The sequence below is a fragment of the Lactococcus cremoris subsp. cremoris NBRC 100676 genome (assembly GCF_001591705.1).
GTDB classification, from domain to species: Bacteria; Bacillota; Bacilli; order Lactobacillales; family Streptococcaceae; genus Lactococcus; species Lactococcus cremoris.
In genome coordinates this window covers 1-53,912 of record NZ_BCVK01000008.1, presented here as the reverse complement: position 1 = coordinate 53,912, position 53,912 = coordinate 1, and the positions used below count along the sequence as shown (strand labels likewise).

Sequence of the window (53,912 nt, the reverse complement as noted above, 5' to 3'; positions counted from 1 at the left end):
TAATGTCTAATCTTCCTGAGGGCTATTTCATTTCAGAAGTGATAGATAACAATGGAAAGTCTTATACTGATCCTGAAGTGGCGATTAGTCAGCAGGAGGATGCTAGTCCAAAATCATTTAAAATTATTGTTTCTGCAAAAGAAAGTAACTTAAAGCTCACAGTTAATAAACCAGTAGGTGGCGAATCTACAAAAGAATTTTCTGGTCTCTTTATGGGGAAACTTACCAAATTCCAATTGATGAAATTTTAACTACTAATGGAAAAACATATCGTGCCATTGTTAAAATTCAAAAAGTTGATTGGAAAAATGGAATCACTACAACGATAATTGAGGACCCAGAGGAAATTGCTTCATTATTGAAGGGAAATTTATTGGTCGGAAAATATGATAGTCAGACGACTTCTATCAGTGTGTCTTATAAAGAAAAAGCTGCTATTCCTCCACTTCCTTCTAAAGACGAAGGAGATGATAGCTCACCATCAACTCCTGCCAAAAGCATAGAAAGTCCGAAACAGAATGAACCTGATAAGCAGAAAGTTCCAGCTCCTATAACTAGCACTACTAGTCAACCAGAACAAAGTCATGATAAAGAGAAATTCAAAGAAAAAAACGTAGAAGAGCCTAAAAAAACTGCACCTATTCAAAAAAGTGAACGACCAAGTCAATCGCCTGAAAATCAGATAAAAGCTCCGTTAGCTCCTCCTACGCCATCATTTTCAACAACGCAAAAAGCAATAGCTAATCGTTCTATTGCTAGTGAAGTGAATCAAAAAGCACATATTCTTAAATTAAGAATTGCTGGAGCAGCTGGTTTAGCGGCTGGGACAGCATCGGCTTATGGAATCTTACGTGCCTTAAAAATGATGTTGCAACATTTTGGCAAATTAAGCAATTTAATTAAATAAGAATAAGTCTTCTTTGTTTAGTTCAATAAAAAAAACACCGTAAGGTGTTTTTTATATTAGGCATTTAAAACTTTTGATAAAAAGTCTTGTAAACGTGGATGTTTAGGATTGTCAAAAAGTTCTTCAGGGGTACCATCTTCTAGGATTACTCCACCATCAGTGAAAATCACGCGATTGGCAACTTTACGAGCAAAGCCCATTTCGTGAGTGACAATTAACATTGTCATTCCTTCTTCAGCAAGTTTTTGCATAACCGCGAGGACATCTCCAACCATTTCAGGGTCAAGCGCTGAGGTTGGCTCATCAAAGAGCATAACATCAGGGTTCATTGCGAGGGCACGAGCAATCGCAACACGTTGTTTTTGTCCTCCAGAAAGCATTTCTGGCATCGCGTCTTTTTTATCTACCAAGCCAACTGTTTCGAGAAGCTGCATGGCTTTTTCATTTGCATCATCTTTAGATAATTTTTTCAACTCAATTGGGGCATAAGTAATATTTTGTAAAACAGTCATGTTTGGAAAAAGATTGAAATGTTGAAAGACCATTCCAACGTTTTGACGAACGAGATTGAGATTTGTATTTTTATCAGTCAGATTAAATCCGTCGATAATGATATCACCAGAAGTGGCTGTTTCAAGACCATTCAAAGCTCTAAGAAAAGTCGATTTTCCAGAACCTGAGGGACCGATAATACATACGACATCCCCTTTTTCAAATTTTGTAGTAATTCCTTTTAGAACTTCATTTTTTCCAAAAGATTTGTGAAGATCAGTGACTTCAATTTGAGTATTGATTCCCATGTTAGTATGTTCTCCTTATTTATTATTTCATTCTTTTTTCTACTCGACGTCCAACCCACATCAAGAAGAGGAGGACAATCATGTAAACTAAGCCAATTAATCCATAAACACGGAAGGCTTGGAAGTTACGGGCCACGATGATTTGACCTGTTTGGAGTAATTCAACAAGTCCGATAACTGAAACTAATGTGGTATCTTTCAAAGTGATGATGAATTGGTTAATCAAGCTAGGAATTGTGATTTTAATGGCTTGAGGCAAGATAACCTTACGCATTGAAGTTAGGTATGTCACACCAAGTGAACGGCTGGCTTCCATTTGTCCAGAAGGGACTGCTTGGACACCAGAACGAACGATTTCTGCGATATAAGCAGAAGAGTTTAAGGTAAGGGCAATCACACCGGCCGTAAATTCATTGAGTGGAGATTGATGACCAGTAATGATTTGTAGAAGGTTAGGAATTCCGTAGAAGATAAAGATTGTTAACACTAAAAGCGGAATTGAACGGTTAAGGTCGACATAAATTCGTGCAATTGTACGAAGAATCTTGCTTGGAGCTACAGAGAAGAGTCCAAAGATAATTCCGACAATCATTGCTAGGATAAATGAGAGAACAGCAAGTTCAAGTGTAACGAGCAACCCGCGTCCGATTTGTTCCCAGTTGTTTTGCAAAATACCAAAGAAAGTATTTTCTTTTGCACTTGATTGAATGGTTTTAGCATCACTAGCTAAATATTTATCAATGATTTTATCATATTCACCATTTGCACGGAGATTAGCTAAACCATTATTAAACATTTCAATCAGTTCAGGATTGCTTCCTTTTTTAACGGCAAATCCATATTGACCGTCAGGGATTGGTTTAATTGGTGTAGTAAATTTTTGTCCTTGTTTAATGGCATATTTGATGACAGGTTCATCGTCCATTAAAGCATTGATAGAGCCGTTATTTAATGATGAATACATGGTTGTTGCATCAGTAAATGTTTTTACAGTATAACCGTATTCTTTTGCGTGATCATTAAGATAATCGAAAGAGGCAGTACCGTTTTTAGCCCCAAGTGTTTTACCTTTTAGGTCTTTCCATGATTTGATAGAATCATCGGTACTTGATGTAGCAATGGTTAAGTTAGATGAATAGTAAGGATTACCATAATCAAAAACTTGTTTACGGGCATCGGTAATTGACATCCCTGACATCATTCCGTCAGCATGACCAGATTGAACAGAGTCAACAGCTGCTTGGAAACCAATGAAATTCCATTTGAGTTTGAATCCTTGGTTCTTGGCGATGGCATTTAGTAAGTCAACGTCGATACCAGTGAATTGTTTGTTGTCATTTTGAAATTCAAAAGGGGCAAAGCTATTATCTGAGGCAATGGTATAAACATCTTTTTTCGGTGTTGCTTTTTTAGAAGTTGTTATTCCATATTTTTTCAGGATTTTATCATAATCCCCATTTGATTTCATTTCAGTCAATGCTTTATTGAAACCATCCACGAGCGTTTGGTTTTTGCCTTTCATCACAGCAAAACCATAACCTCCTGAAAGAGAGATAGAAGGGAAGTTTGTAGCTAAATCTTGACCTTGTTTCATAGCATAAGAGATAACTGGAACTTCATCCATTGCTCCTACGATGTTTCCTGAACTAAGTGTGGCAAACATATGAACACCATCAGAATAGGTTTTGATGTTATAGCCATATTTCTTTTGATTTTCTTGAAGCCAAGTTTGAGCGGCAGTTCCGTTTTTTGCTCCAACTGCTTTTCCTTTAAGTTCACTATAATCAGTAAGCTTAGAATCTTTGGTAGTCGCAATAGTTAGTGCAGATGTATAGTAAGGATTAGAAAAATCAAAAGTGTCTTTACGTTCATCGGTGATTGTCATTCCAGCAATTACACCGTCTACTTGTCCAGCTTTGAGATTTTGAAGTGCAGCATCAAAACCTGGGTAAGACATTTCTAATTTCCAATCATTGATTTTTGCAACTTCTTGCATAATATCAACGTCGATGCCTACCCATTTTTTCTGACCATTTTGAAATTCAAATGGTGCATAAGAGCTATCAGACGCGATTTTGACAGTCGTCTCGGCCTTGACCGAAGGCGCTACTAGGAAAGCTGTAACAGTGGCAAACATGAGTGCCAGAGCGAAAAATAATTTCTTCATTTTGTCTCCTTGAATATGAGATTTGAACTTATCCCTTAATATAAAAAAATGAAATTAAAAAAATGTTCTTCTGAATAAAAATCGGAATAACATTCTTTTAGTTTCCTATATTTAGGAGACAAGCTCAGTTTATTTTATTCTGGGAAAATTATATCACAAAAATTGTCTAGAATCAAGTTGATGTTAGGTTTTCTGACATTTTGAATTTGTGGAATTTGAGAGTTCTCTGATAAAATATAAGAAAGTTTATATTGTCAAAAAGTCCTTTTTGTTGTAAAATTGAACGAGTGCTTGATAGAGATATTTATGTATTCTATTTAAGTAAACAGAACTACTGTAAGAATTTTTAACTTTTGAAAAGGAATATTATGTTTGTACAACTTTCGATTTTTGGTTTCTTTAATGAGTGGATGGCGAATTTTGCCCAGATGCCTAATGGTCACATTTGGATTTATGTTGTTTTAGGAGCGATTATCTTTATTGAAACAGGTTTAGTAATTTTTCCCTTTTTACCTGGGGATTCAATTTTGTTTTTCGTTGGTTCATTGGCGGCGATGTCAAACGGAAAATTATCAATCGCTTTACTTATTTTAGTGATGGGGATTATTGCCTTCGTTGCTAATCTATTGAATTATGAAATTGGACGACGTTTTGGCGATGTGATTCCAAAACATAAATGGCTTTCTCGCTTTTTAAAACCAGAATATATGGAAGAAGCTCATCAATTTTTTGAAAAATGGGGTTCTTGGGCAATCTTCTTAGGACGATTCATGCCAATCATACGGACGGTTGTTCCTTTTACGGCTGGTGCTGGGAAAATGCCGCATAAAAAGTTTATCTTTTTTAACTTTGTCGGTGGATTTGCTTGGGTTATTGTCGCTTTGGGGGCAGGTTATCTATTTGGCGGAATTCCATTCGTTAAAAAACATTTTGAAATCATTATGATTGCGATTGTTTTTGTTTCATTATTGCCAGCGATAATTGGAGTTTTAAAGCGCGTTCTTAGAAGTCGCAAGGAAGCTTAACTTTATGATAAAATAGGACTTACAAAATTGTCAGTCCTTTTTTTATTGAATTGACAATTCAAAAACAAGAGAAGTTACTGACAAAACCATCAGCAACTGCTGGAAGAACAATCAAGTTCTTTGAGCGGGAGCTTAGGACATGACCAAAATGTTTGTCAGTAATTTTGGAGAATCTTTATGAAAATTGACGGTTACACGCGGATGGCTGCTGTGGTGGCAAACCCTATTAAACACAGCTTATCTCCTTTTATTCATAATTTGGCCTTTGATTTAACTGATGAAAATGGCGTTTATTTAGCTTGGGAAGTTGAGTCCAAAAAATTAGCGGCTATTGTTGAAAATGTTCGTAATTTGGACATGTATGGTCTGAATATCTCTATGCCTTATAAAGGTGAAATTATTAAATTTATGGATGAATTGAGCCCAGCGGTCGAACTAATCGGGGCGGTCAATACGGTAGTTAATCATTCAGGAAAAATAATCGGACATAATACTGATGGAATCGGATTTTTCAACAGTTTAAAAAAATATGATTTTAAGATAGAAAATAAACAAATGCTTGTTCTTGGCGGCGGTGGAGCAGCGATTGCCCTTATTGCTCAAGCAGCTTTATCAGGAGCTAAAAAAATAGTAGTGGCGGCGAGAAAATCTGCTTCTTATGACCCTTTAAATGAAAAACTGGCAAAGCTGTCAGCAAAAACAGGAGTAGAAATTTTCCTGACAGACTTATCTGGAGCTGATAGATTGCAAAAAGAGTTAAATCAGACAGATTTATTAGTGAATGCAACTTCTGTCGGAATGGACGGAGCGTCTTTTCCTCTAGAAAAAAGCTTGCTTCTTCCTGACAGACTCTTGGTGGTGGATGCTATTTATAAAGTAAGAGAAACACCATTTTTACGCTGGGCCAAAGAGCAAGGAGCTCAAACTGAAAATGGGCTCGGTATGCTCATTGGACAGGCGGCGGAAAGCTTTTATTTATGGACAGGCAAAGAAATGCCTGTGGACAAAATTACATTAGAAATGGAGAGAGAAGTATGAAATTAAATGTAAATCTACCAGACCATCCCTATGATGTCATCATTGAAAATGGGGCCTTGGCTAATATAGGAAATTGGGTTTCATCATTGTGGAAAAAGCAAAAAATTGTCTTGATTTCGGATAATCATGTCAATGGGCTTTATGGTCAGAAAGTTGTTGAACAACTTGAAAAATCAGGTTTTGAAGTAGAAACTTTTGAATTTCCAGAGGGTGAAGCCAGTAAAAATTTACTGACAGCCGAAAAAGCTTGGAATTTTTGTGCTGAGTTTGGACTGACACGTTCTGACGGAATTATTGCATTCGGTGGTGGAGTGACAGGTGATTTAGCTGGTTTTGTTGCTTCAACTTATATGCGAGGTATTCATTTCTTACAAATTCCAACCAGTTTAACCGCGCAAGTTGATAGTTCTATTGGCGGGAAAACAGGGATTAACTCTAAAATGGCTAAAAATATGATTGGTACATTTACACAACCAGATGGGGTGCTGATTGACCCAGAAGTTCTGAAAACATTAGGTCAAAGAGATTTTTGTGAAGGCTTGGGAGAAGTCATTAAATGTGCCCTAATTGCTGATAAAGCCCTGTGGAATTTACTGACAAATTTGTCAGCCAAAGATTTACTGGAAAATTTTGCAAAAATTGAAGAAATTATTTATCGGTCTTGTGAAGTAAAACGAAAAGTGGTTGTTGATGATGAGCTTGATAATGGCGTGCGGCTTTATCTAAATTTTGGACATACGATTGGTCATGCTGTTGAAAATACGGCGGGTTATGGAAAAGTCATGCACGGCGAAGCCGTTGCCATTGGGATGGTACAAATCAGTAAAATTGCTGAGAAAAAAGGTCTCATGCCTCTCGGAATTACTGATGAAATCCGAAAGATGGTCAAAAAATATGGTTTGCCTGATGACTATCAACCTTCGGACGAGGCGCTTTTGTTTAAAGCTCTCACTCACGATAAAAAAGCGCGTGGAACAATCATCAAAACAGTTATTGTCCCTGAAATTGGTACTGCCAAAATCAATGAAGTGACTTTTGAAGAAATGAAAGAATATCTCAAAAAATAAGTTGATTCGATTGAAAGAGAAAATCTTTCTAAAAAATATAAAATGTGGTAGCATTGAAAAACTCCCAGCTTAGATAAAAAAGCTGTTAAAATACTTAATTATAAGGAGAAACGATGTATATTTACCTAGCTTTTGCTTTAGTTGGTGGATTTTTACTTGCTAATCAAAATCCAATCAATGCTGATTTACGCAAAATTGTGGGCTCACCATTTTTAGCTTCGGGCATTTCCAATTTTGTGGGTTCAATTTTTTTAGGAATCATTACTTTAGTCACGACACAAGAACTTTTTCCAAGTTTTCAATTTGTCAGCAGTCACCCAGCTTGGCTCTGGATTGGAGGGATTTTTGGCGGAATATTTCTGACTTCCAATGTCTTATTATTTCCTAGATTAGGGGCTGTTCAAACCGTAATTTTGCCAATCTTGGGCCAAATATTGATGGGGACACTCATTGATTCTTTTGGTTGGTTTCACGCGATGCAACTTCCAATGACTTTGATGCGTTTTATGGGAATTGTTATTACTTTAATTGGGGTCATTATTGCGGTTGTTCTACCAAATTTAAAAGAAAAAGAAGCCGAAAAGCCAAAAGGTAATTTGCTGGGTTGGCGAATTTGGGCAGTCATCGCCGGAGCAATGTCAGCTGCACAACAAGCCATTAATGGCAGACTAGGAGTCTTGCTTGAAAATATCGCACAGGCAGCTTTTGTTTCTTTTCTTATCGGATTTTTAGCCATTTTCATTGTGTCACTTTTTGTAGACCGCCGATTGCCGAAAATTTCAGATTTGAAAAAAGCAAAACCATGGAATGGAATTGGTGGATTTTTAGGGGCTTCAGTTGTCTTTGCAACAGTAGTTGCTGTTCCACAAATCGGAGCCGGTTTAACAATTATGATGGGCTTAATCGGACAAATTCTCGGCAGTATGCTTGTTCAACAATTTGGCTGGTGGCGTTCAAATAAATATCAAATTCAAGTCTGGCAAGTGATTGGAATTTTGGTCATGTTAGCAGGAATTGTATTTATTAAATTTTTATAATGTAGCTAGTAATATGGAACAGGGCTTCACGCTCACTAACTTCCTACTCCTATTATGGCCGAATGAAGCGTAGGATAGCTGTTGCCAGTTTACTGGCTTACAGATATGCTAGTTGCTCCACCTAGAAACGATAATTTTCCGCTGAGTGAGTAATAAGGTTTCTAGGAAGTTCGCCATAACGACTTCCGTGCTGATCCTTCACGCTTGCGACTCGACTTGTCGTTTTAGCGACTTAGCGAGAACCATTGCGACTTGTGACTTTAGTCACTTAGTGAGCATGGATACCTCTGGTGTGGACAGCATAGCTAGCGTGATATAAGCAGTGATACTTATAAAAGAACTTAGAAAAAATTGGGGATAATCAATAAAAAATGTTTACTCAAAAATCATTTGAAATTTTTAGTATAGATGGCTTGGAAGCTAGAATGGCCGAAATTCGTTCGGAAATTCAGCCTGTTTTTTCGGAAATTGGGCAAAAGTTATTGACAAAACTGTCAGCAAAAATTTCAAATCAAGAATTTTACTTTCATATTGCTCAACATCGTAGAAGAACAGCGAATGCTCCAGAAAATACTTGGTCAGCAATTTCAACTAAAGCTCGTGGTTATAAAATGGAAGCCCATTTCCAATTAGGAATCTGGGAAGATTATGTTTTTATTTATTTATCAATGATTGACCAACCTAAAAAGCAAAAAGAATACGCTGAATTACTGACCAATCTGTCAGTAGAAAAAATGTTGACAGAAGATTTTATAATCTCAAAAGACCATACAAAAGCAGAAGTTTTCCCTCTGTCAGCATTTTCAGAAGCAGCTGAGCGTTTAGGGAAAGTAAAAAAATCAGAATTAGAAATTGGACGTCTTTGGTCTAAAGAACGATTTGATGGCAAAGAAGATTCCAAAATCTTAGCAGAAATGTTAGAAACAATTGACCAACTTTTACCGATTTATCAAAAGTTAATGGAGGTTTAATCTAATGACGACATTTATTTGGGATTTAGACGGAACACTAATTGATAGTTATGATGTTTTTTTAGAAGCTTTGTCAGAGTCATTTGCAAACTTTAAGCTACCATTTGACCGGCAAACAGTATATAATTTTATAAAGGAAGAATCAGTTAATTCATTACTCGAAAAACAAGCTGTTTCTTTTGAAAAAATCAAAGAAGATTTCACAAATAATTCGACATCTAAAAATGACAAAATAAAATTAATGGTAGGTGCTAAAGAAGTTTTGGACTGGACTCAAAAAGAAAACATTCAAAACTTCATTTATACTCACAAAGGCAAAAATTCCTTTGATTTGCTCAAACAACTTGGAATTTCGTCCTATTTTTTGGAAGTTGTTACCTCTGAAAATAATTTTAAAAGAAAACCAAATCCTGAGGCAATCAATTACTTAGTTAAAAAATATAATTTAAAGACTGATGAAACCTACAATATTGGTGACCGAAAATTGGATATTGAAGCCGCGCATAATAGCGGTCTTGGCTCAATCAATTTTCTTTCGTCAGCAAATTCACAAGAAATAAAAAAATTGACAGATATTATTAAAATTTTTGAAAGAAAATAAAAGATAAATTACTATAATTGGAGGTATAATATGCGTTACTTTACAGCGGGAGAATCCCACGGACCAAGACTTACAGCAATTATTGAAGGAGTACCAGCTGGACTTTCTTTGTCAGCGGAAGATATTAATATTGAACTAAAACGTCGCCAAGGAGGCTATGGACGTGGTGGACGTATGAAAATTGAGTCTGACCAAGTTGAAATTACCTCTGGAGTTCGTCATGGAAAAACAATTGGTAGCCCGATTACGCTCAACGTGACAAACCGTGATTTTAAAAATTGGGAACAAATTATGGCAGCCCAAGATGTTGAAGATAAGATCAAAAAACAACGCCGTTTGACTAAACCACGTCCTGGACATGCTGATTTAGTTGGTGGAATGAAATATGAATTTGAAGACTTACGAAATGTTTTAGAACGCTCATCTGCGCGTGAAACAACAATGCGTGTTGCGGTTGGAGCTGTAGCTAAAAAACTTCTTCATGAATTAGAAATCGAAGTAGCCAACCATGTGGTCAACTTTGGTAGAAGAGAAATTTCAAGTCCAGAACACTTAAGTGTTCAAGAAATTCGCGAAACTGCTGGCCGCAGTGATTTATCTATCTTTGATGAAAGTCAGGCTGAAGACTTACGGACTTACATTGACCAAATCAAAAAAGCAGGCGATACAATTGGTGGAATCATTGAGACCAGAGTCGAAGGAGTTCCTGCTGGACTTGGTTCTTACGTACAATATGACAGAAAACTTGATGCCAAAATTGCTGGTGCAGTCGTTTCCATTAATGCCTTTAAAGGGGTTGAATTTGGACTTGGATTTGAAGCAGGAAAACGTCCAGGAAGTCAAGTAATGGATGAAATTATCTGGTCTGAAAACAAAGGCTATACTCGTTCAAGCAATCAATTAGGTGGATTTGAAGGTGGAATGACAAATGGCGAACAGCTCATTGTTCGTGGAGTGATGAAACCTATCCCGACGCTCTACAAACCACTGATGTCTATTGATACTGAAAGCCACGAACCTTACAAAGCTAGTGTCGAGCGTTCTGATCCAACCGCACTTCCTGCTGCAGGTGTGGTAATGGAAAATGTCGTTGCAACGGTCGTAGCTCAAGAAATTTGTGACAAGTTCAATTCTGATACCATCAATGAGTTGAAAAAAGCACTGGTTGACTACAAAAAACGTTTATCAGAATACTAAAAATTAAAAAGCCGATTAAGGCTTTTTTTGTATTCAAAAAAAGTAACTTACGAATTTGTAAGTTTTCAGACCGAAATTTCTTGTTACAATGAATTTATCAAGAAAACATAAGGAGAACACAATGAAAAAAATACTTTTTGGAATAATCGCACTCATCTTAGTAGTCGGTGGAGCAGGATTTGCTTGTTATAAAGTCAGCTACGGCGGTGGAACTTATTATGTACAAATTACCAAAGACGGAAAAGAACAACAGGATACAGCAAATGGTCAAAAATATACAAGATATTCATATCAAATGAATTCTTATAAAAAAGACGGTAAAGAAAAGAAAGTTGAATTTACGGCAGACCATAATCTTCGTAAAGAAGCTTATTTAGAATTAACAGTTAATTCCGTTAAAGGAGTCACTTCATGGGAAGAAGTAAAAAAAGCAGAAGTTCCTAAGGAAGCACTCAAGAAAATTAATAGCAACTCATAAACCTAAAAAGTCAAAAAGAAAGTAGGAGAAAGAACCATGACATTTTTACAAATCAACCTTGCGCTAATGACAATTACAGTAATACTTGCCACGTTAATGGGCTCTTGCTTACTTTATACGATGAAGACTATGAGAGCACGTCTAGCTAAATTAAACGAAAGCAATCAAACAGAAAGATAAGTATAGGAGAAAATATGTTACTCGAAGTAAAACATCTCAAAAAAGTTTTTAAAACAAGATTTTCAAAAGAAGAAACAACTGCTCTAGTTGACATTGATTTTGGAGTAGAGGAAGGCGAATATATCGCGATAATGGGAGAATCTGGTTCAGGTAAGACGACCTTGCTGAATATCTTATCAACCCTAGAAAAACCAACTTCTGGACAAGTTCTTTTAAATAAAGAAGACATTACAGCCATTAAAGATAAAGAAATTTCCGCATTCAGACGTGACCATCTAGGTTTTGTATTCCAAGATTTTAACCTATTAGACACGCTTAATGTAAGAGATAATATTTATCTCCCACTTGTTTTATCTAAATCAAGCGTAGAATTGATGAAAAGTAGACTAAAAGTTCTCGCACCAAAACTTAATATTGAAAATCTCTTAGAAAAACAACCTTTTGAGCTTTCAGGTGGTCAAAAACAACGTGTAGCTGTGGCTCGGGCATTGATAAGTCAACCTGATTTAGTACTTGCCGATGAACCTACAGCGGCTTTGGACTTCAAAAACTCAGAAGATTTGCTCAATCTTTTTGAGGAAATTAATGACAGTGGTCAAACCATTATCATGGTAACTCACTCAAGCTTAGCTGCGAGTCATGCTAAACGTGTTCTTTTTATCAAAGATGGTGTTCTCTATCATCAGCTCTATCGTGGTGAAAAAACCTCTATTGAGTTTGCCAAAGAAATCACACTTTCAATGACCGCATTCCTAGGGACCTCAGAAGAAGAGGAGGGATCATTAAATGCTTAGTTTAAAGCTTGCGGCCAATAATATTAAAAAAGGTTTTAAAAGCTTTGCTCCATTTTTAATGGCCTCAATCACGATGTTTGTAATGATTTTCGTTACTGCATCCATCGCTTTATCTCCTTCAATTCATAAGTTGAAAGGAGGAGAAGCCCTTTCGCAAATTATGGGCTTTGCCTTAATTGTTTTATCTATTTTTGCAGTACTTATTCTAATCTATAGTTATCGTTTCCTTCAAACTCAACGTTCACGAGAATTTGGACTCTATGATATTCTTGGTTTTGGTAAAACGAGAATTGTTGGTGTAGCCTTTTTAGAATTGATTTTAAGTTATATCATTACTTTAATTGCTGGAACAGTTTGTGGGATTGTGTTTTCAAAATTTTTATTTTTGATTTTTGTAAATATGATTGGTGGAAATTATTTTAATCTAGTCATTAGTCCTACGGCGATTATCTTACTTGCTTTTCTCTTTCTTATTTTCTTTTTAGTCTTAATGATGATTGGTATTTGGATTATCTGGCGCTCTTCAAGTTTAGACCTTTTAAGAGAAGAATCTAAAGGGGAAAAAGAACCAAAATCAAATCTATTTTTTGCAATAGCTGTGGTAATTCTTTTGGCTGCTGGTTATTACATAGCCTTAACTGTCGATAACCCTATTTCAGCCCTAATGAAATTCTTTATTGCTGTTTTACTTGTAATCTTTGGAACTTACCTTTTCTATATCAGTTTCACTGTGTGGTACCTGAAATTAAAGAAAAAACGCGCAAGTTATTATAAACCAAATAATTTCATCACAACGAGCTCAATGCTTTACCGAATGAAAGCCAATGCTGTTGGGCTTGGAAATATCACTATCTTGTTATCGATGACTATTGTAACAGTCGTTATCAGCTTGGGAGTTTTCCTTGGAACAGAAAATGTAGTTAAAACATTTTATACAAGAGAAGCTCAAGTCTTCACTGTTGCATCAAATGAAAACAGACAAGAGGATATTGAACGGATTAAGAGCGCTGCAGACAGTAAAAAGATAGATATAAAAAATATTTCTGATCTATATTTTGTCCAAGATTTAGCAGTAGACAGACAAGAAACATCTAATGATAAATTTGCTACATCAACTAAACAAGGGGTTATGTTTGACAAGAGTACTTACTATGCAACTTTAACCACTGCTCAAACCCTAAAATCTTTAGGAAATAAAGATATTCCTACTTTAAAAGATGACCAAGTTTTAGTTGTAAATTTAGCTAAAAATAATAAAAATAAAACCTCAGAGAACCAATTGCAGTCACTTCAATGGTATGGTGATAATTACCAAGTTAAAGATACCCTTAAAACGGTTAAAGACTTTCCTGCAAGTAGCGTTACAACTCTTTCATCTAAAGTGATGATGATTGTCTTTGCTAATGACCAAGCCTTTGAAAAGGCGCTTGCTAATTATAATAAAGTAATTAGTGCCGGGCAAGGATTTTCAAATCTTGCTTCAACATCAATTATTTTTGATATTAAACCCGTTGATGAAAAAAGATTTACTAAGGCTTTCAAAGAGGAGTTTAATGATAATAAAGATTTAACAATCTCTTATCGTAGTGAAGCTTTGCAAGACCAACGTGCTCAAGTTGGAGGTTTAGTCTTTGTTGGATTTGTTCTAGGAATTAGCTTTATTCTTGGGGCGGCTCTCATCATTTACTACAAACAACTTTCTGAGGGTGCACAAGACAAACGATCATTCAAGATTTTACAAGAAGTTGGACTCTCAAAAGAAGAAGTACAAAAAACAATAAAATCACAAGTTCGTATGATTTTCTTCCTTCCATTAGTGATTACAATCTGCCACTTTGCAGGTACTTATCTCATGGTTGAGAAAATAATCATGTTGTTCGATATTAATGACCGTTCGGCTATTCTGACAATTTCATTAGGAACCATTGCGATTCTTGCTTTGATTTATTATCTTATTTATAAAGCGACAAGTCGTGTTTATTATAAGATTGTTGAAAGATAAAATATTAAAGGAGACATTTTAAATGTCTCTTTTTTATTTTTTTTTAATAAAAAAATTTTTAGAAGGGAAAAAAGAAAGAGAAGGAAATAGCTACAAAAGAGGGCTACTTTTGATATAATAAAATAAATATATAATCAAGGACTTTTTGACTAACACCTAAGAAGTCATTTTTAACGAAGGGAAACCATGAGGACTTATCTGCATTCTATTCAAATTGGAGTTTTACTCTTTTTCATTTTCCTATTTTTATCTTTAATTCCATATTTGATTGTTCAGTATCGCCGTTATGGTAGAATTAATTTCTGGCGCTTTTTTGTTAACTTTTCTTTTATTCTTTATTTGATTTGTGCCTATGCGATGACAATTTTCCCTCTTCCTCCTGTTAACGAAGTTGCTCAAATGACAGGTCCAAAACAAAATTTAGTTCCTTTTGAATTTATTCACCAGTTTATTTTATACAGTCCTTTTAGGATAAATGAACCATCAACTTGGATTTTAGCTCTAAAAGATTCAACATTCATTCAACCCTTCTTTAATTTGCTTTTGACATTACCTTTTGGATTTTATTTGAAATATCTCTTTAAACGTTCGTTTAAACAAACTTTTATATTAAGTTTTTTATTGACTTTATCTTTTGAACTTATTCAACGTTCAGCACTTTTTGGACTCTATCCTCGTCCTTATCGTTTGTTTGATGTTGATGATCTAATGATTAATACGCTTGGAAGTTTAATTGGGTTTGGAATTGCGGTCATTTTTAGTCGATTTTTACCAGATTTGGATGCAACTAAGGTTGAAAGTTCAAGAGTCAGTCTTTCAAGACGTTTTATTGCCTTTTTAGTTGATATGGTTCTTGTCTTTATTATTGGAAGTCTATTTCTTCCGACTGGCTATTATTCAGAATTACTAATTTTAGGAATTGTTCCGATAGCTCTTAAGGCAACTCCGGGGCAATTATTATTAAGAATACAAATTAAAGGTAAAAATCGATTTAGAATTGCTTTACGTCAGTTTTTATCATTTGGGAATTTTGCTTTGATTATCGCTTCAGGATTCTTTCTCCAACGTTCAGGAACGATAGCTGAGGACCAATTGGCTCAAAACTTTTTACTTATCTTACTCTTTTTAGGATTAAGTCTTTTGCCATTACTGGATGTTTTAATTGCTTTTCTCTCGAAAACAAGAAAACTCTGGTATGAAAGAGTGAGCGATACTCAAATCGTAGCAAAATTGAAAACAGGAAAGGAATAAATATGACTAAAATATTTATAGTAGAAGATGATGAAATTATTGTAAAAGCAATTAAGATTGCCTTGGAAAAAGAGTTTCAAGTAAGAAGTGTCTCTAATTTTCGAGCAGTTAAACAAGAAATTATGGAGTTTGAAGCAGATTTAGTGCTGATGGATATCGGACTACCTTTTTATAGCGGATTTTATTGGACCAACGAATTAAGAAAACTTTCCCAAATTCCCATTATCTTTATATCATCTGCTTCAGATGACATGAATCAAGTAACAGCTATGAATCAAGGTGCAGATGATTTTGTGACAAAACCTTTCTCTCTGGAAATTTTAAGCGCTAAAATCAAAGCACTCTTACACAGAAGTTATTCTTTTTCTGGAATTGAAAAATTAGAGTTTGCAGGATTTGTTTTGTCTGAAAATACTTTGAGCTTAACCCAAAATTCTGAAAGACAAGAAGTTGAACTGACCAGTTCTGAAAATAAAATTTTAACCCTATTGTTCCGTGCTAACGGCGAGGTAGTTACTAAAGAGAAAATTTTACAAGAATTATGGCAAACAGATGAGTTTATCGATGCTAATACTTTGAATGTAAAAATGACTCGTTTGCGTAAAAAGCTTGGAGAAGTTGAATTTGATAAACATATAATGACAAAAAGAGGAAGTGGCTATGCTTTGGTATAAATATTTTAAGTCTAAAATCCCACAAATCGGTGTTTTTTTACTTATGTCAGCCATATATATTGTGACTTTTTGGCTTTGGCATTTACCAATGATGGCTTTTTTTAATAGTACTTTATTTGCCTTAATTATTTTTGTAATTTATTTAATTTCTTCATATTTCCGCTGGAAAGCAATGCGAGAAGCGGTAGAGCGAGTGATGAAAGATAATCAGGCTCTACAAAAAAATTGGACCAACAAAATCTTGCCGAACGGGAGATGGAAGATATTATTAGAGTCTGGTCGCATCAGATGAAAGTTCCTTTGGCCGCCATTGATTTAATGACACAAACACAAATTGATCCTAAATAATTGAAAAATCAGGTTTTTTCTTTAGAAAACTATCTAAAGATTCTTCTTGAGTATCAAAGAATTAATAATTTGGCTACCGATTTTAGATTTGAAAAGGTGAGCATGTCCTCACTGGCAAAAGAATTAGTAAAAAAATATAGTAGCTTCTTTATCCAAAAAAATCTTTCCATTCAAATCGAAGGGGAATGGTTGGTAAATAGCGATCAATGCTGGTTAAGTTTAGCTATAGAACAACTGCTTAATAATGCTGTAAAATACACTAAAGAAGGTGGAATTTTAATTCAAATCAAACCAGGTGAAATCAGAATTCAGGATACAGGGATTGGAATCTTAAAAGAAGATGTTCCACGTCTTTTTGAACATGGATTTACAGGTTATAATGGTCGGATTCAGCAAAAATCAACAGGTCTTGGACTCTATCTAGCAAAACTTATTTTGGATAAACTAGAATTTCAAATCGCAATAAGTTCTGAAATTGGTGAGGGAACTTGTGTGATGATTAAGAAAGAGTAAAGAATGAAAAAGATATTAATTATAGGTCTCGGACTGATTGGAAGTTCTATAGCCCTAGGCATAAAAAAAGCTCATCCTGAGTTTGAAATTCTTGGTTCGGACCGTGAAGAAGTTGAAAATATTGCTCAAAAACGTGGAATTATTGATTCTAAGGTCGAATTAGTTAAAGGAGCCCAAGAAGCAGATATTATTATTTTAGCTGTACCAATTTCAGCGACTCTGGAGCTTTTAAAGCAAATTGCAACGTTTGATTTAAAAGATGGACTTTTGATTACTGATGCTGGTTCAACTAAGAGTGAGATTGTCAAGCTAGCTAATCAACTTTTTTCTGGGACAAAAGTAAAATTTATCGGAGGACATCCGATGGTTGGCTCTCATAAATCAGGAGTAATGGCAGCAGATATTAATTTATTTGAAAATGCTTATTATGTTTTGACAGAAGAAAGTCAAGAATTAAGAGAATTACTTAAGGGACTTCATGCTAAATTTATTATTTTAGATGCCAAGGAACATGATAAAGTAACGGGGCAAGTGTCTCATTTTCCACATATTTTGGCTTCAACTCTGGTCTGGCAATCAGACGATTATGCTAAAGAGCATCCTTTAGTCAAACATTTAGCTGCTGGAGGTTTTCGTGATTTAACGAGAATCGCTGAGGCTGACAGCTTAATGTGGACTAGTGTTTTATTATCAAATCCAGAAATTACGATTGACAGAATAGAAAATTTCAAAAAACAATTAGATGGAATAGCTCAAAAAATTGCTAATAGAGATTCCCAAGCTATTGAACACTTTTTTGAAGAAGGTAAAAAGATTCGACAAGCCATGGAAATTCATAAAGGGGCACTGCCAAACTTTTATGATTTATTCATCTCGGTTCCCGATGAAAAAGGAGTTGTTTTACGAGTTTTAGCACTCTTACAGGATTTTTCGATTACAAATATCAAAATTAATGAAGAAAATCGTGAAGATATTCATGGTCAACTGCAAATCTCTTTTAAACGAGCAGAAGATTTGCAAGAGGCGTGTGAAATTATTGAAAAAGCAACTGATTTTACAGTTGTTTGATAAAGGTTAAAGATCTGACATTCTTAGTCTTAAAATCTTAGGAAGAAATGATAAAAATAAGAGGGCCTTGAGCGCCCTTTTATGCTATAATAAATACTAAAAAATGTTTAGGAAAATAAAATGAAATTAAAAATAAATTCACAAGGGTTAAAAGGGCATTTAAAGGTTCCAGGAGATAAATCAATTTCACATCGAAGCATTATGTTTGGCTCAATTGCCAAAGGAAAAACAATCATTCATGATATTTTGCGTGGCGAAGATGTTTTATCGACCATTGAAGCCTTTCGAGCTTTAGGAGTTGAGATTGAGGACGATGGTCAAGTTATTACTGTCCATGGTCAGGGGATTTCGAAACTTAAAGAGCCAGAAAAAGCACTGGATATGGGAAATTCTGGAACTTCAACTCGTCTTTTATCGGGTATTTTAGCAGGGCTTCCTTTTGAAACTACGTTGTTTGGGGATGATAGTTTATCCAAAAGACCGATGGACCGTGTCGCAACTCCGCTTCAAATGATGGGGGCTGAAATAGTTGGACAAACTGATAAGGTTAAATTACCGATGACAATCAAAGGAAGTGCCCATTTAAAAGCAATCGATTATGTCCTTCCAGTCGCTTCGGCCCAAGTAAAATCGGCGGTAATTTTTGCTGCTTTACAAGCAGAAGGACTGACAAAAGTTGTTGAGAAGGAAAAAACACGCTCACATACAGAAGAAATGTTAGTTCAATTTGGCGGAGAAATTAAAGTTTCTGATAAAACCAGTCTTGTTCCTGGCGGGCAAAAACTTATGGGGCAAGAGGTGACAGTTCCTGGTGACATTAGTTCAGCAGCCTTTTGGCTTGTAGCTGGCTTAGTTGTTGAAAATTCAGAACTTATCTTGGAAAATGTTGGAATTAATGAAACAAGAACGGGTATTTTAGAAGTCATTCAGGCAATGGGTAGCCAGTTGGAAATTTTAGAGCAAGATGAGGTGGCAAAAGCCGCGACTCTAAAAGTAAAAGCGAGTCAACTTAAGGGAACTGAAATATCGGGTGATTTAATTCCAAGATTAATTGATGAATTACCAATTATTGCGCTTTTGGCTACACAAGGCGAAGGTAAAACAATTATTCGCGATGCGGCTGAACTTAAAGTTAAAGAAACCGACCGGATTGCTGTTGTGGCTGATGCACTCAATAGTATGGGGGCAAATATTGAACCAACAGATGATGGAATGATTATTCAAGGTGGAACAAAATTGCATGCTCCAGAAAATGCAATTAATACTTTAGGTGATCACAGAATTGGGATGATGGTTGCAATTGCTGCACTTTTAGTTGAAAATGGTGAAATTGAACTTGAACGAGCTGAGGCCATTCAAACGAGCTATCCAAGTTTCTTTGATGATTTAGAAAAATTGTCAGAAAATCTTTGAAATTAAATGATAGGAAGTAAAAAATGAGTATCATTTTAATTGGATTTATGGGTGCCGGAAAATCAACGGTGGCAAAACTTTTAGCAGAAGAATTTACTGATTTAGATAAGTTGATTGAAGAAGAGATTGAAATGCCAATTGCCACTTTTTTTGAATTATTTGGAGAAGCTGATTTTCGTAAAATTGAAAATGAGGTTTTTGAGCTTGCTGTTCAAAAAGATATTATTATCGCAACTGGTGGAGGAATCATAGAAAATCCAAAGAATTTAAATGTTCTTGATAGAGCATCACGAGTTGTATTTTTGACTGCTGATTTTGATACTTTATGGAAGAGAATTTCCATGGATTGGCAGAATGTTCGACCTTTAGCTCAAGACAAAGAAGCTGCTCAACTTTTATTTGAAAAAAGAATGAAAGACTATTCATTGGTTGCGGATTTAACAATTGATGTGACCGATAAAAGTCCAGAGCAGATTGCAGAGCTGATTAGAGAAAAGTGGGAAATAGAGTAGGATGAAATTTGCATATTTAGGTCCACGAGGTTCTTTTTGCTCAGTCGTAGCCGAAGCAGCTTTTAAATCTGAGGAGTTGTACTCTTATGCAACTATTTTGGATGTCATTGAAGCTTATAATGAAGGCGAATGTGATTTTGCACTAGTTCCTATTGAAAATTCAACTGAAGGAACGGTCAATATGAGCATTGATAAAATTTTTCATGATTCAAATGCCAAGGTTGTGGCCGAGTTTGTTCTTCCAATTTCTCAAAATTTATTGGCAGTTTCTAAAGAACAAAAAATTGAGCATATTTACTCTCATCCTCAAGCTTTGGCTCAAACGAGAGTTTATTTGAGAAAATTTTATCCTCAGGCGCAGGTGGAAATTACTGAGTCCACTTCGGCAGCGGCTGAGTTTGTGAAAAATAATCCGAACTTGCCCGCAGCAGCGGTGGCAAATTCTTTTGCAGCTAAAATGTATGATTTGGAATTTATTGCTGAAAATATTCAAGATTTGGCGGGGAATTCGACTCGATTCTGGTTACTAGGAAAAGAAAAGCAATCCTTTGATTTAAATCAAACAAAGGATAAGGTGACTTTGGCTTTGACGCTACCTGACAATTTGCCAGGAGCATTGCACAAAGCAATTTCTGTTTTTGCTTGGCGTGATATTGACATGACTAAAATTGAGTCACGTCCTTTAAGGACACGTTTGGGACAGTACTTTTTTATTATTGATTTAGAAAATAATGCAACGAACAGTTTAAAGATTCCTTATGCTCTTGAAGAATTGGCAGGTTTGGGAGTAAATGTTCGATTGTTAGGAAATTATTCAGTATATTCATTAGGTGAGGTGTAAAGGTGAGAATTTATTTTGTACGACATGGTAAAACGGAGTGGAATTTGGCATGGCGTTTGCAGGGACAAAAGGGAGACTCACCTTTATTGCCAGAATCTTATGAGGCAATTAAACGTGTTCATAAGTTTTTAGAACCGATTGAATTTGACAAGGTTTTATCAAGCCCTCAAAAAAGAGCTTTGACAACGGCAGATTTACTGACCAATCAGTCTGTAAGTACTGACAAGAGATTATCAGAATGGAATTTTGGTGAATTAGAGGGTTGGTTCATTCGTGATGCAATCGCTAAGTACCCTAAGGAAATGCATGATTCTCGCTTTGAATTAGATCAATTTGATGGAAGTGCTTTTGGGGCTGAATCAGTTACTTCAGTTTTGGCACGCTTTGATTCTTTGGCTGAGGACTTATTGAATTCTAAAATGGACAATGTACTTTTAGTTGGTCACGGAGCTTCTGGGACGGCTGGAATGCGACATTTGGCTGGATTCCCAATCGCTGAATTACGTTCTGTTGGCGGTCTAGCGAATAATACAGTTACAGTTTTGGAATCAAATGGTAGTCATTTTGATTTGAAAATTTGGGATAAACAGCTATGACGGATAAAACTTATGTTACAGGCTCAATTGAAGCTATTTTTTTCTCTAATCCAAGCAATTTTTATAAAGTTTTATTAATTGAGATTGATGAAACAAATGCTGAATATGATGATTTTGAAATTGTGGTCAATGGGACAATTGGCGATGTGGTCGAAGGGGATTCTTATACTTTTTATGGGCAATTAACCCAGCATCCAAAGTATGGGGAACAATTGCAAGTCAGTCAATATGAAAAGGCTGTACCAACGTCTGGTGCTGGTTTGGTCAAGTATTTTTCATCAGATAAATTTCCAGGGATTGGTAAAAAAACGGCAGAGAAAATTGTTGAAACTTTTCCTGAAAATACGGTAGATTCTATTTTAGAAGCGCCTGAGAAATTGGATGGTTTATTAACTCTAGCCAGAAAAAATTCATTTATCAAACGTTTGCGTGAAAATCATGGTATGGAAAAAGTGCTGACCAAGCTTGCGGAGTATGGCTTGCCAAGTAAACTCACTTTTCAAATTTATGAGTTGTACAAAGAGGAAACGATTGAAAAAATTGAGGAAAATCCTTATCAACTTGTGGAAGAAGTTAAAGGGGTGGGCTTTAAAACTGCCGATAAAATTGCGAGTGAACTAGGGATTGAAGCGGATAGTCCAAATCGTTTTCGAGCGGCTTTGATGCATGAGGTCAATACGCATTCGCAAGCAACGGGTGACACTTATATTGAAGCTAAAAACTTGCTGGAATTGACGATTGATTTACTTGAAGAAGCCAGAAATATTGAGGTCAATCCAGCTGAAGTTGCTGCGGAAATAAATGGTTTAATTGTTGATGGAAAAGTACAGCAAGAAGGAACGAAAATATTTGAAAATTCCTTGTTTTTTGCTGAAGACGGTATCCGAAAATCACTGACAGCCTTAACTAATCGTTTGGGAAAAGATTTTGCTGACGAAAAGTTACTGACAGTTTTGGAAGAGGTAGAAAAAGATTTAGAGATTACTTATGATGAACTTCAGAAACAGGCCATCATTGGAGCGATGAATCAGCAATTTTTCATTTTGACTGGGGGACCAGGAACGGGGAAAACAACGATTATTAATGGTTTCATTGAAACTTATGCCCGTCTTTATCAGTTAGATTTAGACCCTGACCATTATAATGATGACGTTTTTCCTATTTTATTGGCGGCACCGACTGGTCGCGCTTCAAGACGGATGAATGAGTTGACTGGACTTCCAGCAGCAACAATTCATCGGCACTTAGGCTTAGGGCAAGATGAGGCAGAAGATGCGCTTGGTAATGAGTTGTCAGGTTCACTTTTGATTGTCGATGAATTTTCAATGGTTGATACTTGGCTAGCCAACAAACTTTTTCAAGCCATTCCTGGTTCAATGAAAGTCCTTCTCGTTGGCGATGCTGACCAACTTCCTTCTGTGGGCCCTGGACAAATTTTTGCAGATTTATTAAAAATTCCAGAAATTCCGTCAGTAAAATTGGATAAGATTTTTCGTCAGGGAGATGATTCAACGATTACCGATTTGGCTCATCATATCAAAGATGGACAATTACCTGCAGATTTTACGGTGAAAAAAACTGACCGTTCTTATTTTGAAGTGAGTGCTAATTTTGTACCACAAACGGTGGAGCAAATTGCTAGTGCTTGGCAAAAAAGAGGAAATAATCCTTTTGAATTACAAATTTTAGCGCCCATGTATAAAGGGGCCGCTGGGATTAATGCAATGAATATTCTCTTGCAAAATCTCTTTAATCCGCTTAATGACCGGCTTGAATTTGTTTTGGGTGATATAAAATTTCGTGAAGGAGATAAAGTATTACATTTAGTCAATGACGCTGAGGCCAATGTATTCAATGGAGATTTAGGACAAATTGTTGAATTGATTGCAGCAAAATATACTGACAGTAAACAAGATGAGATTGTGATGGATTTTGATGGTCAAGAATTGACCTATCCCAGATCTGAATGGTATAAAATTACGCTTGCTTATGCCATGTCTATCCATAAATCCCAAGGTTCGGAATTTTCAACGGTCATCGTCCCGATGGTCTCTTCTTATTCACGGATGTTAGAGCGAAATTTACTCTATACAGCAATCACGAGGGCAAAGCAAAGCTTAATTTTATTGGGTGAAGAGCGTGCCTTTGCTCAGGCTGTGGCGCGTGAAGGAGCTAATCGAAAAACTTTTCTTGTTGAGCGTTTTAAGGATGATAAGCCTGCAGCTGAAAATCTGTCAGTAGATTCCTTAACTAAAAAAGTTACTGACAAGAAGGAAATATCTAACAAAGAGAAAAATTTTGGATCAGTAGCAGACTTAAACTTAGAAAACTTTTCTGTCAGAAAAAAAACAGCACCAAAAGTTGAGGAAATTTCATTATTTTATGAAGAAACTGAAAGTTTGGGGAATGGAATTCTAACAGAAGCGCTAATTTTATCTGGCAATTTTGATCCCTTAATTGGATTGACTGAGCAAGATTTTGCGATTTTTAATAAATAGATAAAAAGACTGACAGAAATTTCTGTCAGTCTTTTTATCTTCGTCAGTAATTTTGGATATAAAAAAATCTGTCAAAGAGACAGAAATTTTTTCTTAGCCAAGTTTAGCAGCAAGACGTGCTTTATCGCGTGAAGCTTTGTTAGCGTGGATAAGGCCTTTAGATGCAGCTTTATCAATTGTTGAAGAAGCAGCTCTGTAAAGTTCTTCTGAAGGTGCAGCTTCAAATTTTTTGATAAGAGTACGCATTGCAGATTTTTGTTGTGCATTGCGTTCGTTCGCGATTTTATTCAATTCAGCACGTTTGATTGCAGATTTAATGTTTGCCATTTTAGTCTCCTTTTATTACTTTTCATAGAAAAGCGGTTGATGTATGTCCCAGGTGGGCACACTACACCCTCCAAGATTTTTCTAATACCTATCAATTATACAGGAATTTTGAATTTTTGTAAACTCTTGACCTTTATTTTTTTTGAAAAAAGTCGAAAAATACTTTTGGAAAATAATAAATAAATAAAAGCTGAAATAAGATAAAGAAGGGAATTTTCAAAATTTTACAAGCATTAAAAATAAATTTCTAAGCATTTAAAAAGAAAAATTTAATCTAAAAAGAGAGGATATTGTATTGACAAAGAGAATTAACGTGTTATAATCAAGTCATGAATTTAGATGAAAAGCCGTGGTTTAACGACGCAGAATATATGAGTTATGTCGGTCATCTGTTAGAAATGGATGAGCTAAAAAAGCTTGATGGGATTACACATCACTATACTTCAACACGCTTGCAACACTGCTTGCGGGTAAGTTATGTCTCTTATCTCATTGCGAAAAAACGTGGCCTCAATGCCAAAGCAACAGCTAGAGCTGGACTTTTGCATGACCTTTTCTATTATGATTGGCGCAATACAAAATTTTCTAAAAGCCATGCCTATGTGCATCCGCATATTGCTTACCGTAATGCGCGCAAGCTGACTACTCTGTCAGACCTTGAGAAAGATATCATCATAAAACATATGTTCGGTGCGACAATCAATCCGCCACGCTATAAAGAAAGTTGGATTGTTACTGCTGTTGATAAATATGTAGCTACCCTTGAAGGGTCAGTTAACCTTAAATACAAATGGAATCGTCGTAAGCATTTTAAACGTTTACCTTATTTCAGTATTGACTAAAAAAAGAAAATAAAAGCCTATCAATTGATGGGCTTTTTTAATTTACTGACAGTTTTGAGAAATTTTTCTAGGGAGCTTGTCAGTAAAAAGAAACAAGTCTCATCAGAGATTCTTCAGACTATGTTAGAATTATAGTGTAAGATATAGATTCCGTATCAATAAAATAAGGAGGTGAGTCTATGAAAAAAGTAAAGGTATTTTATAATGAAAATTCGGGAAATAATGATGAAGACAAAGTTTTAAAAAAGATTAAGGATTTTTTTGCGAGACCAGAAAACTCAGACTCCCAAGTTGATTTTATTAATCCAGAAAGTCCTGAGGACGCCATTCATTTGGCCAAAAAAGTAAGTCAGGAGCAAACCGATTTAGTGATTGCTCTTGGAGGTGATGGCACAATCAATAAAATTTGTGGCGGTGTGTTTGAAGGTGGAGCCAAACCGATTTTAGGAATTGTACCAAATGGAACGGTCAATAATTTGTCAAAATCACTTCATATTCCACAAGATTTAGAAGAAGCACTTGATAATTTAAATCATGGAGAAATTCAAAAATTTGATATTGCTAAAGTCAATAATGATTATATGACTTCTAGTCTGACCATGGGAATTTTGGCAGATATTGCTCAAAATGTGAGCGGTTCTGAGAAGAAAAAATTTGGTCCTTTAGCTTATCTTAAGGACGCCTACAAGGTGATTCGCTATAATAAAACGTATCGCATCAAAGTTAAGTATAATGGAAAAACGAAATCTTTAAGAACAAAACTATTATTGATTACAATGACGGATACGATAGGAGGAATGCAAGCTTTAGCACCAAAAGCCAAAGTGGACGATGGACTTATCCGCGTTTATTCACTGAAAGAGATTAATTTGTTCAATATCCTCTTTCATTTGAATAAACTTCGTAGAGGTAAATTTGAAGACTTTATGGAAATGACTCATTTTGACACGGATCATTTAGAAATTCTCACACATTCAAAGAAAAAGAAAGACAATCCTTATTCAAGAATTGATGGGGATAAAAGTGACCCGCTTCCATTAGATATTAAAGTTTATCGAAAAGCCCTGACAACCCTCGTTCCTAAAAAGGAATAAGCGTTTGGTCAGTAAATAATAGAAATAAAAAATCAGACCTAAGACTGATGACAAAAAGAGCAAATTTTGATAAAATAGTCTTAGAATTAAATTAAAAAGGGAGGCCAAATATAATGAAAAATATGAATGACAATGATGTTATCTTTGACCAACGAAGCGACGGATTGAATGCATTTTTTAGTAAGATTTATGCATTGATGGGAGCAGGAGTATTAGTTTCTGCATTAGTTTCTTGGATCATGATTACATTTTTCTTAGATAACATGAGAGCAATTCTCCAAAGTGGAAGTTTATTCTTCCTTGTACTCTGGATTATTCCATTAGTGATGGTGGTATCACTTCAAGGTTTAGCAATGAAAAACTCAAAAATGGCATTACCGATTTTTATCGGATATGCAGCATTTATGGGATTCTTGATTAGCTTCACTCTTTTGATGTATACCGCAACTGATATTACCTTAGCTTTTATTACAGCATCAGCAATGTTCTTTGGTTTATCTGTTTATGGACGATTTACTAAACGTAATTTATCTGGTATGGGTAAAGCTTTGGGTGTCGCAGTTTGGGGCTTGATTGTCGCAATGTTGCTTAATCTCTTCTTTGCTAGTACCGGACTTACAATCCTTATTAGCCTAGTAGGTGTTGTGATTTTCTCAGGTTTGATTGCTTGGGATAATCAAAAAATTACACAAGTTTATAATGCACACAATGGACAAGTGAGTGATGGTTGGGCAATTTCAATGGCACTTTCACTTTACCTTGATTTTATCAACATGTTCCTCTTCCTGCTCCGTCTTTTCGGTATCGCAGGTGGAAATCGCGATTAAAAATAAAAATTACTGACAAAAATTCTGTCAGTAAAAATAATAATAAAAGCTCTGCTATCAGCAGAGCTTTTTTATTTTATAAATCCTTAACAATCACATAGTTAATTTTTAGAGGACCGTGAAGGCCGACTACAAGTTGCATTTCAATATCTCCAGAATTTGAAGGACCAGAAATAAAGTGAATAGTGGAACCAGGCTTCTTATTTTTATCAAACCAGTCAGCAGCTTGAGTAAAACGAGGCAACATCCGACTTAATGGAATCACAGAAATATAATGCGTAGGTAGAAAATGCAATGACCGCCCCTGACCGGCTTCAGACTCGACCACGATGGTTGCCGATTCAGCAAGGAAAAATTTGGGAACAGCTACAACAACATTAGAATTTTGAGCGGCTGTGATATTTTCATCACGAAATTCTTTGCCGATTTTCCATTTCACCAAGTTTTCAGAGTTAACATTTACCCCTAAATTTTTAAATTTATCTGTTGTAGGAATCATGACTTGTCCACCACCAGATTTTTCAATTAATTGACGAATGACTTCATTCATTTCAGAAGAAGTTGTTTCAACTAAATTTGCGGAGACTCGTTCGGATTGAACCTTGGAAATTTCTAACAATTCATCAGAAGTCAAATCAGCTAAATGAGTCTCAGGCAAATCTGAAATTGGCACATAAGGCTCAAAGGGAAGTTCCACACCGCCACTTTTTTCAAACAAAGTTTCCAAGAATTTTGTACGATTTTCAATAGTTCCAGTCATTTTTATTTACCTGCCTTATGTTTTTTATACCACTGACGGAATTGATCTTTGTGCGGAGGGGCAATTGGTAAATCGCGCACATCCGTCCAACCTTTGGCTAATGCTGGCGCTTTTCTGACCGCACCATATTCAAAAATTGAACCTTCGACAGTGACTTCTTTAGCTTTAGGTAAGACATTCAGACCCGTATGCGCCATATTGATAGCCATGCCAAACAAAGCTGGACAGCTCGTTCCTCTCCCAATCGTATTCATTTCAAAATTAACAAAAGATCCGTCATGATGCATATTGAGATCATCTTCCATGACCTTACGATGTTCAATCAAAAGTTCATGCAAAGGAATTTTGACAGGACAAGTTTCGGTACAAGCCCCACAAAGCGTTGAGGCGTAAGGTAAATTGCCATATTGCTCATAACCACCCAAAACAGGCGATAAGACAGAACCGATTGGTCCTGGATAAATCGAACCATAAGCATGTCCACCAATTTGACGATAGACTGGGCAAACATTCAGACAAGCCCCACAGCGGATACATTGTAAAACAGCTTCAAAAGCAGTCCCAATCGCATTTGAGCGTCCATTATCAACAATAACAACATGAAAGTCCTCAGGACCGTCAGACTCATCATCAGCCTGCTGACCAGCAAAAGTGACATAAGTCGTCAGTTTTTGGCCAACGGCAGAACGAGCCAGCATATTATCCAAAATTTCGGCTTCTTTGATAGAGGGAACAATTCTTTCCATTCCCATCAGAACAATTTGTGTCTTAGGAATTGAAATCGTTAAATCAGCATTTCCTTCATTGGTAGACAGATTAATATCGCCCGTATTGGCAATGGCAAAGTTACAACCGGTAATTCCGACTTCAGATTTTAAGAAAAGCTTACGCATGGTATCTCTAGCACAGCGAGCCAAATTAACTGGATTATTGTCTCCTTCATATCCCAATTTTTTAGCAAATATTTCGCGGATTTGGTCGCGGTTTTTGTGCAAAGCTGGAAAAACAATATGTGAAGGCTCATCCCAGTCGGCTACTTACAAAATAAATTCGGCAAGGTCGGTTTCTAAAATATCCATATCGTCAGCCAGTGAGACCAACATTGGATCAATATCCACTTCGGTAGTCACCATCGATTTTGATTTGACAATCTTTTTTGCATTTTTTTCAAGAACAATGCGTTTAACATAATCATTGGCTTCTTTAGCATCAGCAGCAAAGAAGACGTGACCACCACGAGCGGCCACATTATCTGAAAACTCTGTCAGATAATGGGGTAGATATTTCAAAGTATGTTGACGAATTGATTCTGCGATATTGCGCCATTCCTGCCAATTACCTAGTTCATCACGTGCTGATTCTCTCTTGTCCCATTGGGCATCTTGTGCTTTTGCTACCGCGGCCTTGGCAAATTGGTCTTTTTTACTTTCTTCTAAACGTTCAGCGAAAGTTTTTGTACTTGTTGAAAGTCCCATTTTCTCCCCCTATGCTCTTATGAATTCTGGATTTTTCACAGTATCGATTCGTTCCAAATCAACATTTGTGTTTAAAATTTCGGCGATATGCATCACTCTTATTTTTTTGCCTTCACGATTTAGTTTTCCAGCAATATTCATCAAACAACCAAGGTCGGCAGATATTAAAATTTCAGCACCTGTTGATAAGATATCATTTGTTTTTTCAGTGACCATCATTTCCGAAATTTCAGGAGATTTAACTGAGAAAGTTCCACCAAAACCACAACAATTTTCTAAATGAGGAAGAGGTAGAACTTCAAGACCTTTCACTTTATCTAATAAGATAAATGGCGCTTCTCGTTCGCCTAAGATTCTTGTCATGTGGCAAGAACGATGATAAGTGGCCTTTTCACCGTTAAAAGTTGCGCCAAGGTCCTCAAGACCTAGGACACGGTAAATAAATTGGGTAAATTCATAAGATTTATTGGCCAAATCAATGGCTTTTTGCTTATAAGGGTCACCTTCATCAAACATATGAGGATATTCTGTAAACATCCCTGAGCAAGAACCAGCAATACCAACAACATAATCAGAAGATTCAAAGGCATCAATCTGATTTTTGATTGTTGGCATAGATTCTTTGACTAAGCCAGAATTATAAGTGGGCTGTCCACAGCAAATTTGTCCTTCTGGTAAATCTGTTTCAATCCCTAAACGTTCAAGGACTTCAACCATTGCAATTCCAACTTGTGGAAACATTAGGTCCATCACACAAGTGGAGAATATTGAAACTTTCATAAGTGCTCCTTAGTATTTTGAAATCTTTGTTAAATATTGGACATTTTCTAGAGATGTATGCTCTTTCATTATAAGCCGATTCATTTACATTTTCAAAAAATGGAGCTGTCAAAAGAATTTGACAGACTGTTGTTTATTGGGATAGATTAAAAAAATACCAGTCAGAGACTGGTATAAGCATCATTTATTGGGAGTTAAAAAGAGTTTTTCGAGTTGTCTAGCCACCCCATCCTCATCATTTGTCCAAGGAAGAATTTCACTGGCGTAAGGAGTGAGCCTAGCAGAAGCATTTTTCATAGCATAGGCTTGAGGTGCAAGTTTAAACATCTCAATATCATTATGTTCATCACCAAAAGCAATAAGATTTTCTAGCGGGATATCAAGAACTTTAAGAAGGTGATTAAGGCCTGAAGCTTTAGAGATTCCTTTAGGGACGACTTCTAAAATTCCATTTGGACCACCCCAAACGCCCACATCTATTTTGCCATTATAATGACGTTTCATTTCCTCAGCCAAGCCTAATTTATCTTTTTGACGAGTCGAAAGAAGTACCGCGTGGGGATTTTCGGTAACTCGGTCTGCCCGGAGACGGTTATAGGGCTGGAATTTTTCTACACCAAAAAGTTTAGGTTCAACGTTACGGAAAGTGTTTAGAAAGAACTTTCTACGATATTCAACAGCAAAAAAATGTAGATTAAAGTTTTGCTGATGACGCAGAAGGTCAAAAATAAAAGAACGGTCAATATAATAAGACTTAGTGTGTTCCCAGTTTTTATCATTTGGCATTGAAATCAAAGCACCATTAAAATTGATGACCGGGCTAGTCAACTCAAGCTCACGATAAACATCCAAAGACATTCTAAAAGGACGTCCAGTTGTGATGCAAATAATATGTCCAAGTGATTCTACCTGTTTAAAAATATATTTGGTATAACGGCTGATTGAACGTCCATCGGACTGCAAAGTAGTACCATCTAAATCAATCGCAATCAGTTTACGTTCTTTGTAGTTCTCCATTCAAACTCCCCTTAGTCTAAAATTTAGTTATCAATTTATTCATTATAACATAGATATAAGCTGGAAAGGAATTACCCAAGTTCTACGAACAAGAAAGGGCTTTTCAAAAAATTCGTTCGTTATTACCGAACGATTTAAGGATTTGAAGTAATTTTTCTACTAAAAATCTTGTTTCCTTAATCAAAACTGATTAGAATAATAATATAATGTTTTTTATTTTATGACGTGCTTGCTTTTTAAGCAAAGACAACTTTTTATCAAAGGGTTGAAATTTTAATCTTAGACCCTAAAAGGAGAAATTATTCGTGAACAAGTTCTTTAAACTTGAAGAAAACGGCACAACAGTTGGCCGTGAAATAATGGCTGGATTGACTACATTCTTTGCCATGAGTTATATCCTCTTTGTTAACCCACAAGTTTTGGGGACAACAGGGATGCCTGTCCAAGCAGTTTTCTTAGCAACTATTTTAGCTTCTATTGTTGGGACACTTGCAATTGCTTTAATCGCTAATGTTCCTTACGCTCTGGCTCCCGGAATGGGCTTAAATGCTTTCTTTGCTTACACGGTTGTATTGTCACTTGGTTACACTTGGCAAGAGGCCTTGGCAATGGTCTTCATTTGTGGGATAATCAATATTATCATCACTTTTACTTCAATTCGTAAAGCAATCATTCTTGGAATTCCAGAAAGCTTGCAACATGCCATTGGTGGTGGGATTGGGATTTTCATTGCCTACATCGGGATTAAAAACGCTGGAATTTTGCGCTTCATCGCTGACCCAGGAACTTATGTGAACAATCACGGAACAATTACAGCAAATTCATCAATTGTTCCAGAGCTTGTAACTTTTAATAACCCAGGAGTATTGGTAGCACTTGTTGGGATTGTCGTGACAATGTTCTTTGTTATTCGTAAATGGCGCGCAGGTATTTTGCTTTCAATCTTAGTAACAACTATCTTGGCTCTTTTGACTGGCGTGGTTAAAGTTGATGTGAATACTTTATTTGCTGAAAATAATTTGGGGACTGCAATCAATCAAATGGGAACAACCTTTGGTGCAGCATTTGGTCCAAAAGGATTTGGTTCTTTATTCTCTGATTCATCACGTTATATTGAAGTATTAATGACAGTTCTTGCTTTCTCATTGACTTCAATCTTTGACCCAATCGGGACTTTCATCGGAACTGGTCGTGCGACAGGAATCTTTACTGATGAAGATTTGAAAGACATGGAAACAAGCCATGGTTTCTCATCAAAAATGGACAAAGCTTTGTTTGCTGACATGATTGCTACTCCAATCGGAGCAATTTTCGGAACATCAAATACAACCGTTTATGTTGAGTCTGCTGCCGGAATCGGTGCAGGAGGACGTACTGGTCTTGCATCAGTTGTAACAGCAATTATGTTTGCTATCTCAAGCTTGTTCTTGCCACTTCTTGCGATTGTTCCAACACAAGCAACAGCACCAATTTTGATTATCGTTGGGATGATGATGCTTGGTTCATTTAAAGAAATTAAATGGGGTGATTTGACAGAAGCGATTCCTGCTTTCTTCGCCTCAGTATTCATGGGACTTGCTTATTCAATCTCTTATGGGATTGCAGCTGGATTTATCACTTATATCCTTGTCAAATTATTCACCGGAAAAGTGAAAGAAATTAAACCTGTAATTTGGGTCGTTGCTCTCTTGTTCTTAATTAACTTTGCAGTATTGGCTGTCTTATAAACAATAAAAACTCATCAAAAATATTTGATGAGTTTTCTTATTAAAATTTGTAGATTACAATATTAGAAGTGTGAGTATTATTTTAAATAAAACAAATCTATTAGTTATTTGAATGTGGTAAAATTCAAATTTTGAGAAAGAAAAATAGGATATTAAAAATAAAAATAATAAATTGGGAATATTTAATAAATTGTGGTAAAATCAAATCATGAAAAAATCATTTCTCTTATCGTGAGTTTTATTGCAGTCTTTGTTATCGGTATCTTCATTGGTCACTCTATTCTTCCGCCACACCCACTTGTAGCAGCAAAAGACCGTCCTATTTATCCGACGATTTATATTACTGGCTCAAGTGGCTATGCGTCAACGATGGATACAATGATTAATAGTGTTACTGCGGACAAAGATACCCTGCTAAAAAAGGGCTGACAATTGTTGTTGACACAGAACACAATTATTCACTCAAAGTGACTGGAACAATTGACAAACGTAATGCCTATCCGACAATTGAGGTCGGAATGGTCAAAGGAACGAATAATTCCGATAAATATGAAGCCTCATTAATGGCTATCATGTCTTATCTCGGTAAGCATTATAACGTTGCTTATGCCAACGTTTTGGGCTATTCAGCTGGTGGCGGTGGTGTTTACAATTATTTGATTGACCATGGTTATGACCGAAGCCTTCCGCCGATTAAAAAGTTTGTTTCTCTTGATGGTCAGTACAATGCTTGTACGGCACAGCCTGACCAAACGCTTGCACAAGTTCTTGCTGACGGACCCAAAATTAAAACAAAATATTATGATTTTTGGTTGAAAAATTATGAACGTGTGGATAAAAATATCCAAGTTGTGCTACTAGAAGGAGCTTATGATACTAAGAAAGAAACCGACGGTACAGTTCCTTGGGCTGACGGCTTCTCAATTTATCCTTTGCTGATAAAAAATGGAAACTCTGCTACTCATTATCTAATAGAAGGAACAAACACCGAGCATACGGAAATGCCAAGCAATCAAAAAGCAATTGGCTATGTCAAAACCTTCTTTTATGAATAAGCTTTATTTAAAAATGATAAATTGTCTCTATTTGGGGGACAATTTTTTTATAATGTATTTACTATAAAATGACAGATAGTCAGCAAAATACTTCATTTAAATCATAGAGCCTGATGTATTGACAGTTGGCTTTAAGTAACGGTATAATGAAATTATGGATTTGAAAAATGGAATATTTATTTTTGGAACAGTTCTGACAATATTTTTTGCAGGACTGACTACTATTTTCTGGTGGAAAATCAGAAAGTTGAAAGATTTACGGACCTTACGATTGGGGCGCTTATCCTTTTTTGCCCTACTTTTTTTGTGGGTGACGATAAATGGAATTATTGGTTCTGGATTAGCCTTGACAGAATTACAACAAAAAGTACTACTTTGGCTACTTTTTACCGAAGCTTTTATAATATTATTATTGATACCAATGACAATAGGAATTGTTGTTTCCATTAGTATTGTTGTTTTAACGATTAAAATGTGGCGAAGAGAGTCAAAATCCATTGGTAATCTTTTATTGCCTATTGTTGTTTTGGCATTTTTACTAATTGACTGGGTTTATCTGTCTATGGGAAGACTACCAGATAGTTGGATTTGGTTGAAGATTTTAGGAATTGTTTATCCAGTCCTATCAATTTATTTGGCTTGGCAGTTTGGTATTTTCTTTTTATCAAGTTGGGTTTATGGACGACGCGTTCGAAAACAAAGAGCAGCCTATCATGTTGTCTTAGGGGCAGGTCTTATTCAAGGAGAGCATGTTGGAAAATTATTAGGAAATCGAATTTTAGCAGCAGTCAAAGCCGTGCGAGATAATGAAACTATTTTGGTTTTTTCAGGCGGACAAGGTCCAGATGAAAAACTTTCAGAAGCGAGAGCCATGCAAAAATATGCAGTAGAAGTGCTCGGCTTTCCAATTGAGCGAACTATGCTTGAAGACCAATCTAGAACGACATATGAAAACTTGGTTTTTTCTTCTCGCCTAATTAAAGAAAAATTTATGTTTTTCACTTCCGATTATCATGTGTTTCGGGCGGCACTTTTTGCAGCAACTTTAAAAATTGATGCTCAAGGAGGAAAAGGAGGAAAAACAGCGATGTATTATCGTGTTCCCGCCTTTATTCGTGAATTTATTGCAGTTATGAATTATGAAAAGAGAAAACATATTAAATGGGTGGGAATCATTGTTGCTTTTTTCTTTGTTATTGCTATCTTTTCGCAAATCGGTTATCTTTGGAATAATAGATAATAGTAAAAAGTTACTGACAGACTAGTTAGTAACTTTTTTTGTGACAAAATTATATTTTTTTCGTATAAAATATTATGCTGACAGCAATTGATGAAAATAATAAAATAATAAACTTACTGGAATTAGAACGCAAAGAATTGACCGGGAAATTTTATTGTCCTTCTTGTCATGCAGAGCTACTTATTAAAAATGGGCAGATAAAAGTTCTTCATTTTGCCCATAAATCTCTAAAGAGCTGCAATTTATGGTTGGAAAATGAGTCAGAACAGCATTTAGGTTTGAAAAAAATATTATATCAGTGGTTTAAAAGGACTGACAAAGTCGAAATTGAACGCTATTTGCCCGAACTTAACCAAAGACCAGATTTATTAGTAAATGACAAAATCGCTATTGAGATACAATGCTCTCATTTATCTATTAAGCGCCTCAAAGAACGTACAGAAAATTATAAGGCGCATGGCTTTAAAGTGCTTTGGTTGATGGGAAAGGATTTATGGCTGGCTGAACAGGTGACAAAACTTCAAAAAAATTTAGTTTATTTCTCGGAAAATAGAGGATTCTTTTATTGGGAGTTAGATTTTCAGAGGAAAAAATTAAGATTAAAATCTCTTATTCATGAGGATTTACGCGGCAGAATCATTTGCTTACAAGAGGAAATTCCTTTTGGAAAAGGACGACTTATTGCGCATCTACGCTTACCTTATTTGGCGCAAAAACTGGTGAAAATTCCTACTTTTAAAGATCCTAAACTTTCTAGTTTTATTCGTCAGCAATTATACTATCAATCACCAAAATGGATGAAAATTCAAGAAAAATATTATCAAAAAGGAGAAAATTTACTGACGAAAAAATTTGAAGGTCCATACATTGCTCCACTAGGTTTAAATTTACTAGAGAGTTTTACTGACGAAATGACGATCACAACTTTTACTCAGATTGATCAAAATGTTAAGCTTTACTATGAAAATTTTTTAATAAATTTCCAAAGAAATAGCCTTGAAATGCTCTATCCTCCCTGTTTCTATGCTATAATGGGAAAGCAGAAGAAGGAAAAATAATAGGATTTTATTATTTTATTTTATTCTCATTATTATAAGAAATAAGAGTTTTAAGCTAAAAAGGAGTACCAATTATGGTAAAAAATAGAAATGAAATCCCTGAAGCCTTGACTTGGGATTTGACAACAATTTTTTCAACAGATCAAAAATGGGAAACAGAATTAGAGAAGGTAAAAAAAGAGCTTTCGCTTGTTGAGACAAATGATAAAGGTCATTTACTTGATTCAGCAGAAACTTTACTGACAATTACTAAAAATATGCTATCAATTTCTCAAAAAGTTGAAAAGCTTTATGTTTATGCTTCAATGAAAAATGATCAAGATACAAGAGAAGCAAAGTATCAAGAATATCAATCAAAAGCAACGGCCCTCTATGTTAATTTTGGGGAAAGCTATGCCTTTTATGAACCTGAGTTTTTAAAAATTACAAAAGAAACCTACGAACAATGGTTAGAAATCCTTCAGGAATTGAAAAATTACGATCACATGTTTGAACGTTTATTTGCTAAAAAAGAACATATCCTTAGTCAAAAAGAAGAAAAAATATTGGCGGCAGCGGGTGAAATCTTTGAAAGTCCTTCGGAGACTTTTGAAATTTTCGATAATGCAGATGTTAAATTTCCTTTTGTTAAAAATGAATTGGGAGAAAAGATTCAGTTGACACATGGAAATTATAGCTCTCTTATGGAAAGTAAAAACAGGGAAGTAAGAAAAGCGGCTTATGAAGCACTTTACAGCAATTATGAACAATATCAGCATACCTATGCAAAAACTTTGCAGACCAATGTAAAAGTTCATAATTTCAATGCCCAAATACGCGCATATGATTCAGCACGTCAGGCAGCTTTGATGAGTAATTTTGTTCCAGAAAAAGTTTATGACGTCTTGATAGAAGGCATTCATCAACACTTACCACTTTTACATCGCTATATTGAATTACGTAAAAAAATCTTAGGAATTTCTGATTTCAAGATGTATGATATCTATACTCCATTATCTAATTTAGATTATAAATTCAATTACACTGAAGGAGTTAAGAAAGCGCAAGAAGTGCTTGCAATTTTTGGTGAAGAGTATAGTCAGAAAGTTAAAGCGGCTTTTGATGAACGTTGGATTGATGTTGAAGAAAATGTCGGGAAACGGTCAGGGGCATACTCAGGTGGTTCTTATGATACCAAGGCATTCATGTTACTCAATTGGCAAGGGACATTGGACGATCTTTTTACATTGGTTCATGAGATGGGGCATTCTATTCACAGCACTTTTACGAGGGAAAATCAACCTTATGTTTATGGAGATTACCCAATCTTCTTAGCAGAGATTGCTTCAACTACCAATGAAAATATTTTAACTGAGACTTTGCTCAAAGAAAGCAATGATGAAAAGGAACGTTTTGCTCTTTTGAACCATTGGTTAGATAGTTTTCGAGGAACCGTATTTCGTCAAAGTCAATTTGCTGAATTTGAACAAAAAATTCACGAAGTCGATGCTGAAGGTGAAGTATTGACGAGCGAATTTTTGAATTCTCTTTATGGCGAACTTAATGAAAAATATTATGGCTTATCTGCCAAAGAAAATCCTGAAATTCAGTTTGAATGGGCAAGAATTCCGCATTTCTATTATAATTTTTACGTTTTTCAATACGCAACAGGCTTTGCCGCAGCCTCATTTCTAGCTGAAAAAGTGGTGCATGGTTCGGCTACTGACCGCCAAAATTATCTTGATTATTTAAAAGCTGGTTCATCAGCCTATCCACTAGACGTGATTGCAAAAGCTGGAGTTAATATGGAATCTACAGATTACTTAGAGTCTGCTTTTAAGCTTTTTGAAAAACGTTTGAATGAATTAGAAAAATTAGTTGAAAAAGGAGTCCATCTTTAAAAATGGTTGAAACATATAAGAGCACAAGTAACCCCATGATGAATCGACCAGTTGTCAAAGCTGAGTTAGTCGAATGGATGCGTTCAAGTCAAACACAAGTGACTGGAGAACTTGCAGAAGTCCTAAACTTTGCTAAAGAAAATAACATTCCTATTATTCCACATGAAACAGTTCTCTATTTTCAAATGCTATTGAGTCTGCTCAAGCCTAAAAGAATTCTGGAAATTGGTACAGCTATTGGTTTTTCAGCCTTAGTAATGGCACAAGAAGTTCCAGAAGCTGAGATTGTGACCATCGATCGTAATCCTGAAATGATTGAGCTAGCCAAGAAAAATTTAACTAAATACGATCACCGCAATCAAATTCAGCTTAAAGAAGGAGATGCTGCAGATGTTTTGCAAGAATTAAAAGGTCCATTTGATCTTGTTTTCATGGATTCAGCCAAGTCGAAATATGTTGAATTCTTACCTAAATCACTTGAATTGCTTTCAGAAAATGGCCTTATCCTAATGGATGATGTTTTTCAAGCTGGTGAAATATTGTTGCCAATCATGGAAGTTAAAAGAAATCAACGAGCTTTGGAACGAGGCTTAAGAAAACTTTTTGATGAAGTTTTTGATAATCCTAAATATATGACCAGCGTTCTTCCGCTAGGTGATGGATTATTAATGATAAAAAAAGCATAAAAATTGCTGATATAAGTCTCAGTAATTTTAGAAAGTTTTTTTGCATAAATAAAGCTTTCTTTAATTTTTTATGATATAATTACAACAACTTAAAAATAAAAGTGTGTTTTTAGTACAAAAAGCTACAAACAACGAATGATGCGAAGGAGAATATCTTGAAATTCAAAAAACTCGGATTAGTTATGGCTACAGTCTTTGCCGGAGCCGCATTGGTAACCTTGTCTGGTTGCTCAAGCAGTGATTCAGCAAGCAAGGATATCATCACAATGAAAGGTGATACCATTCGCGTTTCTGATTTATACAAGGAAGCTAAACAATTCCCGTCACAACCGACAAATACTTTGCTTCAAAATTTAACCTTTGATAAAATTTTTACTAAAGATTTTGGAAAAGAAGTTACTGATAAAGATGTCAACAAAAAAGTTAAATCTCTCAAAGATCAGTATGGAAGCCAATTTGCCTCAGCTTTGCAACAACAAGGTTTGACAGAAGCAAGTTTCACACCATACATGCGTACACAAATGCTTGAGCAAGCAGCAATTGACCACGAAATCGAAGCAACGCAATATACCGATGCCAATCTCAAAAAAGCTTGGGAATCTTATCATCCAGATGTAACAGCTTATGTTGTTTCTGAAACTTCAAAAGATGCAGCGACTAAAGCTTTAGCTGCTAAAAAAGATGATGCTGGTAAAGCAAGCTTTGAGAAAACAAATGCTGCAAGTAAAGTCACTTTTAATTCAACATCAACAACTGTGCCAACTGAGGTTCAAACTGCAGCATTTAAGTTGAAAAATGGTGAATTTTCAAGCGTAATTGAATATACTAGTGCATCAACTGGGGCTACTTCTTACTACATTGTTGAGATGGTTAAATCTTCTGAAAAAGGTAGTGACATGAACAAGTATAAAAAAGAACTTAAAAATGTCATTAAAGCTGAAAAAGAACAAGATACAACCTTTGTCAGCGGAGTTATTGCTAAGTACCTTAAAAAGAATAATGTCACTGTGAAAGAATCTGCTTTTGCATCAATCTTCTCACAATTCACTCAAACATCAAGTACATCTTCATCTAAATAATTTAATAAAAATCAACTTTAAAGAGAGCTCAAAATGGTGAGAATGAGCAAGTTGATAAAAGTGCTTACAGCAGAGAGAACTGCTCTAACAACCAAAGTAAGATGATAGAAATTCTATCGTGAATAAGGGTGGTACCGCGGTATAACTGTATGCGCCCCTTTGTTTACGGTAGAATTTTATTATTTTATTGTGAAAACATTAACAAAGTATACAAGATAAGTTTATTGCTAAGCTATAAACTTTTTATAAAAGGAGAAAATAATGAAAACTATGACTTCCGCAGAAGTTCGCCAAATGTTCCTCGACTTTTTCAAATCAAAAGGTCATACTGTTGAACCTTCGCAAAGTCTTGTTCCTGTGAATGACCCAACTTTGCTTTGGATTAATTCAGGAGTAGCAACACTAAAAAAATATTTTGATGGTTCAGTCGTTCCTGAAAATCCAAGATTGACTAATGCTCAAAAAGCGATTCGGACAAATGATATTGAAAATGTCGGAAAAACTGCCCGTCATCACACCATGTTTGAAATGCTTGGAAATTTTTCAATTGGTGATTATTTCCGTAATGAAGCGATTGCTTTTGCTTGGGAATTATTGACAAGTTCTGAATGGTTTGAGTTTCCAGCAGAAAAACTTTATATCACTTATTATCCAGCTGATAAAGATACCTATAATCGCTGGGTTGAAGTTGGAGTTGATCCAACACATCTTGTCCCAATTGAAGATAATTTCTGGGAAATTGGTGCTGGTCCTTCAGGTCCAGATACAGAAATATTCTTTGACCGTGGGGAGATTTACGACCCAGAACATGTTGGTTTGAAATTATTGGCTGAAGATATTGAAAATGACCGTTATATCGAGATTTGGAATATTGTTTTGTCACAATTTAATGCGAATCCAGCGATTCCACGTTCGGAATATCCTGAATTACCACAGAAAAATATTGATACGGGAATGGGGCTTGAACGGATGGTCTGCATTATTCAAGGTGGTAAAACAAACTTTGATACAGACCTATTCTTGCCAATTATTCGCGAAATTGAGAAACTCTCTGGAATAACTTACAGTCCAGACAGTGAAAATATGAGTTTCAAAGTGATTGCTGACCATATTCGCTCACTTTCATTTGCTATTGGGGATGGTGCTTTGCCAGGAAATGAAGGGCGTGGTTATGTTTTGCGTCGTTTACTTCGTCGCGCGGTTATGCACGGTAAAAAATTGGGAATTCAAGGTAAATTTTTAGCTTCACTCGTGCCAACTGTTGGTAAAATCATGCAATCTTATTATCCAGAAGTTCTCGAAAAAGAAGATTTCATCATGCAAATTATTGACCGTGAAGAAGAAACTTTCAATCGGACGATTGATGCAGGTCAAAAATTGATTGATGAGCTTTTGGTAAATCTTAAGGCTGAAGGTAAAGATAGAATTGAAGGGGCTGATATTTTCCGCCTCTACGATACATATGGATTCCCTGTCGAATTAACCGAAGAATTGGCAGAAGATGAAGGATTCAAAATTGACCATGAAGGATTCAAAGTAGCTATGAAAGCTCAACAAGACCGTGCGCGTGCGGCTGTGGTTAAGGGTGGTTCAATGGGTGCTCAAAATGAAACTTTGTCTTCTATCGAAGTGGACTCAAAATTCCTTTATGAAGATAAAAAATCCCAAGCAAAATTACTCGTGGCTATAAAAGATGATGAGCTTGTTGATGAAGTTACTGGCAAAGCTCAATTAGTATTTGATGTGACGCCTTTCTATGCTGAAATGGGTGGTCAAGTGGCTGACCATGGAGTCATTAAAAATGCTGATGGTCAAGAGGTGGCAACTGTATTAGATGTTCAACATGCACCACATGGACAAAATCTTCATTCTGTGGAAACTACCTCACCACTTAAAGTTGGGGAAACTTATACTTTAGAAATTGATGAAGAACGTCGTTCTGCTGTTGTGAAAAACCATACAGCGACTCACTTACTTCATGCTGCTTTGCATAATATTGTTGGGAATCATGCACTACAAGCTGGTTCACTTAATGAAGTGGAATTCTTGCGCTTTGACTTCACTCACTTTGCTCAAGTAACCAAAGAAGAGTTGGCTGAAATTGAGCGTCAAGTTAATGAAGTGATTTGGCAATCATTGAAAGTTGAAACGATTGAAACCGATATTGCCACAGCAAAAGAAATGGGTGCAATGGCTCTTTTCGGTGAAAAATATGGTAAAAATGTTCGTGTTGTAAAAATTGGAGATTATTCAATCGAACTTTGTGGAGGAACACATACGCAAACAACTTCTCAAATTGGTCTTTTCAAGATTATTAAAGAAGAAGGAATTGGTTCTGGTGTGCGCCGGATTATTGCTGTGACAGGTCAAAAAGCTTATGAAGCTTTCAAAGATGCTGAAAATACTTTGAGCGAAGTGGCTGGATTGGTTAAAGCACCACAAGCTTCACAAATCGTCGCAAAAGTTTCTAACTTACAAGATGAACTTAAAGCAGCTCAAAAAGAAAATGATGCTTTAGCTGGTAAACTTGCAGCGAGCCAATCAGATGAAATCTTCAAAAATGTACAAAGAGCTGGTTCTGTAAGCTTTATTGCGAGTCAAGTCACTGTTCCAGATGCCAATGGCTTACGTAATTTGGCAGATATTTGGAAACAAAAAGAATTGTCAGATGTCCTCGTTTTAGTCGCTACAATTGGTGAAAAAGTAAGTCTTTTAGTGGCTTCTAAATCGTCAGATGTAAAAGCGGGTAATTTAGTTAAAGAATTAGCACCATTTGTTGATGGTCGTGGTGGTGGAAAACCAGATATGGCTATGGCCGGTGGTTCAAATGCAGCAGGAATTCCTGAACTTTTGACAGCTGTTGCTGAAAAATTAGGATAAGACAAGAATATCGTAGATCATCTACGATATTTTTTCTTTTTTGGTCAGCAAGTATTTGTGATAAAATGAGAAAAATACTTGAAAGAGAAGTCTAAAATGAAGATAGCGATTTTTGGGGATTCTATCACAAATGGATTTGGTATGGACGAAGGAGGATCATCAAATATTCTGGCAAGATTAATTGAGAAAAAAGAGCCAGATGTTAAAGTTTTGCTTCATGGAATCAATGGAGATGATACTTACGGAGGACTTCTTCGACTAAAATATGTTGTTGAGGAAAAAGCTGATTTAAATTTCATTTTCTTTGGGGCAAATGATGCTTCACCTTATCATTTGATTCGGACAAAAGAATTTCAGGATAATTTAGAGCAAATGATTGCACAACTGGATGCAAAAAGAACAGTTCTAATTACTCCTCCGTTTTATAATGATGACGAACCGACGCATTATAGTCGGCTGTCTGAGGTTGAACTTTTTAGACAGGCAACAATTGATTTGGCAAAAGAAAAATCGCTCAAGTTGATTGATATTTACCAGGTCATGTTGGAACAAGAAAACCCAAAAGCCTTGTTAAGAGTTGATGGTTTACATTTTACTTTAGAAGCTTACCAGCTTTTGGTTGAGAAAATTTTGGCTGCGATAAAAAATTTTATTCAATAATTTCTACAAAATCATTGGTAGGGTAACGCCGATGGGGATAACCTGCTTTTAAGGGTTTACCAAGAGGTAGCATTAGGATAGGTTCAAGATTTTGAGGAATATTTAAAAATTCCATTATTTTTTGGAAATCAGTACCGCGCATAGGATTAGACTCGTAGCCAAATTCTCTGATTGTATGCATCAGATTCATGGCAAAAAGTCCGTTATCAAATCTGAGCCCTTCGTTACAGATATCCTCGGGATGAAGTTTTAGATAAGTATGTACTCGACTAGTTTTTTCTGTCAGCTGATTTTCTGAAATGATGTGATTTTCTAAATTGAATTTCATAATTTTTTGAATATCGTAGTTACTTTTGTCGCCAAAAATTAGAAATACTGCGGAGGCATCGGCAATTTGTTGTTGCTTGAAAGAAATATTTTTCAAGATTTCTTGTTTTTCCTTATTTTTGACAACGAAGACTTTCCAAGGTTGGAAATTATTTCCTGAAGGGGCATTAGCCGCATGGCTAAGAATATCCATAATTTCTTGGTTGCTGATTTGTGCTGTGGGATCAAAAGTTCTGACGGATTTGCGTCCATCTAAAAAGTCTAATTGTGTCATTCTTGTTCTCCTTGATTTATTGATGGAGTTATTATAATATAATAGAATATAAAAAGATAGTACGCACTTTTTTGTTACTGTAAAAATGTTAAGGAGCACAAATGGATCAAGAATGTGGTGTGAGTAAAGTCATGGATATTTTTGGGGGAAAATGGAAATTAAAAATTCTTTGGATAATATGTAATCATGAGGGGATTCGTTTTAATCAATTGCGAAGAGAAGTTAACGGAATTACTAATGTGATGTTGACGAGGTCTTTAGAGCTTTTGATGGAACACGATTTGGTTATCCGCAAAGATTTTCAGACCATTCCACCACATGTTGAATATTATTTGACCAAAAAAGGAGAAGATTTAGTACCTTTTATGCAGCAACTAGATCTTTGGGGGCGAGAAAATCTGTAATTGCCTAACATTTTTGTGGTCTTATGGTAAAATTAAATTAAGAGATTCTTGGGGAATGATAAATATGGTAAAAAATACAGAAGATAAGCCGCTAGCTCAGAATAAAAAAGCACGGCATGATTATGAAATTTATGAGACTTTTGAGGCGGGAATTGTGCTGACAGGAACGGAGATTAAGTCGGTTCGGCAGGCAAAAATTCAACTCAAAGATGGGTTTGCCAGAGTTCGCAATGGCGAAGTTTGGCTATCAAATGTTCATATTGCGCCATTTGAGCAAGGAAATATTTTTAATGTTGAGGAGCTGCGCACGAGAAAATTATTGCTCAATAAAAAAGAAATTGCTAAGATTGATAAAGAATTATCAGGAACAGGAATTACTTTTATTCCTTTAAAAGTTTATTTGAAAAATGGCTTTGCCAAAGTGCTGATGGGACTTGCTCGAGGTAAAAAAGATTATGATAAGCGAGAAAGCCTTAAACGCAAAGAGCAAAATCGCGATATTGCAAGACAGCTTAAAGCTTACAATCGTTAACGATGATTAAAAATACTGACAGAGCGACTGTCAGTATTTTTTTACTAGTTTTCAGTAATTATAAAAAAGAATTCTAAAGAAAAAAGTATTTACGTTCCATTTACCTTGTATTTACTAAGTGTTTACAAGCGATTCGGTCTTTCGATGATAAAATAGTTTTGTAAGCAAAAAGCTTAACAACTTATTTAGAAATTAATTGGAGAAACTTCTCATGAAAAAGAAAATTCTTGTTGGTCTCATTACTGCTGGTGCATTGTTGACTTTGGCGGCCTGTGGTTCATCAAATGGTTCATCATCTAGCAGCTCTAGTTCTTCTGACAAAGCTTTGTCAGGAAAAATTATCGCTGGAGGTTCAACAGCTCTTCAACCATTAGCACAACAATCGTCAACAGAATTTATGGCTAAAAATTCTTCTGTTCAAGTAACTGTGCAAGGTGGTGGGTCTGGTGTCGGCTTGACCCAAGTGGCTGCTGGTTCTTTCCAAATTGGGAACTCTGACATTTTTGCTGAGGAAAAATCCGGAATTGATGCTTCAGCAATTACTGATCACAAAGTAGCAGTTGTTGGTTTTGCCCCAATTATTAACGCTAAAACTGATGTGAAAAATTTAACTTCACAACAATTGCAAGACGTCTTTACTGGTAAAGTGACAAACTGGAAAGAAGTGGGTGGTTTAGATCAAAAGATTACTGTTATCGGTCGAACTGAAGGTTCTGGAACACGCGTGAATTTCGATAAGTTTGCACTGGGTGGTGCAACAGAAGTTAAAGGACCAACACAAGATGCGTCTGGTTCAGTTGTTCAAATGGTAGGTCAAACACCAGGAGCCATCTCATATGTTGCACTTTCTTATGTTGATACAAGTAAAGACATCAAAGATATTTCGATTGATGGTGTTGAGCCAACTGAAGCAAATGTTGTAACTAATGACTATAAAGTTTGGTCTTACGAACATATGTACACGAATACTAAAAAAGAAACAGCGGCGGATAAAGCCTTCATCAAATATGTTTCTGAAAACAACAAAGACATTAAAAAATTAGGATATATTCCAATCAGCGACATGAAAGTTGAACGTGATGCTGACGGAAATATTACTAAAAAATAAGACGAAGGCTGATTCAATTTCGACAGAAATCAGTTTGTCAGTAAAATAATTATGTATAAGAAGTAGTGGTTAATCACATCATTCAAAGCAATAAAAATTTTCTTCTTCATAAATTAAAATTTTATGCTCAGCTACTTTTTTATAAAATCAATGTTCAGTGAATTTAAACAGGGTTTACTGAGCATTGGACTTTAAATATATCTTCATATTCTTTCCCTAAAGACAGGAAGCTGCTCATTCTCTAAGAATTGAGCATTTTCCCGTATTATTTACAAAACATTTACATAAGAACGCTGTCATCAAGCGACCTTTGAGGGGGCATTATGTTATAATTAAGCTATGAAGAAGAAAATTTTTATTGCTTTGATGGCCAGTGTAAGTTTATTTGCATTGGCAGCTTGTGGTTCTGGAAATAAACAGGTCACAGCTGGTGGCTCAACTGCTTTGCAGCCAATGGTTGAACATGCTTCTATGTCATATATGAAGCAAAATCCTGATGAAATTATCATGGTTCAAGGGGGCGGTTCTGGTGTTGGTTTAGCTCAAGTTGCTGCTGGTTCTTTTCAAATTGGTAATTCTGATATTTTTGCCGAAGAAAAGTCAGGAATAGCGGTTGATAAAATTATTGACCATAAAGTTGCTGTTATTGGTTTTGCACCAATTATCAACAAAAAGTTAAAAGTAAAAAACTTGTCTCAACAAGAACTGATTGATATTTTCACTGGGAAAATCACTAATTGGAAAGAAGTTGGGGGCCAAGATCAAAAAATTACAGTTATTGGTCGAACTGCTGGTTCAGGAACGCGTGTGAATTTTGATAAATATGCGTTGAATGGCGCAACAGAAGTGAATGGTCCAACTCAAGATGCTTCAGGTTCTGTTGTTCAATTAGTAGGGCAAACGCCAGGGGCTATTTCTTATGTTGCTTTTAGTTACACTGATAAACCGGGAGTAAAAGCAGTCAATGTTGACGGTGTCGCTCCGACTTATGACAATGTGAAGACTAATGCATGGAAAATCTGGTCATACGAGCACATGTACACCAATAAATCTCGTAAAAATACGATTGAAAATAAATTTATCGAATACGTTCAAAATGATAAAAAAACACTTGAGCAATTAGGCTATATCCGTGTCTCTGAAATGAAAGTTGACCGAGACGCAAAAGGAAATATTGAAAAAATCAAGTAATCCCCTTTAAATTTTGTGATAAAAGTAAATTAGAACTGACAATAGTCAGCTTTAATATACTTTAAAAATAAAGTTTTAAGTGAAAAAAATTCTGCATTATCAAATAAAATATAAATCAACAAAAAATAGTTAGGTCCTTATGGAAAATTCAAAAATCAAAGAAAAATTGCTTTCAAGCAATAAAAATTCAAGGCTTGAAAAATTTGGTAAGAGTTTGACGTTCTTATGTATTGCCCTCATTGTCTTCGTTGTAGGCGCAATCCTCGTCTTTGTTGCTCAAAAAGGTCTATCAACTTTTTATTCAGATGGCGTAAATCCTTTCCGTTTCCTCTTTGGAACCAACTGGTCACCAGGTAATCTTGGGCCAGATGGTAAGCCTGCAGTTGGGGCTTTACCAATGTTTGCGGGTTCATTGATTGTTACGGTACTCTCTGCACTTGTTGCCACACCTTTTGCGATTGGTGCAGGAATTTACATGACAGAAATCTCACCAAAATATGGTAAAAAAATCTTGCAACCTGTCATTGAACTCCTTGTAGGGATTCCGTCAGTAGTTTATGGTTTCATTGGTTTGACCGTTGTCGTGCCTGCCATTCGTAACGTTTTTGGCGGAACAGGTTTGGGACTTTTGTCAGGTGTGTTTGTGCTCTTTGTCATGATTTTGCCAACTGTGACTTCGATGACTGTGGACGCCATGAAAGCTGTCCCTTCTTATTATAAAGAAGCATCACTCGGACTTGGTGCCACTCGCTGGCAAACGATTTGGCGTGTTCTCTTACGTGCGGCTACACCAGGAATTTTGACTGCGGTTATCTTTGAAATGGCGCGTGCCTTTGGTGAAGCTTTGGCTATTCAAATGGTCGTTGGTAATGCGGTCATGATGCCAAAAGATTTGATTTCACCAGCTTCAACCTTGACATCAATCTTGACTTCAGGAATTCCTAATGCAACACCTGGTATTCAATTGAATGCACTTTGGTCGCTTGCCTTACTCCTTTTGATTATGTCACTCTTTTTCAACCTCGCAATGCGTGCTATTGCTAAGAAAGGAAGTCTTAAATAATGAACGCTAAACGCTCTGACAAGATTGCCACTGGTGTCCTTTACGTCCTTTCTGGCATCATTGTGCTTATCCTCGCTTTTTTACTGGCATATATTTTAGTTAAAGGTTTGCCAGTTATCTTTAAAGACCCTAAATTTATCATCACCGCGTCAAATCCGTTGACAGGTGGTGGGATTGCAGTTCAACTATTTAACTCTGTTTATCTATTGATTGTAACGCTGATTATCTCTGTTCCCCTATCGCTAGGTGCTGGGATTTATCTGTCTGAGTATGCAAATCGGAAACATTGGTTAACTGGTGTTGTTCGCTCAGCGATTGAAGTATTGTCTTCACTTCCTTCAATCGTTGTTGGGCTTTTCGGGATGTTAATTTTCGTTTTACAATTTGGTCTTGGCTTCTCAGTTTTATCAGGTGCCTTGGCGTTGACCGTTTTCAACTTACCGTTGATGACCCGTAATGTTGAAGAATCACTTCGAGCAATTCCAACTTCACAACGTGAAGGCGGTTTGGCACTCGGAATGTCTCGCTGGGAAACAGCAACACAAGTTATTTTACCAGCGGCAGTTCCTGGAATTATCACAGGGGTGATTCTTTCATCAGGACGTGTCTTTGGTGAGGCAGCGGCTTTGATTTATACTGCTGGACAAACAAACTTGCCGATTAACTGGGCAAACTGGAATCCGATGAGTTTGACTTCACCGCTGTCACTTTTCAGACCAGCTGAAACCTTGGCTGTTCATATCTGGGCACTTAATACTGAGGGAACAATTTCAACGGCGCAACAAATTTCTGCAGGAGCCTCAGCGGTATTGATTATCTTTGTCCTCCTCTTTAACCTGGGTGCTCGTTTCATTGGGAATCGAATTCACAAGAAATTAACCTCTTCAAATTAAGAAAACTTATAAGTTTAACAGAAAGAATAATTATGGCAACAACATATGACTGGACTCAGCGCAAAATTATGGTGCCTGAGAAAGAAGAAATAGCATTATCAACCAATGATTTGCGTGTTTTCTATAATGGAACAAAAGAAGCAATTCATGGTGTGACAATGTCATTTCCCAAAAATGAAATAACTGCACTTATTGGCCCTTCTGGTTCTGGTAAATCGACTTATCTGCGTGCATTAAATCGAATGAATGATACGATTGATGGAGCGCGCGTAACTGGTGAAATCAATTATGAAGGGGTCAATATTAACGACAACAAAGTAAATGTCTTTGAAGTTCGTAAGCAAATTGGGATGGTTTTTCAAAGACCCAACCCATTTCCTAAATCAATTTATGAAAATATTGCCTTCATTCATCGCCGCGACGGTGTGAGAGATAAGAAAAAATTGGACGAGATTGTTGAAACCTCACTGAAGCAAGCTGCTTTGTGGGAGCAAGTCAAAGATAATCTTAATCAATCGGCTTTGGCTATGTCTGGCGGACAAGCGCAGCGTTTGTGTATTGCACGTGCCTTGTCAGTAAAACCAGAAATTATCTTGATGGATGAACCGGCTTCTGCCCTTGACCCAATTTCAACCATGCAAATTGAAGAAACGATGATGGAACTTAAAGAAAATTATACGATCATTATCGTGACTCACAATATGGCTCAAGCTTCTCGAGCTTCTGATAATACAGCATTTTTCTACTCTGGAGATTTGATTGAGTATGATAAGACAAGCACTATTTTCACTCAGCCTAGTTTACAATCAACAGAGGACTATGTTTCTGGTCACTTTGGTTAAGAAATAAAAACATCACACATTTATTCAATTTTGTTGTCAAAATTTGATAAAAATTACTGACAAAGCTACAAAGTTGCTAAAATATTTTCTGTCAGTAAAACATACTGATAGAAAGTCAAAAATTTTTTGTCATAGGACAGTCATTTGTACTTTGGTACATTACGAATGTGCTGGTAGTTCTATCAGTAACTTATAAAAAGGTAAGATATGGAAAAAGAAGCAGTTTTAACCGTCAGCGACTTGTCGCTTTATTACAGCAAGAAAAAAGCGTTGAATACGATAAATATGACATTCTACAAGAATGAAATTACAGCGCTCATTGGTCCGTCTGGATGTGGAAAATCAACACTATTGCGCTCAATCAATCGTATGAATGATTTGATTCCAACAGTGACTATCACTGGAGCGATTGATTACAAAGGTAAAAATATTTATAGTCCAAAAGTTGATACCGTTGATTTACGAAAAGAAATCGGTATGGTTTTCCAACAACCGAATCCCTTCCCATTTTCAATTTATGAAAATGTGGTTTATGGACTGCGCTTAAAAGGTGTCAAAGATAAAGCACTTCTTGATGAAGTTGTGGAAAACTCACTTAAAGCAGCAAATATTTGGGATGAAGTGAAGGATATTTTGCACAGTTCAGCTCTTGGACTTTCAGGGGGACAACAACAACGGGTTTGTATCGCTCGTGTCCTTGCGGTCAATCCAGAAATTATCTTAATGGATGAACCAACATCAGCCCTTGACCCAATTTCAGCGGCTCGTGTCGAAGAAACCATGCTTGAACTTAAAAAAGATTATACAATCGCTATCGTGACGCATAGTATGCAACAAGCATCACGTATTTCAGATCGTACCGCTTTTATGTTAGACGGGAATCTGATTGAGTATAATGATACAAAAAGTATTTTCTTGAATCCAGAAAAACAAGAAACATCTGATTATATTTCTGGTAAATTTGGATAAATTTCATTGCTAGCACTTTGGTGCTAAAAATATCAATGGCCGTAAAACGCTAAAGCGTCAACGGTCAAACAGGAAAGGGAAAAGCGATGCTTTTCTAATCTCCAACCTGAAAGCTCCCTTTTCAGTCGCTTTCAGTTATGGCGTTCTTCCTAGATATTACATTAGCATTCATTAAAGCGGAATATCATCGATTTAATGAATGTCTCATAATAACATTACTATAAAAACAAAGAGGGGTAATTATGTTGCGTACACAATTTGAAGAAGACCTTAATAAACTTCACAATCAATTTTACTCAATGGGCACGCAAGTTTCTGCTCAATTGAATAAGGCCGTTCGTGCCTTTGTTAGCCATGATCGTGATTTGGCTGAACAAGTCATTGAAGGCGACCATGCCATTAATGACCAAGAAAAAAGTCTTGAAAACCAATCATTAGAAATGATTGCACTTCAACAACCTGTTTCTAGCGATTTGCGAACAATCATCACAGTCCTTAAAGCGTCATCTGACCTTGAGCGAATGGGTGACCACGTTGCATCTATCGCTAAGGCAACCATTTCACTTAAAGGTGAAGAACGAATTCATGTAATTGAAGAAGATATTAGCTTACTCGGTGAAAAAGTTAAATCTATCGTTGATGCTTCGCTCAATGCTTATATTCAAGGAAATGACAAACGTGCTCATGAAATTGCTGAACAACAATATGTCATCAAAAGCATGAGTCATGAAATTCAAGAAAAAATTCTTGACGGAATGAAAGAAAACTCTGAAACAGTAACAACAGGTAAAGAATACTTGTTGACATTGGTTTACTTGGAACGGATTACCGGTTACGCGGTCAATCTCTGTGAGTGGATTGTTTACTTGAATTCTGGAAATATTATTGAACTTTAAAATAAAAAGTTACTGACAAGAATTGCTGTCATAGGATAGTCGTTTGTACTTTAGTACATTACGAATATCCTAGCAGTTCTATCAGTAACTTTTTTTATTGTCATAATCAATTTCAATGACTTGGTGGGTCAGATAATTATTTTCAGCAAAGTCCATTTTGATGACATAGGGCATTTTGCCAGCTAAAGATTGAAAATCTTGAAACTGAAAGTCTGGTTGATAAAAATTTAAAATGGTAGAAAGAGAAGTGCCATGAGTTCCGATTGCAACTTTTTGATTTTTAGAAGTTGCTAAAATATGTTCAAGGGCTGAAATATTACGATTTTGAACTTCACGTAAGGATTCTCCATCAGCAAGTTTATAATCAAAATCTTTCCATTGTCGCTTTGCAAAAGGCCAAAAATCAGCTATTTCATGGCCAACATTTCTTTCTCTCAAATCAGAAATGAGTTAAATTTCAAGATTTTTAGAGTGAGCAAGAGGATTCACGGTACGAACAGAACGTTGAAATGGACTGGAAAAAATTTGCTCGATTGATACATTTGCAAAAGCATCAGCTAAGATTAGTGCGCGTTTTTCACCCTCAGCAGTCAGAGGAACATCCATATCGTCATAGGTTGCATTATCTCTAAGAGAATGTCGAATAAAATAAACTTCAGTCATGTGACTCTCCTTTTTGATGTTCTAACCTTCCAAAATTTCAATTTTTAAAGGTTGGGTTGAAATTTCCACTTGCCCTCCCAGAGGAAAAGTAAAAATCGGTTGAGTATGTCCAAAATCGACATCATAAACAACTGGAATTGTTTTTAAATGAGGGTATTTATCTAAAATAAAATGTAAAATTTCTTCAGTCATTCCCTCTTCTTTTGGAAAGCGACCAATAACCAAAGCAGAGATATCGGGATAAACTTGAAGAAAATGAGCTAATTCACGGTCCCAATCATAAAAATCTTCACCTTCAGCATTTTCTAAAAAAGCAATTTGTTGATTAGATTTGACCTGAGCACTAGTTCCTGTCACAAGCATCAGGGTATTGAGATTTCCGCCAATAATCTCCCCTGACGCTTTGCCATGGTTATATATTTTCCAGGCAGCAGGCAGGAGATGACGAGCTTGAGTGGGGTCGTACCAAGCATCACTCGTGTAGAAATCGCTGGCATTTAAAGAATAACTTGACTGACCAGCTACTGCATTTTGCCAAGAATTAGTTTGAAAGTCTTGCAATTCATCCATTAAAAAGGCGATGTAACCAGGACCATAGTAAGTGACTAAGCCAGTTTTAGCGAAAATTGCTTGATGAAGAACAGTGATATCAGAAAAGCCACAGAAAATTTTAGGACTATTTTTTACAATGTTCCAATCGATATAAGGGAGAAGTTCATTAGAGTTAAAGCCACCAATGGACATAAAATGGCTTTGACATTAGGGTCTAAAAAAGCCGCATGGAAATCTGCAAGTCGTGAATTAATCGAACTTGATTCAAGCAAATCATTTTCTAAAATATGCTGACCAAAAGTAACCTGATAACCAAGTGCTTCAAGACGAGCTTTTGCTTTTAATTTGTCTTCAAATTTTCCGGTCCGAGTCAAAGAAGAACTAGGTGAAATCACGCGGATTTCATCGCCCTTTTGTAATTTTTTAGGAAATATTTTAGTCATTCATCAAAGCCCTCCGTCAGTAAATTGAACTAATTATAGCATTTACTGACAGCATTGTCATCAAAAATATTTAAAGATTTTAATTTAGGATTCTATTTTGAAAGTTACTGATGGAACTGCTAGTATATTCGTAATGTACTAAAGTACAAACGTCTATCCTATGACAGAAATTCTGTCAGTATTTCTTTATGTTCGACTAACTTTTGGAATATATGACAAAAGAAAAATAAATATATTTTTTTAAAGTCGGTAACTAAAGATACTATGTAAGAACTGACGATAATATAAGAAAATAAAAAACTAAGAAGATGTTATAATCCAAGGCTTTCCAGCAAAATAATCACTTTTGGCATATATTCCAAAATTTTTCACAGAATTTTCAGAGTGCTA

48 protein-coding genes and 5 pseudogenes are annotated in these 53,912 nt (G+C 35.9%); 43 read left to right on the top strand and 10 right to left on the bottom strand.

Annotated elements, in window-relative coordinates:
• Positions 1–251 (top strand): annotated as a pseudogene (locus LLA01S_RS12515) (hypothetical protein); the annotation flags it as partial.
• Positions 252–358: 107 nt separating this feature from the next.
• The gene (locus LLA01S_RS02400; RefSeq protein WP_061777789.1) at positions 359–907 is read left to right on the top strand and encodes a hypothetical protein; all 549 of its coding nucleotides are present in this window, start codon (positions 359–361) and stop codon (positions 905–907) included.
• Between the two features lie 56 nt (positions 908–963).
• On the opposite strand, the gene LLA01S_RS02395 is transcribed toward LLA01S_RS02400, so the two are convergent.
• Both LLA01S_RS02395 and LLA01S_RS02390 read right to left on the bottom strand, forming a co-directional pair.
• Complete coding sequence (locus LLA01S_RS02395) at positions 964–1,707, bottom strand: amino acid ABC transporter ATP-binding protein (protein WP_011676756.1); 744 nt, start codon at positions 1,705–1,707, stop codon at positions 964–966.
• Between the two features lie 22 nt (positions 1,708–1,729).
• Positions 1,730–3,874 (bottom strand): amino acid ABC transporter substrate-binding protein/permease, encoded by a 2,145-nt coding sequence (locus LLA01S_RS02390; protein ID WP_011676755.1) that lies wholly within the window; start codon positions 3,872–3,874, stop codon positions 1,730–1,732.
• A 368-nt stretch (positions 3,875–4,242) separates the two neighbouring features.
• Here LLA01S_RS02390 and LLA01S_RS02385 point away from each other — a divergent pair, with 368 nt between their 5' ends.
• From LLA01S_RS02385 to recD2, 19 genes and pseudogenes are all read left to right on the top strand, one after another.
• Positions 4,243–4,899, top strand: coding sequence for a VTT domain-containing protein (locus LLA01S_RS02385; protein WP_014572220.1), 657 nt, complete (start codon positions 4,243–4,245; stop codon positions 4,897–4,899).
• Positions 4,900–5,076: 177 nt separating this feature from the next.
• Positions 5,077–5,937, top strand: coding sequence for a shikimate dehydrogenase (locus LLA01S_RS02380; RefSeq protein WP_021165626.1), 861 nt, complete (start codon positions 5,077–5,079; stop codon positions 5,935–5,937).
• Entirely contained in the window at positions 5,934–7,004 is a 1,071-nt protein-coding gene (gene aroB, locus LLA01S_RS02375; RefSeq protein ID WP_061777788.1) for a 3-dehydroquinate synthase, read from the top strand. Before LLA01S_RS02380 ends, aroB begins: the two co-directional genes overlap by 4 nt.
• A 113-nt stretch (positions 7,005–7,117) precedes the next feature.
• A complete protein-coding gene (locus tag LLA01S_RS02370) occupies positions 7,118–8,041 on the top strand; it encodes a DMT family transporter (RefSeq protein ID WP_061777787.1) in 924 nt (307 codons plus the stop codon).
• 371 nt (positions 8,042–8,412) lie between these two features.
• Positions 8,413–9,012, top strand: a complete 600-nt coding sequence (locus LLA01S_RS02365) for a DUF1054 domain-containing protein (protein WP_014572223.1) — start codon at positions 8,413–8,415, stop codon at positions 9,010–9,012.
• Positions 9,013–9,016: 4 nt separating this feature from the next.
• Positions 9,017–9,613 carry an HAD-IA family hydrolase gene (locus LLA01S_RS02360; protein WP_021165625.1) on the top strand — a complete coding sequence of 199 codons (597 nt, stop codon included), beginning with the start codon at positions 9,017–9,019 and terminating at the stop codon, positions 9,611–9,613.
• 30 nt (positions 9,614–9,643) lie between these two features.
• Entirely contained in the window at positions 9,644–10,810 is a 1,167-nt protein-coding gene (aroC, locus tag LLA01S_RS02355; RefSeq protein ID WP_011676748.1) for a chorismate synthase, read from the top strand.
• A gap of 121 nt (positions 10,811–10,931) precedes the next feature.
• The gene (locus LLA01S_RS02350) at positions 10,932–11,288 is read left to right on the top strand and encodes a YxeA family protein (RefSeq protein ID WP_061777786.1); all 357 of its coding nucleotides are present in this window, start codon (positions 10,932–10,934) and stop codon (positions 11,286–11,288) included.
• A 194-nt stretch (positions 11,289–11,482) separates the two neighbouring features.
• Positions 11,483–12,262 (top strand): ABC transporter ATP-binding protein, encoded by a 780-nt coding sequence (locus LLA01S_RS02345; protein ID WP_021165624.1) that lies wholly within the window; start codon positions 11,483–11,485, stop codon positions 12,260–12,262.
• On the top strand, positions 12,255–14,264 hold the full coding sequence (locus LLA01S_RS02340; RefSeq protein ID WP_032950486.1) for an ABC transporter permease: 2,010 nt from the start codon (positions 12,255–12,257) through the stop codon (positions 14,262–14,264). Before LLA01S_RS02345 ends, LLA01S_RS02340 begins: the two co-directional genes overlap by 8 nt.
• A gap of 186 nt (positions 14,265–14,450) precedes the next feature.
• Positions 14,451–15,515: a VanZ family protein gene (locus tag LLA01S_RS02335; RefSeq protein ID WP_011676743.1), complete on the top strand. Its 1,065-nt coding sequence runs from the start codon at positions 14,451–14,453 to the stop codon at positions 15,513–15,515.
• 2 nt (positions 15,516–15,517) lie between these two features.
• Positions 15,518–16,189 (top strand): response regulator transcription factor, encoded by a 672-nt coding sequence (locus LLA01S_RS02330; protein WP_021165622.1) that lies wholly within the window; start codon positions 15,518–15,520, stop codon positions 16,187–16,189.
• A pseudogene (locus LLA01S_RS13510) lies at positions 16,176–17,050 on the top strand (sensor histidine kinase). The gene LLA01S_RS02330 and the pseudogene LLA01S_RS13510 overlap by 14 nt, the downstream one beginning before the upstream one ends.
• Positions 17,051–17,053: 3 nt before the next feature.
• Positions 17,054–18,118 carry a prephenate dehydrogenase gene (locus tag LLA01S_RS02320; RefSeq protein WP_011676740.1) on the top strand — a complete coding sequence of 355 codons (1,065 nt, stop codon included), beginning with the start codon at positions 17,054–17,056 and terminating at the stop codon, positions 18,116–18,118.
• Positions 18,119–18,238: 120 nt separating this feature from the next.
• Complete coding sequence (gene aroA, locus LLA01S_RS02315; protein ID WP_061777785.1) at positions 18,239–19,531, top strand: 3-phosphoshikimate 1-carboxyvinyltransferase; 1,293 nt, start codon at positions 18,239–18,241, stop codon at positions 19,529–19,531.
• A gap of 23 nt (positions 19,532–19,554) precedes the next feature.
• Positions 19,555–20,043 carry a shikimate kinase gene (locus LLA01S_RS02310; protein ID WP_011676738.1) on the top strand — a complete coding sequence of 163 codons (489 nt, stop codon included), beginning with the start codon at positions 19,555–19,557 and terminating at the stop codon, positions 20,041–20,043.
• A gap of 1 nt (position 20,044) precedes the next feature.
• Positions 20,045–20,884, top strand: a complete 840-nt coding sequence (gene pheA, locus LLA01S_RS02305; protein WP_011676737.1) for a prephenate dehydratase — start codon at positions 20,045–20,047, stop codon at positions 20,882–20,884.
• Between the two features lie 2 nt (positions 20,885–20,886).
• The gene (locus LLA01S_RS02300; protein ID WP_061777784.1) at positions 20,887–21,480 is read left to right on the top strand and encodes a histidine phosphatase family protein; all 594 of its coding nucleotides are present in this window, start codon (positions 20,887–20,889) and stop codon (positions 21,478–21,480) included.
• Positions 21,477–23,978: an SF1B family DNA helicase RecD2 gene (gene recD2, locus LLA01S_RS02295; RefSeq protein ID WP_061777783.1), complete on the top strand. Its 2,502-nt coding sequence runs from the start codon at positions 21,477–21,479 to the stop codon at positions 23,976–23,978. The genes LLA01S_RS02300 and recD2 overlap by 4 nt, the downstream gene beginning before the upstream one ends.
• A 93-nt stretch (positions 23,979–24,071) precedes the next feature.
• On the opposite strand, the gene rpsT is transcribed toward recD2, so the two are convergent.
• Positions 24,072–24,305 carry a 30S ribosomal protein S20 gene (rpsT, locus tag LLA01S_RS02290; protein ID WP_011676734.1) on the bottom strand — a complete coding sequence of 78 codons (234 nt, stop codon included), beginning with the start codon at positions 24,303–24,305 and terminating at the stop codon, positions 24,072–24,074.
• A 329-nt stretch (positions 24,306–24,634) separates the two neighbouring features.
• On the opposite strand from rpsT, the gene LLA01S_RS02285 reads away from it, so the two are divergent.
• The 3 genes from LLA01S_RS02285 (at position 24,635) to LLA01S_RS02275 (ending at position 27,068) form a co-directional block, all read left to right on the top strand.
• On the top strand, positions 24,635–25,147 hold the full coding sequence (locus LLA01S_RS02285) for an HD domain-containing protein (RefSeq protein ID WP_061777782.1): 513 nt from the start codon (positions 24,635–24,637) through the stop codon (positions 25,145–25,147).
• 179 nt (positions 25,148–25,326) lie between these two features.
• Positions 25,327–26,241 (top strand): diacylglycerol/lipid kinase family protein, encoded by a 915-nt coding sequence (locus tag LLA01S_RS02280; RefSeq protein ID WP_011676732.1) that lies wholly within the window; start codon positions 25,327–25,329, stop codon positions 26,239–26,241.
• A gap of 113 nt (positions 26,242–26,354) precedes the next feature.
• Positions 26,355–27,068: a Bax inhibitor-1/YccA family protein gene (locus LLA01S_RS02275; protein WP_021165613.1), complete on the top strand. Its 714-nt coding sequence runs from the start codon at positions 26,355–26,357 to the stop codon at positions 27,066–27,068.
• Positions 27,069–27,144: 76 nt separating this feature from the next.
• On the opposite strand, the gene LLA01S_RS02270 is transcribed toward LLA01S_RS02275, so the two are convergent.
• The 4 genes and pseudogenes from LLA01S_RS02270 to LLA01S_RS02255 all read right to left on the bottom strand — a co-directional run bounded on the left by LLA01S_RS02270 (position 27,145) and on the right by LLA01S_RS02255 (position 31,100).
• Entirely contained in the window at positions 27,145–27,828 is a 684-nt protein-coding gene (locus tag LLA01S_RS02270; protein WP_061777781.1) for a LutC/YkgG family protein, read from the bottom strand.
• A gap of 2 nt (positions 27,829–27,830) precedes the next feature.
• Positions 27,831–29,303 (bottom strand): annotated as a pseudogene (locus LLA01S_RS02265) (LutB/LldF family L-lactate oxidation iron-sulfur protein).
• Positions 29,304–29,312: 9 nt separating this feature from the next.
• Entirely contained in the window at positions 29,313–30,083 is a 771-nt protein-coding gene (locus LLA01S_RS02260) for a (Fe-S)-binding protein (RefSeq protein WP_011676729.1), read from the bottom strand.
• Between the two features lie 180 nt (positions 30,084–30,263).
• The gene (locus tag LLA01S_RS02255) at positions 30,264–31,100 is read right to left on the bottom strand and encodes a Cof-type HAD-IIB family hydrolase (RefSeq protein WP_011676728.1); all 837 of its coding nucleotides are present in this window, start codon (positions 31,098–31,100) and stop codon (positions 30,264–30,266) included.
• 305 nt (positions 31,101–31,405) lie between these two features.
• On the opposite strand from LLA01S_RS02255, the gene LLA01S_RS02250 reads away from it, so the two are divergent.
• The 10 genes from LLA01S_RS02250 (at position 31,406) to LLA01S_RS02210 (ending at position 43,365) form a co-directional block, all read left to right on the top strand.
• Complete coding sequence (locus LLA01S_RS02250; protein ID WP_011676727.1) at positions 31,406–32,827, top strand: NCS2 family permease; 1,422 nt, start codon at positions 31,406–31,408, stop codon at positions 32,825–32,827.
• Positions 32,828–33,019: 192 nt separating this feature from the next.
• Positions 33,020–33,256, top strand: a complete 237-nt coding sequence (locus tag LLA01S_RS12845) for an alpha/beta hydrolase (RefSeq protein ID WP_250638220.1) — start codon at positions 33,020–33,022, stop codon at positions 33,254–33,256.
• A 38-nt stretch (positions 33,257–33,294) separates the two neighbouring features.
• On the top strand, positions 33,295–33,882 hold the full coding sequence (locus tag LLA01S_RS02245) for an alpha/beta hydrolase (RefSeq protein WP_250638196.1): 588 nt from the start codon (positions 33,295–33,297) through the stop codon (positions 33,880–33,882).
• Between the two features lie 154 nt (positions 33,883–34,036).
• On the top strand, positions 34,037–35,122 hold the full coding sequence (locus LLA01S_RS02240; RefSeq protein WP_061777780.1) for a YdcF family protein: 1,086 nt from the start codon (positions 34,037–34,039) through the stop codon (positions 35,120–35,122).
• 74 nt (positions 35,123–35,196) lie between these two features.
• Complete coding sequence (locus LLA01S_RS02235) at positions 35,197–36,180, top strand: competence protein CoiA (RefSeq protein WP_032950503.1); 984 nt, start codon at positions 35,197–35,199, stop codon at positions 36,178–36,180.
• Between the two features lie 74 nt (positions 36,181–36,254).
• Positions 36,255–38,060, top strand: a complete 1,806-nt coding sequence (pepF, locus tag LLA01S_RS02230) for an oligoendopeptidase F (RefSeq protein ID WP_021165608.1) — start codon at positions 36,255–36,257, stop codon at positions 38,058–38,060.
• A 2-nt stretch (positions 38,061–38,062) separates the two neighbouring features.
• Positions 38,063–38,746: an O-methyltransferase gene (locus LLA01S_RS02225; RefSeq protein ID WP_011676723.1), complete on the top strand. Its 684-nt coding sequence runs from the start codon at positions 38,063–38,065 to the stop codon at positions 38,744–38,746.
• Between the two features lie 155 nt (positions 38,747–38,901).
• Positions 38,902–39,825, top strand: a complete 924-nt coding sequence (locus LLA01S_RS02220; protein WP_061777779.1) for a peptidylprolyl isomerase PrsA — start codon at positions 38,902–38,904, stop codon at positions 39,823–39,825.
• A gap of 261 nt (positions 39,826–40,086) precedes the next feature.
• Positions 40,087–42,705 (top strand): alanine--tRNA ligase, encoded by a 2,619-nt coding sequence (gene alaS / locus LLA01S_RS02215; RefSeq protein WP_011676721.1) that lies wholly within the window; start codon positions 40,087–40,089, stop codon positions 42,703–42,705.
• A gap of 96 nt (positions 42,706–42,801) precedes the next feature.
• Positions 42,802–43,365, top strand: a complete 564-nt coding sequence (locus LLA01S_RS02210) for a GDSL-type esterase/lipase family protein (RefSeq protein WP_061777778.1) — start codon at positions 42,802–42,804, stop codon at positions 43,363–43,365.
• Here the strand turns inward: LLA01S_RS02210 and LLA01S_RS02205 are convergent.
• Complete coding sequence (locus tag LLA01S_RS02205; protein ID WP_021165605.1) at positions 43,355–43,966, bottom strand: nitroreductase family protein; 612 nt, start codon at positions 43,964–43,966, stop codon at positions 43,355–43,357. The two genes, LLA01S_RS02210 and LLA01S_RS02205, sit on opposite strands and share 11 nt — an antisense overlap.
• Positions 43,967–44,067: 101 nt before the next feature.
• On the opposite strand from LLA01S_RS02205, the gene LLA01S_RS02200 reads away from it, so the two are divergent.
• From LLA01S_RS02200 to phoU, 9 genes are all read left to right on the top strand, one after another.
• A complete protein-coding gene (locus LLA01S_RS02200; protein WP_011676718.1) occupies positions 44,068–44,370 on the top strand; it encodes a winged helix-turn-helix transcriptional regulator in 303 nt (100 codons plus the stop codon).
• 64 nt (positions 44,371–44,434) lie between these two features.
• The gene (gene smpB, locus LLA01S_RS02195) at positions 44,435–44,902 is read left to right on the top strand and encodes an SsrA-binding protein SmpB (RefSeq protein WP_011676717.1); all 468 of its coding nucleotides are present in this window, start codon (positions 44,435–44,437) and stop codon (positions 44,900–44,902) included.
• Between the two features lie 211 nt (positions 44,903–45,113).
• Positions 45,114–46,010, top strand: coding sequence for a phosphate ABC transporter substrate-binding protein (locus LLA01S_RS02190; RefSeq protein ID WP_021213528.1), 897 nt, complete (start codon positions 45,114–45,116; stop codon positions 46,008–46,010).
• A 339-nt stretch (positions 46,011–46,349) separates the two neighbouring features.
• Positions 46,350–47,201: a phosphate ABC transporter substrate-binding protein PstS family protein gene (locus tag LLA01S_RS02185; protein WP_021165602.1), complete on the top strand. Its 852-nt coding sequence runs from the start codon at positions 46,350–46,352 to the stop codon at positions 47,199–47,201.
• A gap of 139 nt (positions 47,202–47,340) precedes the next feature.
• Positions 47,341–48,264: a phosphate ABC transporter permease subunit PstC gene (gene pstC, locus LLA01S_RS02180; RefSeq protein WP_061777777.1), complete on the top strand. Its 924-nt coding sequence runs from the start codon at positions 47,341–47,343 to the stop codon at positions 48,262–48,264.
• Positions 48,264–49,157 (top strand): phosphate ABC transporter permease PstA, encoded by an 894-nt coding sequence (gene pstA / locus LLA01S_RS02175; RefSeq protein WP_061777776.1) that lies wholly within the window; start codon positions 48,264–48,266, stop codon positions 49,155–49,157. Before pstC ends, pstA begins: the two co-directional genes overlap by 1 nt.
• A 32-nt stretch (positions 49,158–49,189) precedes the next feature.
• Complete coding sequence (gene pstB / locus LLA01S_RS02170) at positions 49,190–49,999, top strand: phosphate ABC transporter ATP-binding protein PstB (RefSeq protein WP_011676712.1); 810 nt, start codon at positions 49,190–49,192, stop codon at positions 49,997–49,999.
• 207 nt (positions 50,000–50,206) lie between these two features.
• Positions 50,207–50,968: a phosphate ABC transporter ATP-binding protein PstB gene (pstB, locus tag LLA01S_RS02165; protein WP_003130886.1), complete on the top strand. Its 762-nt coding sequence runs from the start codon at positions 50,207–50,209 to the stop codon at positions 50,966–50,968.
• Positions 50,969–51,210: 242 nt separating this feature from the next.
• The gene (gene phoU / locus LLA01S_RS02160) at positions 51,211–51,864 is read left to right on the top strand and encodes a phosphate signaling complex protein PhoU (RefSeq protein WP_061777775.1); all 654 of its coding nucleotides are present in this window, start codon (positions 51,211–51,213) and stop codon (positions 51,862–51,864) included.
• Positions 51,865–51,945: 81 nt separating this feature from the next.
• On the opposite strand, the pseudogene LLA01S_RS02155 reads toward phoU, so the two are convergent.
• Positions 51,946–52,527, bottom strand: a pseudogene (locus LLA01S_RS02155) (histidine phosphatase family protein).
• A 21-nt stretch (positions 52,528–52,548) separates the two neighbouring features.
• Positions 52,549–53,522, bottom strand: a pseudogene (locus tag LLA01S_RS02150) (S66 family peptidase).
• Positions 53,523–53,912 lie beyond the last annotated feature (390 nt).

Excerpts from the sequence above, each read along its gene's own strand:
- LLA01S_RS02255 (WP_011676728.1), bottom strand. The coding sequence starts at position 31,100 with ATGGAGAACTACAAAGAACGTAAACTGATTGCGATTGATTTAGATGGT.
- phoU (WP_061777775.1), top strand. The coding sequence starts at position 51,211 with ATGTTGCGTACACAATTTGAAGAAGACCTTAATAAACTTCACAATCAA.
- pstB (WP_003130886.1), top strand. The coding sequence starts at position 50,207 with ATGGAAAAAGAAGCAGTTTTAACCGTCAGCGACTTGTCGCTTTATTAC.
- LLA01S_RS02395 (WP_011676756.1), bottom strand. The coding sequence starts at position 1,707 with ATGGGAATCAATACTCAAATTGAAGTCACTGATCTTCACAAATCTTTT.
- LLA01S_RS02225 (WP_011676723.1), top strand. The coding sequence starts at position 38,063 with ATGGTTGAAACATATAAGAGCACAAGTAACCCCATGATGAATCGACCA.
- LLA01S_RS02340 (WP_032950486.1), top strand. The coding sequence starts at position 12,255 with ATGCTTAGTTTAAAGCTTGCGGCCAATAATATTAAAAAAGGTTTTAAA.
- LLA01S_RS02280 (WP_011676732.1), top strand. The coding sequence starts at position 25,327 with ATGAAAAAAGTAAAGGTATTTTATAATGAAAATTCGGGAAATAATGAT.
- alaS (WP_011676721.1), top strand. The coding sequence starts at position 40,087 with ATGAAAACTATGACTTCCGCAGAAGTTCGCCAAATGTTCCTCGACTTT.
- LLA01S_RS02285 (WP_061777782.1), top strand. The coding sequence starts at position 24,635 with ATGAATTTAGATGAAAAGCCGTGGTTTAACGACGCAGAATATATGAGT.
- pstA (WP_061777776.1), top strand. The coding sequence starts at position 48,264 with ATGAACGCTAAACGCTCTGACAAGATTGCCACTGGTGTCCTTTACGTC.
- LLA01S_RS02350 (WP_061777786.1), top strand. The coding sequence starts at position 10,932 with ATGAAAAAAATACTTTTTGGAATAATCGCACTCATCTTAGTAGTCGGT.
- LLA01S_RS02360 (WP_021165625.1), top strand. The coding sequence starts at position 9,017 with ATGACGACATTTATTTGGGATTTAGACGGAACACTAATTGATAGTTAT.
- LLA01S_RS02365 (WP_014572223.1), top strand. The coding sequence starts at position 8,413 with ATGTTTACTCAAAAATCATTTGAAATTTTTAGTATAGATGGCTTGGAA.
- LLA01S_RS02390 (WP_011676755.1), bottom strand. The coding sequence starts at position 3,874 with ATGAAGAAATTATTTTTCGCTCTGGCACTCATGTTTGCCACTGTTACA.
- LLA01S_RS02320 (WP_011676740.1), top strand. The coding sequence starts at position 17,054 with ATGAAAAAGATATTAATTATAGGTCTCGGACTGATTGGAAGTTCTATA.
- LLA01S_RS02335 (WP_011676743.1), top strand. The coding sequence starts at position 14,451 with ATGAGGACTTATCTGCATTCTATTCAAATTGGAGTTTTACTCTTTTTC.
- recD2 (WP_061777783.1), top strand. The coding sequence starts at position 21,477 with ATGACGGATAAAACTTATGTTACAGGCTCAATTGAAGCTATTTTTTTC.
- LLA01S_RS02210 (WP_061777778.1), top strand. The coding sequence starts at position 42,802 with ATGAAGATAGCGATTTTTGGGGATTCTATCACAAATGGATTTGGTATG.
- rpsT (WP_011676734.1), bottom strand. The coding sequence starts at position 24,305 with ATGGCAAACATTAAATCTGCAATCAAACGTGCTGAATTGAATAAAATC.
- LLA01S_RS02385 (WP_014572220.1), top strand. The coding sequence starts at position 4,243 with ATGTTTGTACAACTTTCGATTTTTGGTTTCTTTAATGAGTGGATGGCG.
- aroA (WP_061777785.1), top strand. The coding sequence starts at position 18,239 with ATGAAATTAAAAATAAATTCACAAGGGTTAAAAGGGCATTTAAAGGTT.
- pepF (WP_021165608.1), top strand. The coding sequence starts at position 36,255 with ATGGTAAAAAATAGAAATGAAATCCCTGAAGCCTTGACTTGGGATTTG.
- LLA01S_RS02370 (WP_061777787.1), top strand. The coding sequence starts at position 7,118 with ATGTATATTTACCTAGCTTTTGCTTTAGTTGGTGGATTTTTACTTGCT.
- pheA (WP_011676737.1), top strand. The coding sequence starts at position 20,045 with ATGAAATTTGCATATTTAGGTCCACGAGGTTCTTTTTGCTCAGTCGTA.
- LLA01S_RS02190 (WP_021213528.1), top strand. The coding sequence starts at position 45,114 with ATGAAAAAGAAAATTCTTGTTGGTCTCATTACTGCTGGTGCATTGTTG.
- aroC (WP_011676748.1), top strand. The coding sequence starts at position 9,644 with ATGCGTTACTTTACAGCGGGAGAATCCCACGGACCAAGACTTACAGCA.
- LLA01S_RS02205 (WP_021165605.1), bottom strand. The coding sequence starts at position 43,966 with ATGACACAATTAGACTTTTTAGATGGACGCAAATCCGTCAGAACTTTT.
- pstC (WP_061777777.1), top strand. The coding sequence starts at position 47,341 with ATGGAAAATTCAAAAATCAAAGAAAAATTGCTTTCAAGCAATAAAAAT.
- LLA01S_RS02275 (WP_021165613.1), top strand. The coding sequence starts at position 26,355 with ATGAAAAATATGAATGACAATGATGTTATCTTTGACCAACGAAGCGAC.
- smpB (WP_011676717.1), top strand. The coding sequence starts at position 44,435 with ATGGTAAAAAATACAGAAGATAAGCCGCTAGCTCAGAATAAAAAAGCA.
- LLA01S_RS02240 (WP_061777780.1), top strand. The coding sequence starts at position 34,037 with ATGGATTTGAAAAATGGAATATTTATTTTTGGAACAGTTCTGACAATA.
- LLA01S_RS02260 (WP_011676729.1), bottom strand. The coding sequence starts at position 30,083 with ATGAAAGTTTCAATATTCTCCACTTGTGTGATGGACCTAATGTTTCCA.
- LLA01S_RS02380 (WP_021165626.1), top strand. The coding sequence starts at position 5,077 with ATGAAAATTGACGGTTACACGCGGATGGCTGCTGTGGTGGCAAACCCT.
- LLA01S_RS02270 (WP_061777781.1), bottom strand. The coding sequence starts at position 27,828 with ATGACTGGAACTATTGAAAATCGTACAAAATTCTTGGAAACTTTGTTT.
- LLA01S_RS02330 (WP_021165622.1), top strand. The coding sequence starts at position 15,518 with ATGACTAAAATATTTATAGTAGAAGATGATGAAATTATTGTAAAAGCA.
- pstB (WP_011676712.1), top strand. The coding sequence starts at position 49,190 with ATGGCAACAACATATGACTGGACTCAGCGCAAAATTATGGTGCCTGAG.
- aroB (WP_061777788.1), top strand. The coding sequence starts at position 5,934 with ATGAAATTAAATGTAAATCTACCAGACCATCCCTATGATGTCATCATT.
- LLA01S_RS02200 (WP_011676718.1), top strand. The coding sequence starts at position 44,068 with ATGGATCAAGAATGTGGTGTGAGTAAAGTCATGGATATTTTTGGGGGA.
- LLA01S_RS02185 (WP_021165602.1), top strand. The coding sequence starts at position 46,350 with ATGAAGAAGAAAATTTTTATTGCTTTGATGGCCAGTGTAAGTTTATTT.
- LLA01S_RS02345 (WP_021165624.1), top strand. The coding sequence starts at position 11,483 with ATGTTACTCGAAGTAAAACATCTCAAAAAAGTTTTTAAAACAAGATTT.
- LLA01S_RS02310 (WP_011676738.1), top strand. The coding sequence starts at position 19,555 with ATGAGTATCATTTTAATTGGATTTATGGGTGCCGGAAAATCAACGGTG.
- LLA01S_RS02235 (WP_032950503.1), top strand. The coding sequence starts at position 35,197 with ATGCTGACAGCAATTGATGAAAATAATAAAATAATAAACTTACTGGAA.